36 protein-coding genes (1 of these 36 running past the window's edge) are annotated in these 44,673 nt (G+C 39.7%); 25 read left to right on the forward strand and 11 right to left on the reverse strand.

Annotation, left to right across the window (positions count from 1 at the left end; all coding sequences use genetic code 11):
• The 5 genes from JN11_RS05585 to JN11_RS05605 form a co-directional block, all read left to right on the forward strand.
• Nucleotides 1–268: the 3' portion of a glucose 1-dehydrogenase gene (locus JN11_RS05585; protein ID WP_144910442.1), read on the forward strand. The gene continues 485 nt to the left of window position 1, outside the view; the window shows 268 of its 753 coding nt (coding positions 486–753); the start codon falls outside the window, past its left edge; the stop codon is at nucleotides 266–268.
• A 63-nt stretch (nucleotides 269–331) separates the two neighbouring features.
• Complete coding sequence (locus tag JN11_RS05590) at nucleotides 332–955, forward strand: NADPH-dependent F420 reductase (protein ID WP_211360658.1); 624 nt, start codon at nucleotides 332–334, stop codon at nucleotides 953–955.
• 28 nt (nucleotides 956–983) lie between these two features.
• A complete protein-coding gene (locus JN11_RS05595) occupies nucleotides 984–1,409 on the forward strand; it encodes a nuclear transport factor 2 family protein (RefSeq protein WP_144910444.1) in 426 nt (141 codons plus the stop codon).
• A gap of 207 nt (nucleotides 1,410–1,616) precedes the next feature.
• On the forward strand, nucleotides 1,617–2,204 hold the full coding sequence (locus tag JN11_RS05600) for a Crp/Fnr family transcriptional regulator (protein WP_144910446.1): 588 nt from the start codon (nucleotides 1,617–1,619) through the stop codon (nucleotides 2,202–2,204).
• Nucleotides 2,205–2,581: 377 nt separating this feature from the next.
• Nucleotides 2,582–3,340, forward strand: coding sequence for an SDR family NAD(P)-dependent oxidoreductase (locus JN11_RS05605; protein ID WP_144910448.1), 759 nt, complete (start codon nucleotides 2,582–2,584; stop codon nucleotides 3,338–3,340).
• A 327-nt stretch (nucleotides 3,341–3,667) separates the two neighbouring features.
• Here JN11_RS05605 and JN11_RS05610 read toward each other — a convergent pair whose 3' ends face one another.
• Entirely contained in the window at nucleotides 3,668–4,840 is a 1,173-nt protein-coding gene (locus tag JN11_RS05610; RefSeq protein WP_144910450.1) for a sensor histidine kinase, read from the reverse strand.
• 450 nt (nucleotides 4,841–5,290) lie between these two features.
• The gene (locus JN11_RS05615) at nucleotides 5,291–5,803 is read right to left on the reverse strand and encodes a YciE/YciF ferroxidase family protein (RefSeq protein ID WP_144910452.1); all 513 of its coding nucleotides are present in this window, start codon (nucleotides 5,801–5,803) and stop codon (nucleotides 5,291–5,293) included.
• A gap of 463 nt (nucleotides 5,804–6,266) precedes the next feature.
• On the opposite strand from JN11_RS05615, the gene JN11_RS05620 reads away from it, so the two are divergent.
• The gene (locus tag JN11_RS05620) at nucleotides 6,267–7,067 is read left to right on the forward strand and encodes a hypothetical protein (RefSeq protein WP_144910454.1); all 801 of its coding nucleotides are present in this window, start codon (nucleotides 6,267–6,269) and stop codon (nucleotides 7,065–7,067) included.
• A 365-nt stretch (nucleotides 7,068–7,432) separates the two neighbouring features.
• Here the strand turns inward: JN11_RS05620 and JN11_RS05625 are convergent, their stop codons facing one another.
• Entirely contained in the window at nucleotides 7,433–7,759 is a 327-nt protein-coding gene (locus tag JN11_RS05625; RefSeq protein WP_144910456.1) for a hypothetical protein, read from the reverse strand.
• Between the two features lie 208 nt (nucleotides 7,760–7,967).
• Here JN11_RS05625 and JN11_RS05630 point away from each other — a divergent pair, with 208 nt between their 5' ends.
• Nucleotides 7,968–8,255, forward strand: a complete 288-nt coding sequence (locus tag JN11_RS05630) for a hypothetical protein (protein WP_144910457.1) — start codon at nucleotides 7,968–7,970, stop codon at nucleotides 8,253–8,255.
• A gap of 56 nt (nucleotides 8,256–8,311) precedes the next feature.
• On the forward strand, nucleotides 8,312–9,481 hold the full coding sequence (locus JN11_RS05635; protein WP_144910458.1) for a kelch repeat-containing protein: 1,170 nt from the start codon (nucleotides 8,312–8,314) through the stop codon (nucleotides 9,479–9,481).
• A 136-nt stretch (nucleotides 9,482–9,617) separates the two neighbouring features.
• Here the strand turns inward: JN11_RS05635 and JN11_RS05640 are convergent, their stop codons facing one another.
• From JN11_RS05640 to JN11_RS05650, 3 genes are all read right to left on the reverse strand, one after another.
• Nucleotides 9,618–10,568, reverse strand: a complete 951-nt coding sequence (locus JN11_RS05640) for a hypothetical protein (RefSeq protein ID WP_144910459.1) — start codon at nucleotides 10,566–10,568, stop codon at nucleotides 9,618–9,620.
• 3 nt (nucleotides 10,569–10,571) lie between these two features.
• Nucleotides 10,572–11,639 (reverse strand): MBOAT family O-acyltransferase, encoded by a 1,068-nt coding sequence (locus JN11_RS05645; RefSeq protein ID WP_246138946.1) that lies wholly within the window; start codon nucleotides 11,637–11,639, stop codon nucleotides 10,572–10,574.
• A gap of 575 nt (nucleotides 11,640–12,214) precedes the next feature.
• The gene (locus JN11_RS05650) at nucleotides 12,215–13,651 is read right to left on the reverse strand and encodes a hypothetical protein (protein ID WP_144910461.1); all 1,437 of its coding nucleotides are present in this window, start codon (nucleotides 13,649–13,651) and stop codon (nucleotides 12,215–12,217) included.
• 67 nt (nucleotides 13,652–13,718) lie between these two features.
• Here JN11_RS05650 and JN11_RS05655 point away from each other — a divergent pair, with 67 nt between their 5' ends.
• Nucleotides 13,719–15,704 carry a phosphatidylinositol-specific phospholipase C domain-containing protein gene (locus tag JN11_RS05655; RefSeq protein ID WP_144910462.1) on the forward strand — a complete coding sequence of 662 codons (1,986 nt, stop codon included), beginning with the start codon at nucleotides 13,719–13,721 and terminating at the stop codon, nucleotides 15,702–15,704.
• Nucleotides 15,705–15,744: 40 nt separating this feature from the next.
• On the opposite strand, the gene JN11_RS05660 is transcribed toward JN11_RS05655, so the two are convergent.
• Nucleotides 15,745–15,990, reverse strand: coding sequence for a hypothetical protein (locus JN11_RS05660; protein ID WP_144910463.1), 246 nt, complete (start codon nucleotides 15,988–15,990; stop codon nucleotides 15,745–15,747).
• A 204-nt stretch (nucleotides 15,991–16,194) separates the two neighbouring features.
• On the opposite strand from JN11_RS05660, the gene JN11_RS05665 reads away from it, so the two are divergent.
• Complete coding sequence (locus tag JN11_RS05665) at nucleotides 16,195–18,645, forward strand: TonB-dependent receptor domain-containing protein (protein ID WP_144910464.1); 2,451 nt, start codon at nucleotides 16,195–16,197, stop codon at nucleotides 18,643–18,645.
• 119 nt (nucleotides 18,646–18,764) lie between these two features.
• Here JN11_RS05665 and JN11_RS05670 read toward each other — a convergent pair whose 3' ends face one another.
• The 4 genes from JN11_RS05670 to JN11_RS05685 form a co-directional block, all read right to left on the reverse strand.
• Complete coding sequence (locus tag JN11_RS05670; protein WP_144910465.1) at nucleotides 18,765–19,220, reverse strand: SRPBCC family protein; 456 nt, start codon at nucleotides 19,218–19,220, stop codon at nucleotides 18,765–18,767.
• Complete coding sequence (locus JN11_RS05675; protein ID WP_144910466.1) at nucleotides 19,201–19,542, reverse strand: ArsR/SmtB family transcription factor; 342 nt, start codon at nucleotides 19,540–19,542, stop codon at nucleotides 19,201–19,203. Before JN11_RS05675 ends, JN11_RS05670 begins: the two co-directional genes overlap by 20 nt.
• A gap of 161 nt (nucleotides 19,543–19,703) precedes the next feature.
• On the reverse strand, nucleotides 19,704–20,501 hold the full coding sequence (locus JN11_RS05680) for an alpha/beta fold hydrolase (RefSeq protein ID WP_144910467.1): 798 nt from the start codon (nucleotides 20,499–20,501) through the stop codon (nucleotides 19,704–19,706).
• Between the two features lie 130 nt (nucleotides 20,502–20,631).
• Entirely contained in the window at nucleotides 20,632–21,228 is a 597-nt protein-coding gene (locus JN11_RS05685) for a Crp/Fnr family transcriptional regulator (RefSeq protein WP_144910469.1), read from the reverse strand.
• Nucleotides 21,229–21,374: 146 nt separating this feature from the next.
• Between JN11_RS05685 and JN11_RS05690 the strand changes: the two genes are divergently transcribed.
• The 15 genes from JN11_RS05690 to JN11_RS05760 form a co-directional block, all read left to right on the forward strand.
• Nucleotides 21,375–22,478 (forward strand): substrate-binding domain-containing protein, encoded by a 1,104-nt coding sequence (locus tag JN11_RS05690; protein WP_144910471.1) that lies wholly within the window; start codon nucleotides 21,375–21,377, stop codon nucleotides 22,476–22,478.
• An 89-nt stretch (nucleotides 22,479–22,567) separates the two neighbouring features.
• A complete protein-coding gene (locus JN11_RS05695) occupies nucleotides 22,568–23,215 on the forward strand; it encodes a carbohydrate-binding family 9-like protein (protein ID WP_144910473.1) in 648 nt (215 codons plus the stop codon).
• Nucleotides 23,216–23,249: 34 nt separating this feature from the next.
• Nucleotides 23,250–24,539, forward strand: a complete 1,290-nt coding sequence (locus JN11_RS05700) for a sugar MFS transporter (protein ID WP_144910475.1) — start codon at nucleotides 23,250–23,252, stop codon at nucleotides 24,537–24,539.
• 413 nt (nucleotides 24,540–24,952) lie between these two features.
• Nucleotides 24,953–27,961, forward strand: coding sequence for a SusC/RagA family TonB-linked outer membrane protein (locus tag JN11_RS05705; RefSeq protein ID WP_144910477.1), 3,009 nt, complete (start codon nucleotides 24,953–24,955; stop codon nucleotides 27,959–27,961).
• An 11-nt stretch (nucleotides 27,962–27,972) separates the two neighbouring features.
• Complete coding sequence (locus JN11_RS05710) at nucleotides 27,973–29,493, forward strand: RagB/SusD family nutrient uptake outer membrane protein (RefSeq protein ID WP_144910479.1); 1,521 nt, start codon at nucleotides 27,973–27,975, stop codon at nucleotides 29,491–29,493.
• Between the two features lie 39 nt (nucleotides 29,494–29,532).
• Entirely contained in the window at nucleotides 29,533–30,411 is an 879-nt protein-coding gene (locus JN11_RS05715) for a PKD domain-containing protein (RefSeq protein ID WP_144910481.1), read from the forward strand.
• Between the two features lie 24 nt (nucleotides 30,412–30,435).
• Nucleotides 30,436–31,548 (forward strand): acyltransferase family protein, encoded by a 1,113-nt coding sequence (locus JN11_RS05720; protein WP_144910483.1) that lies wholly within the window; start codon nucleotides 30,436–30,438, stop codon nucleotides 31,546–31,548.
• 38 nt (nucleotides 31,549–31,586) lie between these two features.
• Nucleotides 31,587–33,113 (forward strand): DUF4832 domain-containing protein, encoded by a 1,527-nt coding sequence (locus JN11_RS05725; protein WP_246138947.1) that lies wholly within the window; start codon nucleotides 31,587–31,589, stop codon nucleotides 33,111–33,113.
• Nucleotides 33,113–34,138 carry a UDP-glucose 4-epimerase GalE gene (gene galE, locus JN11_RS05730; RefSeq protein WP_144910485.1) on the forward strand — a complete coding sequence of 342 codons (1,026 nt, stop codon included), beginning with the start codon at nucleotides 33,113–33,115 and terminating at the stop codon, nucleotides 34,136–34,138. Before JN11_RS05725 ends, galE begins: the two co-directional genes overlap by 1 nt.
• A gap of 13 nt (nucleotides 34,139–34,151) precedes the next feature.
• Nucleotides 34,152–36,170 carry an alpha-amylase family protein gene (locus JN11_RS05735; RefSeq protein ID WP_144910487.1) on the forward strand — a complete coding sequence of 673 codons (2,019 nt, stop codon included), beginning with the start codon at nucleotides 34,152–34,154 and terminating at the stop codon, nucleotides 36,168–36,170.
• 131 nt (nucleotides 36,171–36,301) lie between these two features.
• Nucleotides 36,302–37,465: a phosphotransferase enzyme family protein gene (locus tag JN11_RS05740; protein ID WP_246138948.1), complete on the forward strand. Its 1,164-nt coding sequence runs from the start codon at nucleotides 36,302–36,304 to the stop codon at nucleotides 37,463–37,465.
• Between the two features lie 48 nt (nucleotides 37,466–37,513).
• Complete coding sequence (gene nagB / locus JN11_RS05745; RefSeq protein WP_144910491.1) at nucleotides 37,514–39,436, forward strand: glucosamine-6-phosphate deaminase; 1,923 nt, start codon at nucleotides 37,514–37,516, stop codon at nucleotides 39,434–39,436.
• Between the two features lie 15 nt (nucleotides 39,437–39,451).
• Complete coding sequence (glmM, locus tag JN11_RS05750; protein ID WP_144910493.1) at nucleotides 39,452–40,846, forward strand: phosphoglucosamine mutase; 1,395 nt, start codon at nucleotides 39,452–39,454, stop codon at nucleotides 40,844–40,846.
• Nucleotides 40,847–40,914: 68 nt separating this feature from the next.
• A complete protein-coding gene (locus JN11_RS05755) occupies nucleotides 40,915–42,183 on the forward strand; it encodes an aminotransferase class V-fold PLP-dependent enzyme (protein WP_144910495.1) in 1,269 nt (422 codons plus the stop codon).
• An 877-nt stretch (nucleotides 42,184–43,060) separates the two neighbouring features.
• A partial coding sequence (locus JN11_RS05760; RefSeq protein ID WP_170227694.1) for a LamG-like jellyroll fold domain-containing protein occupies nucleotides 43,061–44,673 on the forward strand: 1,613 nt, incomplete at its 3' end.

A 44,673-nucleotide genomic window follows, 5' to 3' on the forward strand; every position in this document is an offset into this window, starting at 1 on the left:
AGCATTCTCAAGCGATCTTTTAGACAGAAAGATCAGGGCAAATGTTATAACACCAGGTACAACAGATACACCGGCATTTGACAAGTTCGTTCCCGCAGAACAAATGGAAGCGGTAAAAAAACACTTTTCAGATCAAATGCCGATAGGCAGGATCGGGCAACCATCTGACATTGGTAAAACAGCAGTTTTCCTGGCCTCTGATGATTCTTCGTTTATGCTTGGTGCTGAACTCCTTGTTGATGGTGGGATGACTTATCTGTCTAAATAATTGACCCTACACTCGCGCGGGTTTTTAACCCGGTGCCATTAAATAATTAAAATAATTTTCAAAATGAGTAAATCAGAAAAGAAAGTAGTGAGCTACGCAATTATCGGCTTCGGCAAGATCGGCCAAGCCCTGGCCAAGGCATTTGCCCGCAACGGAATCGAAGTATCCGTTGCAACCACGCGCGACCCGGAAAGCTTTGCATCCGATGCCGCCGCAATCGGACCCGAGATCATTCCCTCAACACTGGCGGAAGCCGTCAAGGCGGACGTCATCTTTTTGGCTGTGCGTTTTGAATCGCACACGGATGTCGCGAAGGCGCTCCCCACCTGGCAGGGGAAGATCATCGTTGATGTGACCAATGCCTACGGCGTGCCCCCTGAGAAAATGGGAGGACTGCCTTCTGCCTGGTTCGTGGCGCAGGCCTTCACCGGTGGAAAACTGGTTAAGGGCTTCAACCATTTGGGCGCTGCCATTCTTGATCAGGATCCGGCCGTACATGGTGGCAGGAGAGTCGTGTTCCTGACGAGCGATGATGACGGCGCAGCGGCGGAGATTGGTGCGCTTGCGGAAAATCTCGGTTTCGCGCCAGTCAAACTTGGCGGGCTTTCGGAAGGCGGACTGCTGGTGCAGGCGCACGGAAATACCTGGGGTAAACTTATCTTTCAGGACCTGGTCAAATTCGACTGATTAATCCTGATCGCAAATTTTAAAAAAGATGAAAGACAAAATAACACAAGAGAATGTCCGGATTGTGCAAGCCTTTTTTGCAGCAATTGGCGGCGCCGACAAGCAAGGCGTGCTGGCACTGGTAGCCGAAGATATCGAGTGGATCATTCCGGGTGAGGACTGGCCGCTGGCCGGCACGCACCGCGGGCACAAGGAATTGGTGGCTGTGCTTCGGAAGGCTTCCGAAGAGGTGGAAATGACATACCCAAAGCCCCCCGAATTCTTGGCGCAGGGAGACCGGGTTTTCGTTATCGGCGTGGCTACGGGGAAAATCAAAGCCACGAATAAGCCGTTCAAGGACGATTGGGTCTTCGATATTACCGTTCGAAATGGCAAACTAACGACTATCCGGGAGTATATCGACACGCAGGCACTGGCGCGGGCCTCCGAGATGCCCATAAGCCACAAGGCTTAATGAGCGAATGGACGGGCTTTAAATTCATAAGCTCAAAGACAAAAGATAAAAGGCAATATGACCGTTTATAAGTTAACGGGGGTTTCACCAATACACACTAAAATAAATGTTTCAACAGCATAAGCTTCCTTCAAATCCCTGTTTCTGCCGGAAGCAGGGATTTATCAGGCAGGTTGAGTAAATTGCGCATAATTATATTGTTGAACGATGTCCAATTTTGAAGCGCTTTTCGATTACATTCAAGAAATATCAGGAAAACTACTTTCAGCGGATGATAAGCATTTGTTGATGGAGTATTTCAAGCCCAAAAAACTTCGAAAACGGCAATACTTTTTACAGGAAGGAGACGTGTGCAAATATATCGGGTTTATTGTAAAAGGATCTGCCAGAACCTTTACGGTAGATGAAAAAGGGCATGAACATATACTGAAATTATCTTTGGAAAACTGGTGGCTGGCCGATTTTGAAAGCTTTTACCTTTTAACGCCAAGTCGCTTTAATATTGAAGCGCTGGAGGATCTGGAGGTTCTGCAATCAACCAATGCTCAAATTGAGGAGTATCTTAAGCATATACCTGCCTTTTCGGCGATGGCGAACGTAATCAGTCAAAATTACACCATTGCCAACCAGAAAAGAGTGCAGGCCGCTATGAGCTATACGGCTGAAGAGCGTTACGAGGATTTGATCAGCAATTATCCGCAATTTCTACAGCGGTTCCCGCAAAACATGATCGCTTCTTATCTGGGTTTATCCCCGGAAACGTTGAGCAGGCTAAAGAAAAACTCTTTTAAATAGATCTTTATAGCCTTTCAACAAAGCGCCCGGCTTTTCAATTGCCGCTTCAGAAACCCTTATCGGTATATCTTCCTGAATGCAAAAAAAGTGCTTACTAATGGAATATGGGCCCTTGTAACCGGTCAGGCTTTCTGTTGCTTTGGTTTTTTGCCTCTGCCTTAAGTTGCTATTTTACAGTTCGTTATCAGCTTAATGTGATTTAGGCCATCATCTTGAATTGACTTATATCAAGCGCACTTTATGATTCATGTCAATACGGAGTTCGTTACAGTACCGCACCTTTGTATATGATTCAGAACGGAAAAATCCTGAAGAATTTGAAATTAAACGATTCAATGAATATTAACAAAAAAAGTATTAATTAATAAATAGAAATAATGAGTAAATTAAAAAACAAAGTGGCGGTAGTTACCGGTGCTTCAAAAGGAATAGGTGCAGCTATCGCAAAACACTTTGCGGCAGCAGGCGCAAAGGTAGTTGTGAATTATGCTTCAAGTAAAGAAGGCGCAGATAAAGTGGTGAAAGCCATAACGGACAATGGCGGCATTGCCATTGCGGTGCAAGCCGATGTATCGAACGAAGCCGATGTAAACAGGCTCTTTGACGAAACAAAGAAAGCTTTCGGCGGGTTAGATATTTTGGTGAATAACGCGGTTGCCCAGGGATACGCGCCTATAGAACAGATCTCGGTAGCAGCATTTCATCAGAGTTTCAACGTCAATGTATTAGGGCCTATACTGACTATCCAGGCAGCTTTAAAATTATTTGGCGACAAAGGCGGCAATATCATCAATATCAGCTCAGGTGCAAGCAAATACCCGCTGCCGGGAGCCTCTTTATACTCTGCAACTAAGGCGGCTTTAGATGCCTTCACCATTGCTTTATCGAAAGAACTGGGTGCAAAAAACATCCGTATCAATTCTATTTTACCCGGCGCTACTGAAACGGAAGGCGCAGCCAGCGCAGGCGTCACTGCCGGCAGTGAGTATGAAAAGATGTTTGTTGCCAAAACACCGCTTGGCCGCAGAGGCCAGCCCGCAGATATTGCGAAAGCTGTCGTATTTCTTGCTTCCGATGATGCAGCCTGGATCACAGGCGAGCAAATTTCAGTTTCGGGTGGTATGTACGGTTTTTAAATCCATAAACTCAAAAAAAATGAAAGGCAGTGGGACGGAATTATCTTACAGGCATATCGAATTAAAATAGTTTGAAACATTTCTCGTCGCCGTTTTCGAAATCGGCCTTTATTGTACCACCAGCTCAATTAATAGTTGTAGATGCTCTATAAAATTATTGGAGATTGGAGCCTTTGAGACCACTGAATCAATATTAAAAATGATAAATGCCTGCAAATCAATTTTGCAGGCATTTATTAAATAAGGCTCAATTATACATGATTTAGTATAAAAATGGCGAGTCTTTAACGTACACTTAAAAGAAAGAATAAAGGCTTAAATATTTGTTTATTTTAAAGTAAATCCGAAAGTCGATCCTTCACCAGGCTCACTTTGAACCCAAACCTTTCCACCATGGCTTTCAATTATTTCTCTTGATAGGAATAGGCCCAGTCCAAATCCTTTAACTCTTATATTGTTTTCGTCGTGAACGCGGCTATAGCGGTTAAATAAATGTTTCTGATTATCAGTTGAAATTCCCGGCCCCTTATCGCTAACGCCAACCCTTATTTGATCACCGATTTTTCTGCAGCTTATGCTTATAGGAGTATCTGCTGGCGAATATTTTACAGCATTGTTGAGGTAATTTATTAGTACCTGTATGATTTTATCTTTGTCAGCATTTACTTTCACATGATTTTCGGATTCCATTTTGAAAACCCTGCCGGGGTACATAAATGCCATGTCCTTTATTATTTCGGAAATCGTATCCGTCAGGTCAAAACCCTTTGGCTGAACAATCAATTTGCTATTTTCCATATGTGACAGTGTCAAAAAGTTATCGATCATATTTACCATTCGCTCAGTCTGATAGTCGGCTTTCGCCAGGTTGTTTGCCAGCTCATTAACTTTTTCTTTTTTTACTATTTTGTACGAATGCTGAACATATAATTTTGCTATACTCAAAGGCGTCCTAAGCTCGTGACTTAAAAACGCCATTAGGTCCTTCCGTTGAAATTCCTCGTTTTTTACTGTCGTGATATCAGTAATTGTACCCATAACCTTTACGGCTATTCCGTTGCTGTAAAATAATGAACCCGTAATTTTTAACCAGGTTGCCGTATTGGATTCACCAATATTCACTTTAATAACTTTCTCAACCTGGGTGTGATTTTGACAAGCGGATCTGAAAGATTCAATTATCCCTAAAGCATTTAAATTTATCAACTGACGGGTAATGGTACTTAAATTAATTTGAACACCTGTTCTTAATCCCAATAATCTTATTGAAACAGGGCATAAACTGATCTGTTGTGTAAGAATATTTAATTTCCAGCAGCCTAACTCATTATAGGCCATTAAATCTTTTAAATCAGCAACGGTAAAAGGACTATCTTCCTCCGCCTGACAACAAATGGTCGAAGTATTGAATTCATTATTAATAGGTGATACTTCTTTTTTATTGAAAAAGCTCATTTGTTTTGGCGTATCATTTATTATTTGATGTCTTTGTGTTTCCATGGCTAATTGAGTTAAAAGTAATTGCTGGTCTGTTTTGTGTTATAAAACTAAGTCTGTAGTAGTCTTAATTCCTGAGTTTTCGATGAATGGGCAATTATTATCGATAAACTAGTTTCAAAAAATAACAGCTAAAATTCTTGTGGCAAGTGGAATCAACAAGGTTATGATATTCAGTATGTTCTTTAATCTATTTTGACGCAAATGGACAATATAACATCAATTTCTTATTTTGTTTTCTAACAAACTTCAGCGTTGCAAATAACCAGCATTGAACTCAAACATTTCCTTTTAAAACTTTCAGGAAAAGATGTGTGCATTAATGATATATCATTTTTATAGTATCTGCAATCCAGCGTTGTAATCTCTTCGTCCCTCAATAAAAAGCCAGCATCCGGTAAAGGACGCTGGCTTGGCAGAGATTAATAAAAATCGAATAAGGTCGCTGATTATTTAATTTAATGCGTAATTGATATTGTTTTCGGCGATTTTGCTTAACTGCGCATCTGCTGCTTTGTCCTCAGCCAGCGTTTCGCCCAAAATATCAGCTACATTGTGGTAACCTATGTTCTTAGCCAGATTAACCATGGAGGTATATGTGGCAATTTTATAATGTTCGGCTTTCTTGCCTGCGAAAATCAGCCCTGTATCTCGCTGGCTGGAGCCTTCAATAGTTGCACCGATCACATCCACGCCTTCTTCTACAATATCGGCTATAGCTGCACATTTACCAGAATCAACCTTTTCATTGAACATGCCGAAAACCTGTTCCAACCGGTCAACATGGGTTTTTGCCTGATGCCCGTGCTGGCCGAAGGCATCTCTTAATTCCGGTGTGCCTGCCGCTTCCTGCAACTTTGGCAACGCGGTGAATAACTTTTTTTCTGCCCAATAAATATCTCTTAACTGGTGAACAAAAAACTCCTTGAGCTTTAAATTGGTCGCTTTCACTGTTTGTGTTTCCATTAATTTGAAGATTAATTATATGTTAAAAATTATTGTGAATTCATAAACGGCACACACCAAAAAACATGGGCGTGCTTTTAATCCCGGTTAACCCGGCTTTGATAAAAAAGTAAAATTTTGGAAGTGCAGCAGATATGCTGGTATTATAAAGAGTGGTGCATATGATAATTTATTAAAAAATTATGATGATGACTTGTGCTGTTTTTATATTAATTAATACGTTTGGATGGGCTCGATATTGCATTTTATTTTCTTTAATAATGCTTGGTGACCCTAACTGCTTAATCTGTAGTTAGTAAGGTGGTGGAAATAAATTTTAAATAAATGGGGATTCACAAAAAATTTAAAATGGCATAAATGCCCCCTTGTAATGGCGTTTATGCCCCTTGTTAAATTTAATTGCAGCTAATAACTTCATTATAGAATATTACATACAATAAAGTATGGCAATTAAACTATAAATATGAATAGTGTGATCAGACAAAACAAAGAGTTCCGGCGAGCGCTATTGGTCCTTGTCGTCTTATTTATTTCCAACCAAAGTTTTGGCCAAAAGACCACAGATTGGGAGCTTGAAAAAATTCCGGTAAGTCTTGAGACGGACTTCGCATTAAGTGCCCTTCCTCCGCAACTGCGTCATGATGCCACTGTTTATTTATTGAATCCTAAAAAGGGTTATTATGTAGCCCATAAGGGGTCCAATGGGTTTATGTGTTTCGTTACGCGGACGGAATGGGAGTGGGGGGAATTCAGGAAAGACGATGCCGCTGCCATCGGCTTTGACGCTGAAGGTGCCAGGACAATTTTTCCTGTTTGCAGCGATGTTGCAGCTATGAGGGCTACAGGAAAATTCACAGCCTTACAGATAAAAAATATAGTAATTGACAGAATCAGGAAAGGAATATACAAGGCTCCGGCGAGAACCGGCATTTCATACATGCTGGCCCCGGTAATGCGCACCTATCCCGGAAAGCCGGATCATCATGACGTTATGACAATGAATATGCCACATTATATGTTTTATGCTCCGTATTTAACTAATAAAGATATAGGAAATATACCAAACGGTGAGGCTGATGGGCCGGTTGTAATTAATCCGGGCGCTATGTGGCTTGGGGAAAGAAAGAGTCCATACGGGTATATAATTTTACCAGCAGGAGTAACCGAAAAGGCGAAAATTATTAACGAAAACAAGGGATTGCTGAAACGACTTACCGACTATAAATCTTATTTTAAAGTTGACCCGGGCAGCATGCAGCAATAGGTTTAAGAAGACGCCTTTTCTCTGTTCAAATAAGTTCATATAGCAAAACTGTTTTGCTTATACTAGGAAAGAAAAAGCCGGGCGAACCCGGCTCTTTCTTTTATTTACAGGTCCTATCACACACTCCTGACGATTTGCAAGTCTTGCTGCAATAATCCGTACATGTTGGTTTAGTACATGATTTTGCGCATTTAGTGCAATGATTCATCTTGCTATTGCAGCATGGAGTGTTAGCGAAAGAAATTGTATTTATAGATAATAGTATCATCGTAACGATGAAAAGAAACTTTTTCATGATTTTAAATTTTTAAATGAGTTTAATAATAAATGTCCTGAGTGATAAGCTTACAGGTATAGCGTTATTATTAAACTTTTGGAGGATTCCAGTTTGGAAGAGTATAATCGGATAAACTACCCATATGGTAAGGAATAACCTGTAACTCTATAGCTATTGGAATTAAAGGTTTCACAAAAATAGGGTCAACTGTTAAGAAACTGCAAGCTGGACAAGATAAGATGATATTGCACCCCCTTTGGCCGCAATCATCCTTTTGATCAGGAGCGGAAGGCGTCCGTTTTGCCATTTCATGACAGCAGGTTTTCATTTCAGAAGTATGCATAACTTTTGCCTTTCCTTGAAAAGTTATAAGGAAAACCATGCATATCATCATAAAAAAAGCCGTCACTTTCATTACATCAAATATCAATAATGTTTTTGAATCAGATTAATATTATTGATAATTATTCATCAAATGCGTAAGTCTTTTTACAAGCCCGTGATTTGTTAGTAATCTTTGGGTTGATTTCTCCGGGAGTGTTGGGTGGGGTTATATCCAGTCCAAAGGAGACAACTGCGGTCAGTAAAAATTATTTCTATATTTGCCGTCCACTTATCGCAAAATGAAGAGAATACTGAACCTGGCAATTGTTCTGCTTACCATTTTATCGGGCTGCAAAAAGGAAGGCGGCCAACAGGAGGCGAAGTCAAAAGAGCCTGCCATGACCCATGTAAAAATTGAGCCTTTGTATTCAGCTTATATCTGGGGACAAGAAGTTAAGTTAACCATTGATTCGCTCGATATCATCAACCCCGCAGATATTAGCATTGATTTCGGTTCTAATATAACGATCCACCCGACACGAATTGATACGACAAGCGTTTTTTTAATGTACCTAATACGCTACTGAATAGATCAAATATTTTTAACGTAATTATTAGTGGGCTAAAAAGTAATGACGGGTATTTGACACTGCAACTGCCTTTGGTGTCAGGTGTGAGCAATACCACCTTGCTGCCAGGCAGTACGATCACTATTTCCGGACAATATTTTAATCCGGCATTGGCAAATAACCAGGTGTTGCTGGATACTGCGGTGCTTAGCGTGATTTCGGTTACACCTACCCAATTGGTTGTAAAAGGAGATAATGTATCGATGTCAGATATGGGAAACCTGACGGTCAAAACGGGCAAAGATCTTGTAACGGTTGTACAAGGAAATTACGGTGTTTATAAATATTTGACCCCTAAGAATAATTTTCCGGGACCGGCGCGTTTTGGGGCAACTGCTGTTGCCATTGGGGGAAACATTTATTTCGGATTGGGAAAATCGCAGGTGACGGATTATGCACTGGCCGACTGGTGGAAATACGATCCTAATGCAGATAAATGGACACAGCTTGCCAGCTGCCCTGTGGCTTCCTATATTGTGAACTCCTTTAGTATTGGTACAAAAGCATATGTGGGCATGGGTTCAGGACTCTTATTCGATAATAGTTTCTGGTGTTATGATACATCCGCAGATACCTGGAAGCAAATAGCGTCATTTCCGGGCACTTATACTATTTTTCCGGTATGCTTCAGCTCAGATAAATATGGTTATATGATAGGTGGGAGTCAGGATACACCTAATGCCCTTACCAATACTAATGATGTATGGCGCTATAACCCGGTAACTGATAGCTGGCAGCAAACAACAAGTTTTCCGGGTTTGCCGCGTGGACAAGCAATGGGGTTTACCTTAAATAACAAGGGTTATGTAATTGGCGGAGCTGCCCAGACAGGAGGATCAGATCCATATATAGCGGATGCATGGTCGTTCGATTTTGCCACCGAAACTTGGAAACAATTATCAATGCCCCCGCAATATGTGGCCAGAAGCGCGGGTTTCGCTTTTTCAGCGCAAAATAAAGGATACATAGGTGGCGGTTTAGTTACAGATGAGGGGGGCTATCCATACGTTTATGAATACGACCCTGTAGCTGATAGCTGGACCTTAAAGGAAAAGGTTTTTGCTCCAATTAAACTCTTCTCAGCTTCTGTGAGCGTTAACGGTATAGGCTACATTATTACAGGGGAAGCATATTTCGGCTGGTATTATGCAGGATCGCAGAGCTTTTTCCAGTTTAAGCCATAAGGTATTCGCCCATTAAATGAGAATTTCGAATGAATGAAACCTCAACTAATAAGATTAATCAAAAAGGATTTAGATTTCTATCTAAGGCCTTTTTGATTACGCATTGAAAATTATAGGCAATAATAAACCTGTTAAATTATTGAATAATATGATTAATCTTTAAGTTGTGTGTAATTTGTTTTGTAAATATTTCTGCTCCCGCTGCAGATAAATGAAATTGATCAACAAATAAATGATCGTCAGAAAATAATTGGGGATTATAGAAGTTCAAATAGATATTATTGTATTTCTCAACTATGTTTTTACAGGTGTTAAAGTGATCATCAATAATTTGTTGTGCTTCTGCTGAATATACATATGACTTTTTTATAGGCGACTGAACAAAAATTAATTTTATGTTGTGCTCTTTTAAAAACACACATAACGCAGTTAAATTTTTGTATTGGCTATTAGTGTAATTGGTTGGAAAAGGGTCTTTGGCATTCCATCTGCTTGCTGAAATGTTTTTTTCGGGAATGTATAACAGCGCCCCGCCATAGTCGTCAAAATTCAGAGAATCGTATTGATCATTTACACGTTCAAGTTTATCAGTTGCTTTTTTCCTGGTATAGATATCGGCTATAGAATTGAAGTTTTTGATGTAGAAATAAGGTGTAAAGGTTTCTTTAAAAAATTTGTTAGTGTTATAATAGTTTTCCAATGCAGGTAAATTTCCGGGGAGTATAAAATCTGGAATTGAAGAGCTGATTAGTATATATTTAGGCTTGTAGTTTACTATATCCTTAGCAATAACTTCTTTTATATCATTCATCTGAAGACCCCAGGAAGAAAAATTAAAGAATGATGTATTCAAACTATCTTTTATAACTTTTGAGCTTAAATTATTTAATGTTATAGATGAACCTATTGCTGCTAAATCAATCTGTTTTGGTTTTTTGTTATTTACAAATTTGATTTTTGCATCAAAACTAATTGAATTTGTAAAAAGAGGAGTATACCCAAAGTGCATTAATAATACTACTAAAATAGCTACAGGTACAATAATGGCCGATAAACTGCTAACGGTTTTTAAATATTCATTTTTCATAAATTAAAATTGAAAATAAATAAATTGACTGTTTGTGGCCGTACTACCAAGCAGCAATAAAAAAATAAATAAGTAGTATATGCCCCAACGAAGATATTTAGGCTGGCTATTAATAAAATCTTTGATATTCATTTTGCCCTGCAGGATGTGAATCAATTCTAAAAATAAAATTACAATTATACCCTTTTCCAGGTCATGGCTGGCCGTCGTGATTTCTAAAGGTTTATGGTGAAGCAAATTTATCAGATCGGTATAAGTTTGCGTAAAGGCGCTTTTTATAATGTATAATGCATCATGAATTTTTCGTGCCCGGAAAAAGACCCATGCAATGAGGATAAGGAAAAAAGTTGTAAATATCTGAATGGCTGAATATACCGCCGGTAATTTAGCGATACCCGTAAAAGCAACTATTTTGTTTCTAACTTTTTGCGTAACTAAGGCAAAAATTAAATAAAAGCCATTTAACGCTCCCCACAAAATATAAGTCCAATTAGCTCCATGCCATAAGCCACTGATTAAAAAAACAATAAACAGGTTAAAATACCAACGTGGTACGCTAACGCGACTTCCCCCTAACGGTATATATAAATAATCTTTGAACCATGTTGAAAGTGAAATATGCCACCTTGTCCAAAATTCGCTGATACTTTTTGAGTGATAGGGCCGGTTAAAATTTTTCATTAATTTAAATCCCATAACATTTGCGGCACCTATAGCAATGTCTGTATATCCGGAAAAATCGCAGAAAATCTGAAATGCAAAAAAAATTGTGGCTATAACAAAACTTAATCCGTGGAATTTATGAGGATTATCGTAAACTTTATTTACAACAATTGATAATCTATCTGCAATTACCACTTTTTTGAATAAGCCCCATGCCATTAACTTTAAACCATCTGCAATTCGTTGGTAATTGAAATCATGTTTTTTGCGAAACTGATACAATAAGTTTTGTGGCCTTTCAATTGGACCCGCTACTAGTTGCGGGTAAAACATAACATATAAGCTATATATACCAAAGTTTCGTTCGGCTTTTTGGTTCCCTCTGTATACCTCAATGGTATAACTCATGGCTTGAAATGTATGAAAAGACAACCCAATAGGAAGTAAAATGGTTAAATAAGGCAAATGATTAAGGAGGCCGACGTTATTTAATAAAACGGATAAATTTTCATTAATAAAATTGTAATATTTAAATACAGCCAAGACACCAATATTCGCAACTAAACTAAAGATCAGGAACATCTTTCTTTGTTTACCCTGCGATTTCTCAATATAAATTCCCGCAAAAAAATCTATTATAATCGTAAAACCTAATATCAAGATATAGATTGGTACAAAAGTCATGTAAAAGTAGCAACTACTTATAAGTAATAATATCCATCGATATTTATGAGGCAATAAGAAATAGAGCGTAGTAACTACTATAAAAAAATAGAGAAACTGAAATGAGTTAAACAGCATGTTTAAGTTTTCGCTAAAATAATAATTTTAATTAGCAGAAAAAAGATTAAAACTCGAATAACATCGAACAGTAAAGTGGTGTTGGACAGTCAACAAGAATCCCGACCAGCGAGTTAAAACACTGCAATTAGTTGGAGCAGGACTCTATTGAAGCTGTAAATGGGTGCCTATTCATCTAAATATTAAAAATTATAGATATAAGCCATCATCAACTTAACCCCTAAAGTTCTGGCTAATGTATTTTGTGGATCTCCGGCAAGTACATTCCCTTCGTTGGCATTATCGAAATTATAGGGTTGTAAATATTTGTTGGTTTGCCCATAAGTGAACAGCAATCCTGCACGCAGGTTAAATTTGCGCCTTTTAAAATTTGCGCCGAAACCCCAGTCATAATTATTCCACGTGGTGGTATTATATTCATAGCCAAGATCGTTCTTATATAAAGCCTGATCAGCGTACGACTGATCTAATCGTACTGAAACATAACCAGTAATACTCTCGGCCAGCAAAAAACTATAACCAAAGCCAAAATCAATAACTGATTTACGGGCATCTTTAAGCTCTAAAAGATTAGATGAAAACAGTGTGCTGCCTACAGGTTTTACAAAGTATTCGTCAGTAGGATTTAAATTTGCATACTCGCTTATGCCGGTAAAGTATTCCCCTGCAAAATATAGCTGCCCTCCATTAATATCATACGCATACCCCAATGCGGCGCTGAACGGTGTTTTCCACATTGCCTTTAAACCGGTTTGCCTGGAGTTTGCCAATAAATTAGTTGTTGGCCCGTTACCATCAAGGTGCAAATCTGTAATTACATAATCACTAAGTATTGATCCTTGCCCGTATAAATGTATCTGGGGCGATGTAATTAGCACACCTAAATGGCTTTTGTCTAAATCATAGGATAAGCCGGCTTTAAACCTGACCCCTATATTGGTGTATTTGGCAAGGTATGATTCCTGCGTGTTGGTATACGGCGGGAATGGATTATCAGAGCCATCATTTATAAAAGCTCTGGCACTGTATTCATCATCATAAAATTGGTTATGTATGGTGGCCTGGGTGCTAAGGCCTAAAGCTAAATTATCTGCCAATTTAAATCCAGCACTAAAGATACCCGACGTTTCGCTGATACGGTTCTGCATTTGGTACTGACCCAAAAAATATTCAGGGCCCGGGCTATACGAGTCACTTAATACATTGAAGCTACCATCTTTTTGCTGAGATACATTATAGTTTAAAACATCGTTATGCGTAAGTGCATAACCTATAGTAAAGGGTTTATCGCCTTTTATATGAATTACTCCCGAAATTATTTGTGGTATGATTGCAGGGTTGGTAGACGAAAGATTTTTTCCTTCACCTACCCCATTCTTGATATAAATATTTTGCAGTTGATAAAGGTTACCGCTAAAGCTGGCTGAATTTTTTTTAGAAAAAGCCAGCAATGCCGGGTTGTAAAATAACACTGAACTATCCCTGTTGTTGGCAATTACTGCTCCAGGAACTATAAATCCTGCTGTAGAATAATCATCTGACCAGTAATGCGTGTCCTGAGCTATGGCGTTAACACACCATATTAAAAATAGGATGATTAGCGTTAGCTTTTTATTCATACTCAAGGCTTTAATCAAATATATTATAATTATATTTAACATATTGCATTATAGTTAATATTTTATTATGAGTAAATTGTTCTATAGCATTTCATTTATAGTAGGGATTCTATTATTTGCAGCCAGAATTTGCACCGCCCAAAATCTTAATTTTAGTTATCCGGTAAATTATTTAAATGGTGTAACAACCGACCACGCTATTGATATTACCAATTTTAAAGGAGGCTTTTTTGTAACCTGGAAAAATGAAGGCGCTACCGGCGACATTGGTGTATGCTATTTGGGCAGGCAATACGAATCTGATTTTATTGAGCAAAAACAAAATATTGGCGAACAGAGTGCTTTTGCGCCAGTGCTCAGGGTATTTGGAACAAGGATTTACCTTTTTTGGATAGGACTGGATGGAAGTTTAAGATATATAATTAACAATACTACAACCTCATTTGATGTATCAAAAATATATACATTGAATGCCGGCAACCCAATAAAATTTACTGATGGTATTACAGCTGCAACGGTTGGCAATAACATCATAATAACATCACACTATAACGATAAGAATCATCTGGTATACGCATTACTTCAACCGGAGGAAAGTGGCACTTTAAAAGTAATTCAACTGCGCAATGTGCCTAACATTACCAGTGATAGTTATCCATTTGTTGCGCCGCTTGCTGCGGCAAGGGTGCGCATAACTTTTAAGGGATATAAAAGTACAGGGATTTATAGTGCTGATTTTGATATTGATGCAAATAGCTGGACCAATCCAGTAACCATATTAAAGTCAAAATCAAATGTATCACCGGCAATTTATAGTGTTTTTAATTCCCCCAAACTTTTTTATATATGGAAAGGCGAAAAAGGGGATACTCGTTTATATTATACATCAGAAATAGCCGGAGCTGGTTTAAATCCCGAAACTGTGTTGCCAGCTTATTTTTCAACAAACTACCCTGTATCTATTTGTAATGTTGATGACCGAAAATTTATCCTTTCATATGTTGGTGAAGACAAAAAACTATACATCAGTTATTTTACCAGTTATAACCCATCAAACTGGATTGAAACGCAGCTGATACCTTTAAAAGGTGACAAAACATTAAAAGATATTCTATTGCCAGGATCGCATGACTCAGGCTTGTCTGTTTTAAATGGTGTTGGGGGCTCTCAAAGCGGATCCATCAATGAATGTAATACGCTAACGCAAACACAGAATATAAATCATCAATTAAACTCGGGAATAAGGATGTTTGATTTGCGGATAGGAACATTCAACGGTGCATTTTACACCAAACATTGTGCGTCTGACTGTATGACTGACGCAATAGGCGGAGCATATGGAGAAAAATTCTCAGTGATACTAAATGACGTAAAGGATTTTTTGCTCAAAAATAAAAAGGAATTTATTCTGATCACGTTCTCGCATTTTTGTGAACGGGAAACACCAATGAATATGTTGATTGATACGATCAATAATGTGCTGGGTAAAGAGCTGATGTATAATAACCAAGGTAAAAACATTTCGCAGATAAGACTAAAGGACCTTGCCGGGAAGGTAATCATCACGTTTGAAGGTTACTCCTCGCAGCAGAAAAATATCGATTCAAGTTCTATGAAAACCAGGTCGAACACATTTTTGAACATCAGGAGAGCATACGCTGCAACAAATAAAATTGATAATCTTTTAACTAAGCAAAGGGCCTTTTTTTCAGGATTATCAAACAATATAAGTTCAAATGATCTGATACGGCTGGATTGGCAACTAACTCAATCGAGTGATGAAGCAGCCATGATATGTAATGATTTTCAAAGTTCTAAAACGAGTCCGTTGGTTGATGGCGCTATGATGTTAACCAATGTTATAAGAAAACACAAAAGTATAATTGACCTATCTGTGGCGGGGAATAAATATCTTTCTAAGGCTGTGAATGACTGGATAGAAAGTGGAGCCATTGACAAAAATAATAAGCCCAATATATTGTACGTTGATGTGGCGGGTGCCTGGATCACAGATTATTGTATTGAACTAAATGAATCGAAAATATACAATTAACGAAAAGGCTATAAATAATGCTTGTTTGCAAAAGCAAATATTATTCTAAATCAGTGATCAGCGCAGTGCCGTCATCATTGATCTTAACAAAGCAATCGTGTACAGAGATGTGATGCTTAAATTTGCCAATCGGTTCAATCCAATCCCTGGAAGTAAATACAGGGGCGTGTATTTGTACTGATTCAACAATGATTTCTTCACCATCGAGAACCAGGCGCCAGCATTGATCATGCCCGTTACTATCTGTATTATACCGTATTTGGGCCACGCCGACTTTTTTATTCATAAACTGATGAAATAATTATTATCCGGAAAAAACGCCGGGATCTTAAAGTTATTGTTACGAAAGGAAAAGTATTAAAGGTTGAACTATCGTGAATAATAAAAACAATATCATTTAAAGATATATGGGGATAATCTTCAAAATAATATATTTTTGGACGATATAGTTTAGCTGTAACGATATCAACTAAATCATTGTCATATAATTATGAAGCTAATACAAGTATTTCTTTTCACCTTGTTCACGCTATTGCTATTCAATTTTGCCGATGCACAAACCGCAGGTGGTAAAATTTCAGGGTCGGTTTTAGATGATGCCAAAAAGCCGCTTGACGGCGCAACGGTGATTTTATTTGTCGCAAAAGATTCAGCGGTGGTAAGCACCCTACTGGCTAACCACGATGGCAGCTTCGTTTTTCAAAACCTGACAGATAATACCTACCTCATAAAGGTAACTTATATCGGCTATAAAAATTATCGTAGCGACAATGTTATTATGAGTCAGCAGAAACCAGTTAATTTACCGGCATTTATTTTGCAGCTAGCAGGAAAAGCATTGAATGAAGTAGCTGTAACCGCTCAAAAATCATATATCCAGCAAAAAATAGATCGCACAGTAGTAAATGTGGGCGCGTTAATATCAAATACAGGGGCTAATGCTTTGGAAGTTTTGGAAAAGACACCAGGCGTGCAGGTGGATGCCGATGGCAATATTACCTTTAAAGGAAAGAGCGGGGTATTGGTGATGATTGATGATAAACCAACTTATCTTTCGGCCGCTAACCTGGCCACTTACCTGAAGTCCTTGCCATCATCGGCATTAGATCAGATAGAATTGATGGATAACCCGCCGGCCAAATATGATGCTGCCGGAAATGCGGGGGTTATCAATTTCAAAACTAAGAAAAATGCTGTTAGGGGATTTAATGCAGTAGTGTCGGCAGATTACGCGCAAGGGCATTACGGTCATAACGATGAAAGTATTAACCTCAACTATCGTATAGATAAAGTTAATCTGTTTGCCAATGTGGCTTATAACGAACAACGCACTTTCAGGCGACTGGAAATTGACCGGAACTATTTTGATGCAAATGGTGATCCAACCTCCTCTTTAAAAGATATTTCCTATTTCAGACCGACAGAACACAATACCAATATTAAGGCGGGAATGGATTTTTACGTATCGCCCAAAACAACCTGGGGAATAGTATATACCGGCGACATATCAAATGCAAATGATAATAGCCCGGTATATAGCTTACTCTATGATAAAAACGGTGGGTTAGATTCAACTATTAATACTCAAAATACCTCCAAAAGCAAATTTAACAGTAACGGCATAAATCTGAATTATACCCATAAATTTGATAGTGCCGGAAGGGCGCTGACCTTTGACCTGGATTATATTCACGATGCCTCAGGCAGTAACCAGTTGTTTGTAAATAATACTTTTTTACCTAACGGTAGTTTAACAAATTCACAAACCATCAGTGATGATTTGCCGGCCAGTATTAATATTTACTCGGCCAAGACTGATTATTCTCATCCGTTCAAAGGCAAGGCAAAACTTGAAGCAGGTATTAAAAGCAGTTATGTAAATACAGATAATGCCGCTAATTACTTTAACGTAATTGATAATGTAAGTACCATTGATTATAACAATACCAATCGGTTTTTATATAAAGAGAATATAAATGCTGCATATGTGAATTTTAATAAAAATTTCGGCAGATTCTCCCTGCAAACAGGTTTGCGGGTAGAGAATACCAATGGCAATGGGCACCAGCTGGGTAATGCTGAAAAGGCCGATTCATCATTCGTTAATCATTATACAGATTTGTTTCCTACTGCTTATTTTTCTTATAACCTCGATACCGCAGGTCATAATGTGCTGGTTCTTTCATACGGACGCCGCATTGGCAGGCCGAATTATGCAAGTTTAAACCCCTTTACTTTTTTTGTGGATGAGTTTACCTATTTTTCAGGAAATCCTTTCCTGAAACCGCAGTTTACCGATAATTATAAACTGGCTTATAGTTACAGAAGCTTGTTTACGGTTGCGCTTGCCTATAATTACACAACCAATGTTCAGGGTGAAACAATTCACAATAGCGGCAGCATATTTATCAGCACCACGGGCAATATTGGGATGCAAAAGACATGGGATCTTTCTGTAAACACCAATTTTCAACCTACTAAATGGTGGACGGTTAACTTATATGCCGAAGTATATAATAATACCTACCAGGGCGCATTTTACACCGGCTACCTCAATCAGTCACAATATACATTTTCTACAAATGGCAATAATCAGTTCACCTTATCAAAAACCTGGAGTGCCGAGTTGAGCGGTTTTTATAATACCGGCGGTACTTATGGTCAGTTTGTTTCTATACCTACGGGTATGCTGAACGCGGCTATCCAGAAAAAGATATTGAATAATAAGGGCTCCATTAAGTTAAACATGAGAGATGTTTTTCACACGTTTAGTCCTAGCGGAACCATTACCAATATTGTGGGTGCCACGGCAACCTATCACAATTTTGTGGATACTCAGGTGGCCACCCTGGCGTTTACCTATAGTTTTGGCAAATCAACCAATACGCCTCCAAAACGCGAAACCGGCGGTGCCGATAGTGAACAGGGTAGAGCACATTAAAAATTTATAATACATCAAAAAGCCTTTAGATGAAAATCTAAAGGCTTTTTGATGTAATTTGTCGGCGCGGTGATAACACCGGACCATCCGACTGCAAATATTTAATGGTATAGCCGTCCTTATTTCAAACCCTGTAGGTATAGTACCAGTTTCTCCACATTTTGTTTTAGTCCCTCGTCAGCTTTGTGAGCTTTAACAACAGCTATAAATTGCTCTCTCGATTCAAAAAGCATGTGCCAGGTGAGGTGTGTTTTGTCACCCTGCTCTTCAAATTCAATTGTTGCAGTAAAGTTTGGAAAAAAATGGTCGAATACTATCTTTTTGTGGAGCACAATTTCTTTAAACATGCTTTTGTTTTTATAATCCGTTCCATCCGGCCCGTGCATCACCAGGTGCCATTCTCCGCCGGGTTGAACATCCATAAGGGTGATCGTATTGGTGAAGCCGTTTGGGCCCCACCAGTTGGCAATATGTTCAGGTTTGGTCCAAACCTCCCATACTAGTGCCACAGGAGCATTTATAGTTCTTGAAATAAAAATCTCCCGGTCTGTTGCGTTACTTGTTGTGTTTTCCATCTCGTTCTTTTTTTAATTTTTCGATATATGTTTCCATTGCGTCTAATTTCTTTTCAAAGTGCTGGCGGTATTGGTCAACCCACAAGGATACCTCGCTGAGCTGATCTAATTGCGCTTCGCAAAGCCTGTCGCGGCCTTGCTTTTTAACTACAATAAGTCCGCAGTCAATCAGGATTTGAACATGCAGTGATATAGCCTGCCGGGTTACGTCAAATTTTTCGGCGATAGTATTTACGTTATGCGGTTCGGTGGCAATCATATTAATAATTGCCCTCCGGGTAGGGTCGGCTATGGCCTGGTAAACGTCTCGTCGCGCTTTCATATTATGCAAGTAAGTGCTTGCAAATATATATGCAAGCATTTGCTTGCGCAAGTTTTTTTGAAATTATTTTTTGAGATTGAATTATTGGGAGGGATTACATCAGAAACGCCAAAAAACCTTAGATTTCCATCTAAAGGCTTTTTATTAGGATATACTGTGATTTATTTTGACACTGTCAATAAAATAGCAGCCAATTTATCAGGCATTGATATAAAAGGGGTGTGGCTGCTTGGCAATGAATACTCCTTACTGATATGGCCATTGTTTTTCACCATTGTTTTTTGAAGGGTAAAACTAACCGCGTGATCTTCTGTGGTGTGGATATAAACTTTCTTCACACTGCCGAAGTTTCCATCAGTTAAAGTAACAGGTGTTGCAAGCGGGGCCAATGGCTCTGGTTTAATATTGTTAGCAATGTACTGGCCAACTTGTGCTGGTGCATCCGCAGCAAATACATCTATTACGCCATCTTTTGCAACGTTTGCAGAACCGGTGGTTGGGTCAACCTGTAAATATTTGCCAATATGGCTATCCGCATCTTGTTTTGCAAGGGATAATAAGCTTTCGCTGTTTTGTGGCAGATAAGCGGCCAGGTAAATTAATTCTTTGATTTGGCCGGGGATCTCTTCAGCTACCTGGCTGATAACGATACCCGCCATGCTATGACCTACTAAAACGACGTTTTTTCTGTCGCCGATGGCGTTCTTTACCACATCCACATAAGTTTGCAAGCTGATGTTTGCGAATGAAGTTGCATCGCTTCCGTGACCGGGCAGGTTAACGGCGATCACTTCATGACCCTGTGCCTGTAATACCGGAACAACGGCTTGCCATGCAGTTGCATCAGACCAGGCTCCGTGTACCAATACAATAGTTGATGAATTTTTGTTGTTTGTTTTTTGGGCCTGAGAAGTAAAACCTAATACACTCAATGCCATTACTAATATTGCTGTTTTCATTTTGTTTAATGCCTAATTGTTTAGGACAGCACAAACATCGGGGTAAGCAGCCGGGATAATTTTAACCCAGGTTAAAATCGAAATTCAGGATGAAAAAATTGTACAATAAAAAAATGGCAGGAAGAAAGCGTTATTTGCCAACCATTCGTTTCCGGATACGGCTTAATGATGGCCCCTGGATGCCGAGGTAAGAGGCAATATGATAAAGGGGTACGGAGTTGAAAATATTAGGGTGTTTCTCTATCATATCCCGGTAACGGTCTTCAGGGGTTTTAAATAAAAATCCTTCGGTACTGCGCATTACCTCATAAAAGGCGGTTTCTGCAACCTTTCGGCCAAATCTTTCCCATTGGTGCGATTCACTATAAAGCGCATTCAGGTGGTCCACATGGATATATAAAATAAATGAGTCGGCCATGGCCTCTGTGTAGTATTCGCAGGCCGTTTGGCTTAAAAAGCTGGTAAAGGAAGTAACAAATTGATGATCGGTAAAAAAGAGCATATTCTTTTCTTCGCCGGTGTTTTCATTTGTCCGATAAATTCTGAATACACCGCTGATAATGAAGCCAAGGTGTTTGCAAACGTTTTTATATTCGTTATAAAACTCCCCTTTTTTATAATGCTTTAATTTCCAATACGGCAATGACAGATCGAACGCCTCCACCTTCATACCGGTGGAGCACATTACTGTGCGTAATAAATCAATCTCTGTGGCGTCATCTAACATGCTATAAAAATATCGCTTTTAAATAACATGGCGTAATGAATAGCTGACCCATTAAAAAAATTATCTGATTTAGGCTATAGCTTTCATTATAGTTTATATTGTATTTTTGGCTAATCCGTATTAATGGGTATAATTTTCAAGAATCAATGAAGAAGGACGTCTCTGCAAAAAATGGTGTTGTACGGATAAAGGATATTGCCCTTAAGGCAAATGTATCAACAGGTACGGTGGATAGGGTGATACACAATAGAGGCAGGGTAGCAGAGGATGTTAAGAAAAGAGTTTTAAAAATTATTAAGGAAATGAACTACGAGCCAAATTTAATGGCGCGTATGCTGGGCTCAAAAAAGCAATACTATTTTGCGGCCCTGTTTCCTGATCATACTTATGATAATTTTTGGCTGGCACCTAAGCTGGGCATCGAACAGGCAGAGCAGGATTTGAAACAATACGGGGTTACGGTTGAACAATTTGTTTTTGATCCGCAGGATGTAGCCGCCTATGTGAAGATGGCTGATGAGATAACTAAACGCAAGCCCGACGGTATCTTGTTATCGCCCATTTATTATAAAGAAACACTTTCTTTTTTTGAAACCTGGAGTGCCGAGAATATCCCCTTTGTTTTGTTTAACACCCAAATAGCAGATTACGATCCTTTGAGCTATATAGGTCAGGATTCTTACCAAAGCGGACAGGTGGCGGGCAAGTTGGTTCATTATGGTCAGCCCAATCCTTGTTCTATCCTGATTGCGCATATTGATGAAGAAATTAGCAATGCGCAGCACCTGGTTAAAAAGGAACAGGGTTTCAGGAATTATTTTGCTCAAAATAACCTGAGTCATCAGTATAATATTTTAAGGGTTGAGCTGAAAAGGGCAAGTCAATCGGGCTTTATTAAAAAACTGGATGAGATAGTGGAGGAAACACTGGATCTGAAACAGATTTATGTTACCACCTCACAAGCTTATGATGTGGCAAAATATTTGGAACAGCGTCACATTACCCATATTAAATTGATAGGTTACGATTTGGTACCACCCAACCTTCATTACCTGGAAAAAGGCAATATCAGTTTTCTTATCAACCAAAATCCCAAAGGGCAAGGCTACTGGGGGATATACCAGTTAGCCGAACACCTGGTGTTTAAAAAGGAAGTCCCTATTCTTAAATACCTGCCGCTGGATATTGTTACCCGCGAAAATCTTAATTATTTCCTCGACGAAAAAGATCCGTCTTTCCCCAATATTTGATTAATTTAATATTAATTTGACGTTTCGATATTAATTATATATTTGTGTTCGAACACGCTTTGCGGTTTTAATACTTTGTTGTTTATGTAATGAAATACTTTGAGGCGCGCTTTATTCCGGAAGAAATTACACGCATTTCGTTGGGCAATGTTTCAAAATTGCTTGATGAAAGTGAAAAGCAGTATATTGATAACCTGCTTTGGAGCACCACCGGTTATATGCCACAGGTTTATTTTAACATGGCCTATACTCACAACAGTATTTTATTAAAATATACCGTTAAAGAGAAAGACTTAAAGACGGTATACCAACATATAAATGACCCGGTATACAAGGATAGCTGCGTAGAGGTATTTATTGCCTTTAATAATGATAGCAGGTATTACAACCTTGAATTTAATTGCCAGGGCACCACTTTGGCAGCTTATGGGGCCGGGAGAAATGACCGTGTATATATTAAGGAACATTTGATTGAAGGAATTACCAGTTATCATTTGATAACACCGCCTGCAGAACCGGATGCTTTAATAGAATGGGAGCTTACCCTTAATATTCCTTTTACGGTATTTGAGCACCATCATATTACATCATTAAATGAACAGGTAGCCAAAGTTAATTTTTATAAATGTGGTGATGATTTACCAGAACCTCATTTTTTAAGCTGGAACACTATCTCACATCCCGATCCAAACTTTCACCTGCCTGAGTTTTTTGGAGAAGTAAAATTTGCTAATTAAATTAATCATTCATAAAAAAATCAACAAATTGAAAATGGAAAGTACAGCAGGGCCAACAAGTAGCGTCAAAAAATCACCAGGTTTAAGCCCAATAGCTATTATTGGCGTTTTGTTTTTCATTTTTGGTTTTGTTACCTGGATGAACGGGGTTTTAATCCCTTATTTAAAAATTGCTTGTCAGCTTAATAATTTTGAGGCGTATTTTGTAACGTTTGCCTTTTATATAGCTTACCTGGTAATGGCGGTACCGGCCTCGTGGGTGCTTAAAATATTTGGTTTTAAAAACGGAATGGGAGTAGGCTTATTGATTATGGCCGTTGGTGCATTGATATTTATCCCGGCGGCGCTAACACGTACCTATATCTTCTTTTTAGCCGGTTTATTTATACAGGGAACAGGTTTGGCAGTATTGCAAACAGCATCAAACCCATACATTACTATTTTGGGCCCGGCAGAAAGCGCAGCAAAGCGTATCAGCATAATGGGAATCTGTAATAAAGTAGCCGGAGCCATTGCCCCGATTGTTTTAGCCAGCGTAGCTTTAAAGGGTATCGACCAGATTTCAACGAAGTTAAAAACCATGAATGCTGTTCAAAAAGCAGTTGAACTGGATAGCCTGGCTTCGCGGGTTATTTTACCTTATGTAGTAATGGTTGTTGTACTGGTGTTATTATCCATATTTATATTTGTTTCGGGCCTGCCTGAAATAAATACCGAACACGAAGATGAAACAGTTACTGCGGCTAACACTAATAAAACCAGCATATTTCATTTTCCGCATTTAATGTTAGGCGTAATTGCCTTGTTTCTGTATGTAGGTGCCGAGGTTTTAGCCGGCGATTCTATTATCAGCTATGGTGCTTCACAGCATATCCCTTTATCAACGGCTAAGTTTTTTACTACCTGTACGCTTATTTCCATGATGGTTGGATATGTAATAGGCATATTATGTATCCCTAAATATATCACACAGCATAAGGCATTAGTAATATCGGCAATATTGGGTGTAGTGCTTACTATTGCTGCCCTGTTAACCAGTGGGTATGTATCGGTTATGTGCATTGCGCTGCTTGGCCTGGCCAACTCATTGATGTGGCCGGCCATATGGCCATTGGCTTTATCAAACCTGGGCCGGTTTACTAAGATTGGCTCATCATTGTTGGTAATGGGTATAGCAGGCGGGGCGTTGATCCCTTTACTGTATGGCCGCTTGGTTGATGTTTTCTCTGCGCGTGAAGCTTATATCATTTTACTTCCCATCTATTTGTTTATAGCTTATTTTGCATCAATGGGTTATAAAAAAGGACACAGAAAAACAGCATAACAGGCGCGGTATAATTTACTGTTCCTTTAGCCGGATATCCCAATGAATGGGTATCCGGCTTTTTTATGCACGGCGGTTTGGCGTTTAAAAAAGCACTATGCCAAATTTTATTGTTAAGAATGCATTTTTTACCCGTTTTTCAATTGAATATTTAATAAAATAAGGGCTTTTTATTAAGGTATTTATAAAAATGCAAAATTTTTGAATTTATTTTTAAATGATGTGTGCGAACACGCAAATTAATTCAATATATTTGGATTAACGATAATGTTGTATTAATACTAAGTAAATATCAATGCATAATGGTTTTTAATATATGCGTATCCGAACACATTAAAAAATAGCAAAAACTCATTCTAACTAATAAAACTAAAAATGAACTTATCCGCTAACAGACTATTAACTAATCAACTATGTTTAATTTGAAAAAACTCTTACTCTTCCTTTTCTTAATAATCAGCTGTTGTAATCTTTATGCCCAGGGCAGGGTATTAAAAGGAAAGATTACCATTGCCAAGGATGGTACACCCTTGCCAGGTGCGCTAATTGTAATTAAAGGCACAACAAATGGTACGGCCGCTGGTCCCGACGGTTTATTTTCACTATCCATTCCAAATGGTCCGGTAACTATTGAGGTTCGGTCTATTGGGTTTTTTAGTAAAGACGTTATTATAAACGTCGATCAGAATAAAATTAATGTTGCTTTGGATGAAGACAACAAGCAACTGAGTGAAGTTGTTGTTACTGGTTATTCCACACAAAAGAAAGGCAACCTTACCAGTGCCATCACGGTAGTATCGGCAGAAAAATTAAAAGATGTTACTTCTGATGATATCGGCGAAATGCTGCAAGGTAAGGTAGCCGGCCTGCAGGTAGTAAATTCTTCAGGCGCTCCGGGTAGTCAATCCGAAATCAGGCTGAGAGGCGTCTCTTCTGTAAATGCTGCGCAAGCTCCATTGATTGTAGTAGATGGTATAATTGGTGGCGATTACGATCCGAATGATGTAGAAAGCGTTACGGTATTAAAGGATGCGGGCGCAACAGCTATTTATGGTTCGCAAGCTAATGGTGGTGTGATTATTATTACTACAAAGAAAGCTAAAGGCGATAAAACTCAATACGAGTTTAAAGCTGTAACAGGTTTCAGAACGCCGGATTTTGGTAGCATGACCATGATGAACAGCAGCGAGTTATACCAAAATCAAAAACAACTGTTCAGGGATTATATACCAGGAACAACCGGCAATAGCTATGTGATTGATTTGGTACAGTTTCAATCTGAGCGTCCGGCTTCAATATTAAATAACAATACCAACTGGCTAACTACCTTATTTAAACCGGCGCCTGTTGAAAATTATTATTTCTCTGCAATGGGTAAAACCACTAAGAACGATTATTACTTCGGCGCAACTTTTTACGACGAAGGCGGAACGTTTATGAATACTGATTATAAACGTATTAACTTAAGATCAAACAATACCTATCATTTTACTGATAAAATTACCCTTACCAATAACATCAACATTAGCGGTAGCGAAGGTAAGAGCTATGATTACAATGATATTTATTACGCTTATTTGAATTTACCATGGGATAATCCATATGATGCCAATCATAATCCTATTTATGTTGATGGTAATTCTAAATTCCAATGGTGGTCAAGGGATAAAACAAATCCGGTTAATACGATAGATAATTCAGACCATCCGTTTAAAACTTTCGATATTAATTATGATCTGGCTTTAAATCTGCCAATAACATCATGGTTAACGTTTAATACCACTAACAGGGGTTCAGCTTCTTACGGATACAGCTCTACTTTTTACAGCCCCGAGGTACAAGGAACATATCATGGTTCAGGTTATCTGAATGATCAAAGCACTTATAACTACGGTGGCATATCAACCAACTTAATGAAATTTGATTTCAAACTGGGTAAAAGTGCTATTAATGGTTTAGCAGGTGTTGAATTTGAAGGAAGCCAAACTAATACAGTTGGCGCTTCGGGCCAGGGTTTACCTTTAGGTCTTGAATCTTTAGATGTTGTTTCAACCAAACAAGCTATAAACGGCGCACCTGATAGTCCGTCGATTTTATCTTATTTATCACAAGTGAACTATAGTTATGACGAGCGGTATTTTCTAAGCGGTTCATACCGGGTAGATGGTTCGTCAGCATTTGCGCCGGGTAATAAATACGGTTCTTTCCCATCAGTATCTGCTGGTTGGTTAGCAAGCAACGAGGACTTCTTAAAAGACAATCATACTATTGATAATTTAAAATTGCGTTTAAGCTACGGTATTACCGGTACACAGGATATCGGCGCAGCCAGGTATTTAGGTTTATACTCGCTTACCAGTCAGTATAATAGTGCTACAAGTGCAACGCCACTACAATTGGAAAGCCCTAACCTAACCTGGGAAAGCAAGCACCAGTTAGATGCCGGTTTTGATATCGGTTTATTCCACCGTATTAATATTACGGTTGATGCTTACCATAACGTTACTAAAAACTTACTGTTGCAGGTTGCTCAGCCACTATCAGTTGGTTTTGAAAGCAAATGGGAAAACAGCGGAGAGGTTCTTAATAACGGTTTAGAGTTTGCTATCAGCAGCCAAAACATTAAGAATAAAGATTTCCAGTGGACTACCGACTTTAACATCAGCTTTAACAACAACAAATTGCAGGATTTCCCTTCAACCGTTGTTTCAACCGGCGAAGATGCGGTGTCGCAAATTTACCGCACCGGGGGCAACTTGTATGAGTTTTACATGCCTACATGGGCTGGTGTAAATGCCCAAACAGGTGCACCGCAATGGCTTGTTGTAAATAAGGATGCCAATGGCAAAGTAACGTCAACTTCTGTAACATCTAATTATGCTTCTGCAACTTTGCAGGAACAAGGATCGGCATTGCCTAAATTCCAGGGAGGTTTTAATAACGAATTCAAATACAAGAAATTCTTTCTGAGAATTAATACTTACTTTGAGTATGGCAATAAAGTTTACAACGCTAACCTTGCCCAGGTTGAAAATGATGGCAGCGAGCCATTGTTGAACCAGATAGTTTTGCCTAAAGGCAGCAGCGTTTGGACGCATCCTGGTGATATAGCCACCGAGCCGAGCCCTGAAAACAATGCAAACTCAACTTCTGTATCTACAAGATATCTTAAAAATGGCAGCTATTTAAGTTTAAGGAACATTGCCTTTGGTTATTCCCTGCCTAAAACTTTTGCGCAAAAGCTTAAATTAAGCGATATCAATTTATCACTAAGCGCTGATAATGTATACACGTTCACGCGCTATTTGGGTCAGGACCCTGCAACAACTATAACCCCGGGTAATTTTGTTACCCCAGGCGTTGCTGATTTTAAATACCCGGATAACCGCCAGTTTTTATTGAACATTAATGTTAAATTTTAAAAGATCAGGTGATGAAAAATAAAATATTACTTATAGCGGCATTTTCAATGCTTATATACTCAGGCTGTAAGCTTGAAGATAATCCTACCAATGCAGTAACCACAGCATCATTGGCTACCACAGCCGATGGTTTAACAAACGCGGTAAATGGGGCCTATGCACTATTCAAAGACCATGAGGTATTTGAAGGTACCACAGATGCAAACAATATGTACTTACGTCAGTATTTCCAGATGTCTGATTTTGCTTCGGATGATGTGGTATGCAGCCAGGTAACAACCGATCCATTGTGGCTTTCATTTACTTTGGCCCACGTACCAACACAAGAGAACGCAAGTTATTTCTGGTATATCTCTTATAAAATTATCAGTGATGCCAATACCGTTATTGAAGCAGGCTCAAAAATAAGCAACCCAACACCTGCTCAACAACAGTTAATCGGTGAATGTTACTTTTTAAGGGCTTTTTGCACCTTTAACCTGGCCCGTTTCTTTGCTGAGCCATATACCATTAATCCAAATGCACCCGGTGTAATTTTAAGAACATCAACTACTGATCCTGCTGTAAAAGCACGTGCATCGGTTAAGGATACCTATACGCAAGTAATTGCTGACGCTGTAAAAGCCTCACAATTAATGACTGACGGTGCGTCAAGAGGTGTTACTTTTGCAACTAAAGAAGCTGCTGAAGCGTTATTGTCACGGGTTTCTCTTTATGAGGGTGACTATCAAAGCGCTATAACCTATAGCAATGCGGTAATAAACTCCGGCAGATTTACTGAAGCAACAGCAGCTGATTACAAAACGCTTTTTGCAAATGCCCAAGCAGATAAAGAAACTATATTCTGTATAGCATTTGACGCATTAGATGATTACGGAAAAGAAGGATCTATTGCCTCTCAATATTACACAAATGGTAACTCTGGCTGGGGCGAAGAATTTGCTTCACAGCCGCTGCGCGATCTTTACGCTCAAAATCCATCAGATGTTCGTACTTCATATATTGATGATGATGTAGATTCCACAGGAACTCAGCAATATAAAAATGGCATCCCAATTTATTATATCACTAAATTCTCTTTCCAGGGAGGCAGTCCTTCGTTAAGCTCTCCAATCATGTTCCGTCTGTCAGAAATGTATTTGAACAGGGCGGAAGCAGAAGCTAATTTAAATCAAACAACGGCAGCACTTACCGATGTAGATTTCATCAGATCGAACAGGGGACTATCTGGCGCGCTTTACAATGGTACTGTGCCTGCCGGCCAAACTGCTTTAGACGTTGTTTTACAGGAAAGAAGGTTAGAGCTGGCTTTTGAGGCTGACCGTACCTTTACCGTGTACCGTAACAAACAGAATATGGACAGAACCTATTGGGGCTATCATATACTGGGCCTTCAGGCTGCGGATATCAACCTGAGCGTTGCTCCTGCCAACTATCCGAACCTGATTGTTCCGTATACCAGTACCAAAATCATTTATTATATACCGGAAGCCGAGATCCTGTCAAATTCAGCAGCGACTCAAAATCCATAGTTATTAGTAAAATGTTTAATTGATTTTAATAGAAACGACATGAAAAATTTTAAATATATATTAAGCTGTCTTTTACTGGCAGGCCTTGCTATGGGGTTCCAGGCCTGTAAAAAGAACCCGGAGCTGCCGGTAAAAGATGTAGTTTTTACTGTTGCGGTAAAAAGCTACACTGTTACATTTACCAATACTACAACTGATGCAAGATCATTCAGGTGGGACTTTGGTGATAGTACCAGTTCAACCGAGACAAGCCCCGTGCATACCTATAAAACAAAAGGTAAACACGTGGTTACTTTGTATGCCACCTTAAATAACGGTAATGTGATAAATGGGTCAACAATTGTTCATGTATCAAAAAGCTCACCAATATTGTTGAATGATAATAGTTTGGCCGATTGGGATACTATTTCAAATGTGGTAATACCTGCTTCAGCTGCGCTGGGAGGAATAGTACAGGAAGCTAAATTTGACTACGATAGCCAAAATATTTACGTCTATATGAAAGTGACATTACATGTTGCAGACCAAAATATATTTGATTACTATATTGATAGTGATAACAGTGCTTTAACTGGTTTAACCACCGGGGCAATACCAGGCGGCGGTTATGATTTCTTGCTTGAAGGTATGTTGCTTTATCCTCAGGGTTCTACTCCATTTACACAATACCAGCATACAGGCGATCAAAGTGCTTTTTCATTCAACCCATTAAGTATTGCAGGTTTCTTTACACTGGGCACAGTGCAGGAAGTAAACGGGGTTACTACCTTTGAAATGGCTTTATCGCGCAGTAAAATAAGTGGTTTAACAGGATCAGGTATGAAATTAGCTATTATAGTAAGTGATAGCGGATATAATAATTTAGGTTGGATGCCAGGTAACGGTTTAGCGCCAATCACACTTGATATCAGCCAATAATATAAATATCAGCTAAAAAGCTTAATGGAAAATATAATTCCAAAATCGTCAAACAGGCTCATCTCCTTAGACGTAATGCGTGGGCTTATTATGATACTGCTGGCTGGCGAAAGCTGCCTGGTGTATGTAAATTTGCAGGCATTGCACCCGGGAGGTGTTGCCGACGGTTTGATCAACCAGTTTTTTCATGACCCATGGCATGGTCTGCATTTTTGGGATTGTGTACAACCTGCCTTTATGCTCATGGCAGGTGCGGCCATGTATATTTCCTATTATTCAAAAAAACAAAAGGGGATAAGCTGGAAACAAAACTTTAAGCATATAGCCATACGCTCATTAAAGCTATTTCTGCTGGGAACAGGCCTGCACTGTGTTTACGCAGGTAAACTGGTTTTTGAACTTTGGAACGTGCTGACACAATTGTCTGTTACCACCATAATAGCTTATTTAATTATTAGCAGGTCGTTTTGGTTCCAGGTGGGGTTTTCAATAGGTTTATTGATTTTAACAGATGTGCTTTACCGCACCATTTTGATGCCGGGATTTAATCAGCCTTTTTTGGAGTTTCACAATTTTGGAGCTTACATGGACACGGTGTTAATGGGCAAAATTAATACCGATGGCTGGGTTGCCATTAACATTATCCCAACCGCTGCTCATAGTATTTGGGGCGTGTTAGCCGGTAAGCTGCTCATTTCCAAAGAATCGGCCAATAAAAAAATAACTTATCTGGCAATAGCAGGTGTTATTGGTTTAATTTGGGGTTTTGGATTAGATATAGCCAATATTACCCCTATCATAAAAAGAATAAGTACCAGTTCTTTTGCTTTAGCCTCCGGCGGATGGGTATTACTGATATTGGCATTTTTGTATTGGCTGGTTGATGTAAAGCAAGTAAATAAATATGCATGGATCTGTGTGGTAGTGGGGATGAATGCCATATTTATTTACCTGTTTTTTGAAACCGTTGGTGCCGAATGGTTCAATGGCGCTATCGGGATTTTTGTTAAAGGCTTTTTAGGCTTTACCGGGATGCCGGTAAGTGTGATAGCCGTATTTTCTTCACTGGTAACCTTATTTGCAGAATGGTATCTCTGTTACTTTTTGAGTAAACATAAAGTGTTCATTAAGATATAATTACAGGGGTATTTTGCCAATTATTTACTTAAATTATAATGATGAAAAACATAATCGTTGCTGCTGCAATACTGTTTATAATATCGGCTTGCAGTAAAAAAGAAATGCCCATTAAGAGTAGTGGTTCTTCGGAAACAGCCTCAACCTATACAGAAAGCACACAGGATATTGTGAACCCGGAAAGAGGTTTTTTTCAATATGCTGAGATCCACTCCAGTAATTATATTCCACTTGATGCAAGTTTGCTGGCCGGATACAGAAATACACAAAGCATTACCGGAGCCACTTATAGTGCTGCCTGCAGCCTGGTTTATGTGGAGTATGTGCTGGATAGTTTTGTAACCACGCCAATATCTGCCGATTTTTTAAGCAAGTTCAACCAGGATTGCGCCACTGCACGAACCGCAGGGGTAAAGCTGATTCCACGGTTTATTTATACCAATACTACGCATTCCGGAACTTGTCCCGGTCAAAACCCTTGTCCACCGTATGGTGATGCCAGTAAAGCAGTAATATTAAATCATATCAGCCAGCTGGCACCCCATTTGAAGGCCAATGAAGATGTTATTGCATGTATGCAGTTAGGCTTTATAGGTATTTATGGTGAAAACTATTATACCAATTATTTTGGGGACGCCTCTTCCAACGGACAGGGTAAATTGCTGGATCAAAATTGGCAGGATCGTATTGATGTGTTAAAAGCGCTTTTGGCAGCATTGCCAACCGATAGAATGATCCAGGTGCGGATACCGCAATTAAAAGAAAGATATGTTTACGGTATCAGCGCCAATGTAATATCGCCTGCGCTTACCGATGCCGAAGCATTTAGCGGGACGGATAAAGCAAGAATTGGTTTCCATAATGATTGCTTTTTATCGAGCAGTGATGATGAAGGGACATATTTTGATTATGGCAATTCATCAACAGCACCGGCAGATGCCATTACCGCATTAAGAAATTATGAAACTGCTGATACCAAATATACCGTAGTTGGCGGCGAAACCTGCAGCGATGCCTATACCCCGCAAAATGAGTGTGAGCCCACCGGCATAGCCAGATCAGAATTTGAATCTTTTCATTACAGCTTTTTAAATGCAGTTTACAATTTAACCCTGAATAATAACTGGGTTACTGGTGGCTGTATGGACAGTATCAAGCAAAAGCTGGGCTATCGTTTGGTATTAAAAACTACGTCGTTACCCACAACTGCAAGTGTTAATGGCAGCATCAATGTGAGTATTACTTTAGCGAACATAGGCTATGCATCGCCATACAACCCAAGGCCGGTACAATTGCTGTTGCGCAATCAAACCAGTGGCAAGGTATCTGTAATTACTTTAAATACAGATATCCGTAAATGGTATACCGGTACCGTCAATTTGCAGCAAACAATAACGCTGCCATCTGACGTGGTGGCCGGTACTTATGATGTTTTGTTAAACATGCCTGATAACTCGGCCTCACTTGCAGCAAACCCTAATTTCAGTATACAATTAGCAAATAACGACACCTGGGAATTAGCCACAGGTTATAATAAATTACAAGGATCTATCACAGTTAAATAATGGGAAAGATATTGGTTACGGGGGGCACAGGTTATATAGGTGCCCATACAGTTGTTGAGCTACAAAATAATGGCTATGATGTTGTTATCGTTGATAATTTATCGAACTCTGATGTTAAAATATTAGATCAGATTAAGACGATAACCGGCACAAAGCCTGCATTTGTAAAACTCGAACTGCGTGATAAAGCGGCATTAGCCGTATTTTTAAACGAATATAGTGACATCAGCGGGGTAATCCATTTTGCGGCTTCCAAATCAGTGAGCGAATCGGTTAAGAACCCGTTGTTGTACTATGATAATAATATTTCAACGCTGGTTAACTTGCTGAATGCTTTGGCGGGTAAGCGGGTAAATTTTGTTTTTTCATCATCATGTACGGTGTATGGCGAGCCGGATGTGCTGCCGGTTACCGAGCAGGCGCCAATTAAAAAAGCAGAATCGCCGTATGGCAATACCAAACAAATAGGCGAGGAGATACTGAAGGAAACGGCCAATGCCGTTGATGATTTAAAAGTTATAGCCCTCCGGTATTTTAACCCGGTTGGTGCACATTCGTCTGCATTAATTGGCGAGCTACCAAACGGTGTACCGCAAAACCTGGTACCGTTTATTACGCAAACAGCCATTGGGAAACGTAAGGAGTTAACCGTTTTTGGTGATAATTTTGATACACCAGATGGCAGTTGTATCCGTGATTTTATTCACGTGGTTGACCTGGCGAAGGCACATGTTGCCGCCATTAAAAGAATGGAAGCTGCCCAAATGACTGCGGCATACGAGGTGTTTAATATTGGTACTGGCAATGGTTACTCAGTACTGGAGCTTATACACACTTTTGAAAAGGTAAGCGGCGAACAATTAAACTACCGCATTGGCCAACCCCGTGACGGCGATATTGTAAAAATATGGGGCGATGTAAGCCTGGCACAAAAAGAGCTGAACTGGAAGGCCGAAAACAGCCTTGCCGACATGCTGGCATCTGCCTGGGCATGGGAAAAATATATTTCTGAAAATCCTTTTTAATGATCTTTGAATTATGAATAGAAAATTTTGTTTGATTTTGATTTGTTTGATTGTGGCCGGGATTAATTTTTCTATTGCCCAGGCTGGTTACCCGGGCAATAGCCCTGGCCTTTCAACGGTTAAAAAGAGTGGTAACAGCTTTAGTTTTGCAAATAATGCTATTGAAATGAGTTTTTCAACGGCTTCCAATAAACTGGTGATCACCGGTTTTTCGGACAAGCAAAACCATGAGCTTCTTACCTTAAATAGAACGGTATTATTTAGTTTGTTGTTAACCGGAAATCAATCCATAACATCTAATAGTTTTACAATTATAAGTCCGCCAGTTGAGTCTGCAATAACCGGAAATAGCGATGCAGTAAAATATGCCGACAGACTTAATGGCAAAAAGCTTAGTGCTGTTTTGGAAGATAAAAAGCTGGGTTTAAAAGTTAAATGGGAAGCAAGCCTGCTTGATGGGTCCAATTATGTTAGACAAGTACTTACTTTTAGTGCTGCCGATTCGTTAAAGATCTCAAAAATAACATTGGTTGAACTGCCAGCGGCCATCGGTATAAAAAAAGAAGGAACTGTTGATGGATCGCCATTGGTTCATCACAATATGTTCTTCGCGCTGGAGCATCCCATGAGCCAGATATCAGCCACTAAAAATCAATACAGCATATTTTTACCCCGTTTAATGGCAATTGATCATAGCGCGCCCTTAACCATTTCTTCGGCATGGGGTGTAACGTCTGCTAATCAGTTGCGCCGGGGCTTTTTATATTATTTGGAACGTGAAAGAGCACAGCCCTATCACCAGATGCTGCATTATAACTCCTGGTTTGATATTTCATGGGATGACAGAAAACTGGGCGATAGTGTTTGCCTTGACCGGATAAAAGTATTTAAAGACAGCCTGATAGATAAAAGGGCCGTAAAGCTTAAAGCCTTTTTGTTTGACGATGGCTGGGATGATAATAAAACCCTATGGAAATTTAATTCGGGATTTCCTGATGGCTTTAGCAAAATTAAAGTTGCTGCTAACAATGCCAGCTCAACTCTTGGAGTATGGGTTTCGCCATGGGGTGGTTACGACGTAGCCAAAGAACAGCGTTTAGCGTATGGTAAAAAACAAACTCCCCCTTTTGAAACCAATGAAAATGGCTTCTCGCTTACCGGGCCGGTTTATTACAACCGTTTCAGGGCAGTAACCACTTCGTTTATAAAAGATTACGGTATCAGTATGTTTAAGTTTGATGGGGTTGGTGCGGGCAATGGAGCAAGCGGAGCCAGTATCACTTACCAAAAAGATATTGAAGCCTTTTTAAAACTAATAACCGGTTTAAGAGAAGAAAAGCCAGATCTATACCTGAGCCTAACAGTTGGTACCTGGCCCTCTGTTTACTGGTTAAACTATGGCGATGCTATTTGGCGTGCAGGCGATGACACCGGTTTAGATGGCGAAGGACCAAAGAGGCAGCAATGGATCACCTATAAAGATGGACAGGCTTATAAAAATATTGTACAGCGTGCGCCTTTGTTTCCATTAAACTCCATTATGTACCATGGTATTTGCATTGCTGATAATGGCCTTCCGGGCAAGCTGGAAATGGATGATAAAGATATTAGCGACGAAATATGGGCATTTTTTGGTTCGGGAACCAGTTTGCAAGAGTTATACGTTAATCCGCATAAGCTAAATGCTGCAGATTGGGATTGTCTGCGTGATGCTTCCAACTGGTCCAAAGCCCATGCCGCAGCTTTAGCTGATGTTCACTGGGTGGGCGGCGATCCTGCAAAAGGCGAAGTCTATGGTTACGCCGGTTGGGCCGATAAAAAAGGGGTGCTTAGTTTAAGAAACCCTACATCGCACCCCAAAACCTTTATAGTGAATGTTAAAAAGGTTTTGGATATACCTAACGGCTACAGTACTGTCTACCAGTTTTATGATGCAAAGAGTGAGAAAATTAAAAAGGCTTACTCTGGTGATAATTTTATAGTAAATCTGGCCCCGTTTGAGGTAAAAGTAATAGACGGTAGGCAACTTTAAAATAAATTAAAAATAAATGTGTGTTAAAATTTAATATAGTGTGTGCGCACACGCAATTTTACTATATTTGTTCCGTGATCATTTAGTAAGATGAAACTAATTATTTATACACACAGGGCTATTTAAAATACATGAACAGTCAGTCAACATCAATGATATATAATTTCGCCGGGATAATTACACATTTTAACATAGAAGGTGCAGATTTTGATGTCACCCCATTTGGGTCTGGGCATATCAATGATACGTTTTTGGTTAAAAGCAAAATCGTAAGCTATCGCACTTACCTGCTGCAAAAAATAAACCATTTTGTATTTAAGGATATTGATGGTTTAATGAACAATATGGTGCTGGTAGTAAATCATTTAAAAGAAAAAATTGCCCAAAAACCAAACGGAAACTCTGAAAAAGAGGTTTTAACCCTGGTTCCATGCAACAACGGAAAATACTATTATAAAGATGACCAGGGCAACTACTGGCGCATGACCTATTTTTTAGAAGATACACGCAGCTATGACCTGGTAACTACAGAAAAACAAGCTTATCAGGGCGGAGTAGCTTTTGGACAATTTCAGTATCTGCTTGCCGATTTGGATCCTGCTGAGATTGTGGATGTAATACCTGATTTTTTAAATATAGAAAAACGTCTCCGGGACTTTAATAATGCTGTTGCTAATGACAAGGCGGATAGGTTAAAAACAGTGGTAACCGAGGTGGAGTATTTAAGCAGCTGGTCTACCGCCATGAATGATATATTAAAGCTGGGCAAAGCCGGCATATTGCCCTTGCGCATTACCCATAACGATACCAAGTTTAATAACATACTGCTGGATAAAAACAATGATATTCAGTGTGTGATAGATTTGGATACGGTGATGCCGGGTTATGTGGCTTATGATTTTGGTGATGCCATACGCAGCATCATTAATACCGCTGTGGAAGATGAAAAAGATCTGGATGCTATCCAGCTAAATATTCCGCTGTTTACCGAGTTTACCAAAGGTTATTTGAGTGAAACCCTTTCGTTTTTAACTGAGCCTGAATTAAAATCATTAATTAAAGGGGTAATGTTACTGCCTTACATGCAGGCAGTACGCTTTTTAACCGATTATATTGAAGGTGATGTTTATTACAAAACCCACTTTCCTGATCATAACCTGCAGCGTACCCGCGCGCAAATTCAATTGTTCAAAATATTGGAATTGAACAGAAGTAAATTGAGTGATATAGTAAATACCGAATGGCTGTTGCTGAAGAGCAATGCCCCCATCAAAAAAGTATCTGCTGCTGAGTAATGCGTGATGACTAACCATCATTGCCATCTCCCCAAACTATAAATTGATATGCCAAGACTAAATCTTTTAGAAGAAACACGGTTTGAAAAACTACCGGTAACTGTTTATGCCGATAAACTTACGGCATCAAAAGCCGTAGCTAAACGTATTGCTGATATTATAAAGACCAAAACCACCAAAGGCGAAATGGCCGTTTTAGGACTTGCCACAGGTGTAACCCCCATTGCGGTTTATGATGAACTGATAAGGTTGCATAAAGAAGAGCATTTAAGCTTTAAAAATGTAATTACCTTTAATTTGGATGAATATTACCCCATGGATGCCACGGCTGCACAAAGCTATAACGTATTCATGAATCAGCATTTGTTTAGCCATGTGGATATTGATCAACATAATGTGCACATACCCGATGGTTCATTGGGTTTAGATGATATAGCCGGGTTTTGTTTGGCGTACGAGCAAAAAATATCAGCCCTGGGTGGTCTTGATTTACAGATATTGGGTATCGGGCGTACGGGTCATATCGGGTTTAATGAGCCGGGCTCGGCACCAAACTCAGGCACGCGTTTGGTTTCGCTAGATGAGCTTACACGTAATGATGCTGCCCATGATTTTGGCGGAAAGGCCAATGTGCCATCAAAGGCTATCACCATGGGTATAGGCACCATATTTAAGGCCCGCGAAATTATTTTGATGGCCTGGGGCACCAAGAAAGCACCGATCCTAAAAAAAGCAGTTGAAGGCGAAATCTCAGCAGAAGTACCTGCTACTTATTTACAACTTTCAGATCATGTGGAGTTTATTGTGGATGAGGCTGCCGCATCAGATCTTACCCGTTTTAATACACCATGGCTGGTAAAGGATTGTAACTGGAACGATCAGCAACTGGTAAAAAAAGCGGTTATTTGGCTGGCCAAGGCATTGAACAAGCCGATACTAAAACTTACCGAAGATGATTACAATAACAACGGTATGGCACAGCTGGCTACCGCAAACGGGCCGGTTTATAACATCAATATAAATATATTTAATAAATTACAGCATACCATAACCGGATGGCCGGGTGGTAAGCCAAATGCCGATGACAGTCAGCGCCCGGAAAGAGCAGAGCCTGCCCAAAAACGGGTTGTTGTTTTTTCTCCGCATCCTGATGATGATGTAATATCCATGGGTGGTACGTTTATACGCCTGGCCGACCAGGGGCATGATGTACATGTGGCTTATCAAACATCGGGAAATACAGCAGTTTGGGATGATGATGCCTTACGCTATATTGAATTTGCTCTTGATTTTTCGAAATCACAGGATATTGATTGCACTGGTTTGGAAGAATTATATAAAACAAGCCGCTCATTTATCGATACCAAACAACCCAACCAGACAGATACAGCCGAATTGCAAACCATTAAAGGATTGATCCGTAAGGGTGAGGCTATTGCTGGTGCAAGGTTTGTTGGTTTAAACGATGATCATATCCATTTTCAGAATTTGCCATTTTATGATAGGAGGAAGGCGAGCAAAAATGTATCATACGAGGATGATATTGAGCAAACCATACAGCTTTTGCAAAAGGTAAAACCTCACCAGATTTATGCCGCCGGTGATTTTGCTGATCCGCATGGCACGCATGAAACCTGTTTCAATATTATTTTGGCAGCCCTGAAACGCTTAAGCAAAACAGAAGCCTGGGTTAAGGACTGCTGGTTATGGCTTTACCGCGGTGCATGGCACGAGTTTGAAACGTATGAAATTGAAATGTGCGTTCCACTATCACCCGAAGAAGTTGAACGGAAGCGCTTAGCCATCTTTAAACACCAGTCGCAAAAAGACAGGCCCGTGTTTCCGGGTGATGATGCGCGCGAGTTTTGGGTACGTGCAGAAGACCGCACCAGCGAAACCGCAAAAATATACAACCAGCTTGGGTTGGCCGAATATGAGGCTATGGAAGCATTTATAAAATGGAAGTTTTAATCAGCAATAAAACAGATGACTTTAATAAAATCAATCTCAGGTATAAGAGGTACAATAGGTGGTAAACCTGGTGATGGCCTTACACCTAATGATATAGTGAAATACACTGCTGCCTATGGTCGCTGGGTTTTGCAAACTACCGGCATAAATAAAGTGGTGATCGGTCGTGATGCCCGCATATCAGGCGAAATGGTTAAAAATATGGTTGTGGGTACCTTAATGAGTATTGGTATTGATGTGGTTGATATAGGTCTTTCTACCACGCCAACGGTTGAAATTGCCGTGCCCGATGAAAAAGCGGGAGGCGGAATAATTATTACCGCGAGCCATAATCCAAAACAATGGAACGCCTTAAAACTGTTAAATGCAGCCGGTGAGTTTATTAACGACGACGAAGGCAAAAAGGTACTTGCCATAGCTGAAGATAGTGAGCTGGAATTTGTACAGGTAGATGATTTGGGCCAATTAACTTATGATGAAAGCTACCTGCAAAAACACATTGATAAAATACTGGCACTGCCATTGGTGGATGTCGAAGCCATAAAAAGGGCCAACTTTAGGGTGGCCATTGATTGTGTTCACTCAACCGGGGGTATCTTTTTGCCCGCTTTACTAAAGGCACTTGGTGTAAGTAACATAGCAGAACTGTATTGCACACCAAACGGAGAGTTTCCGCATAACCCAGAGCCATTACCTGAAAATTTAGTTGCGCTGGCTGAAAAAGTACTGGAAACCAAAGCCGATGTTGGTATTGCTGTTGATCCTGATGTTGACCGTTTATGCTTTGTGGACGAAGCTGGAAACATGTTTGGCGAAGAATATACACTGGTAACTGTTGCTGATTATATTTTGCAGCACACTCCGGGAAATACAGTATCGAACTTATCATCGACCCGGGCCTTAAGAGATGTTACTGAATTACATAAAGGCGTGTGCAGTGCCTCGGCTGTAGGCGAAGTGAACGTGGTAACCAAAATGAAGGAAACCAATGCGGTAATAGGTGGAGAGGGTAACGGCGGGATCATTTACCCGGAGTTGCACTATGGCAGGGATGCATTGGTTGGTGTTGCTTTGTTTTTAACCTATCTGGCTAAATCAGGTAAAACGGTATCGCAGTTAAGGAGTGGTTACCCGGCATATTTTATTTCCAAAAACAAAATAACCCTTACAGATGATATGGATATTGATGCATTGCTGAAACAAGTGGAATTGCAATATCAGCACCAGCCTTATTCAACCATTGATGGTTTGAAAATTGAGTTCGGCAAAAAATGGGTTCATTTACGCAGATCGAATACCGAACCGATCATCAGGATTTATGCAGAAGCAGAGTTATTGGAAAAAGCAGATGAACTGGCCAATCAAATCATTATAGCAATCAAATCTATTTTAAACCAGGTACATTCTTAATTAAGAATTGTTAAATAAAAAATTTTGCCGCCCGATTTGTAACTTCGAACTTGTTATAGCTGTTTAAAATGGAAAATAAGAAAGAAGGAAACGATTGGTCGAGGAGAGATTTTGTTTCAATGCTGGGCGGTGCTTCTTTGGCTGGCTGTATTCCTTTTGCGTGGCCGGAAATGGCCAAAGCTGAACAGGAAGACAGTTTCCCTGCAAAGAATATGTTTGCCATTAAAGGCACTTTTGTTAATGCAGCTTATACGCACCCGATGAGCCTCGGAAGCTACCAGGAAATTGGTAAATTTCTGAATACCAGGATGCTGAACCGGCAGGAGCCTGTAGGATATGATGCCTTTGAACGCAGCAGTGTTGCTGCCGATTTTGCCCGGTTGATCAATGCTGATAAAGAAGAAATTGCATGGATACCCAGTACGATGGTAGGCGAGAATCTTATCGTATCAGGTCTTGGATTGTCGGGCTCGAAAGAACATGTGGTTACGGATGCCCTCCATTTTCATGGGTCGCTTCACCTGTACGGCCAATTGGAAAAGCAAGGCTTAAAGCTTACTGTTGTAAAGCCCCGTAATAACCGTATTGATTTGAATGACCTGGATGCAGCCATAACGCCCGGAACAAAGCTGGTTGCAATATCGCTGGTATCTGCCACCACAGGTTTTCAACACGACTTGAAAAAAGTATGTGAACTGGCCCATTCCCGCGGGGCACTGGTATATGCCGATATTATACAGGCCGCTGGTGCCATACCCATAAATGTAAAAGATAGTCAGGTTGATTTTTGCGCGTGCTCTACCTATAAATGGCTGATGGGCGATTTCGGGGTTGGTTTTCTATATGTACGCAAAGATGTTTTACCCCTGATAAAAAGAACATTAATCGGTTACAGGCAAATAAAAAGCTACACCTCTCATTTTCTGCCGTTTGATCCTGCGGGAAATTCAGTGTTCGAGTCAAGTAGCACCGATGACATGAGCGGTCATTTCGAGGTGGGAACATTTGCCAATGAAGGTATTGCAGCCGTGCGCTATTCGTTGGACTTTCTTAATCGTACCGGAGTAGATAAAGTTTATCAATACCGCAAGCCTATGATTGACCGTTTGCAGCAAGAGCTGGCTTCTGACAAGAGATACATACCACTTACACCTGTTGATGCGGTTTCGCCTATAGTGTCTTTTGCCTGTAAAGATGCAGCAAACCTGATAAAGCCAAAACTGGATGCGGCTGATATCAATATCTCGGTTTATGACGATATGATCCGGATTTCGCCCTCTTTTTATAATGATATGGGTGATATTGACCGCCTCTTATCTGTGTTGAAAAGCGTTTAAAATAGTCAGGTAAATACCGATACTGCAGTTCTATCCGCGCTTATGTTGGTGTTGTCATCAACATGTATCATCATTCTTTTTGGATATATAGGCCTTTCGGTTTGCTGGTGACAACACCAAAAAAGTGTACCACATGTGCCACGTGTACCGGGTGGTGCACCTGGCGCACGTTAATTTTATTCCAACCAACCCATCCGCTACTTACGGATAAATTGAAAAAACTTTAGCGTCGAACCCGTCTCCGGTTTCATGAGAGAATTCCCTCCTAAACTTTAAAGGATGTGTTTTGATATTTAAAAGCAAGAAAATTTGTTAGTGGCGCATCGTTTCTGCTTGTGCGTATAAGACGTTCCAAATGCTGAAACCATCCCTATAGAAATTAAAAATTTAAGACCAAAAACCAATTGAAGTTATACTTCCTGGGGCACAATTATATCGATACTTCCGGCGTGTTTTTCAATGTCGATATTTCGCATTAATTCATTAAATATTGATGTTGATATTTCCCAATAGTTCATTAAACATTAATTTATAATATATTTATTAATAAATAGATAATAGAAATATTTTAAATTATTTCCCATTTTTTCTCAATATTATTTGAATTTATATCTTATTTATGGTTTTAGTATCTAGAACTGTTAATAAGTCGCATAAATATTAAGAACTAGCTGAAAAATGCAACCAAAGTTATTTCGCTTGCGTAAGCTTGAGTATTGAATTTACGATACAGAAGTAGTTCAGACGGTAAATAAACCATTAGTTAACTTATTTGTAGCGGTAATTCCCCTAATAAAATTGATTAAACATTCCTGAAACAAACGGATAGTGAATTACTATGCGAAAAAAAAACAATTAAATCTCAGCTAATATGCGTATGGCAAATTATCTACTCAAACCGGTTCTATTTTTATTATTTATTGTTGCAGGCTTTACTGAAGCACAGGCCGCCACATTCAGTATATCAAATGGAACTTCCTACACCGTAAATGCAAGTTTAACGCTCAGCGTTAGCAATGCGCCTGGTGGTACTAATAAAGTAACTTACTTTATAAATGGTGCTTCTTATGGAACGGGTACTTTTAATCCTTATTCTTTTACAACTACAGCAGGCGCCGTAGGGACTTATACTGAATACGCCGTGGCTTACAATGGTGGAGGTACCGTATTGGGTACTACTGCTACCATAACCTTAACGGTGTATCCCTCTGCTCCAACGGTTGCAAATGTTTCCTCTTGCGGAGGCGGGCCGGTAACCATAACGGCTTCCGGAGGATCTCCGTCTGGAGGTACCTATAATTGGTATGCGGCATCAACCGGTGGAACTGCATTGCAGGATAGTACCTTAACTACGTATACCCCCATTGTGTACACTACAACAACCTTCTATGTAACTTATTCATCTGGTGGATTGGAGAGTACACCGCGTACAGCAGTAACTGTAACCATCCTTACGCCGCCAAATTTAACCACCATGCCTACAACGGGTGCTTATTTTTCTTATCCTTTTTCGGGCAATACAAACGATATTTCGAGTAATGCAAATAACGGAACCGTACAGGGAGGGGTAACCCTAACTTCAGACCGTTCTGGAAATAACAATAGCGCCTACGCATTTGATGGTTCAACGGGTTTCATTTCAACTGCTAAATCTGTAGCAGCGCCGGGGCCGCAAAACTTTTCCATAAGCGCATGGTTCAGAACCAGCAGTGCCGGTGGTTTAATAGTTGGTTATACCGGATCACAAACAGTAGGTACCGCCCGATGTGACCGTGCCATTTACATGACCAATGCCGGGGTGCTGTTTTTTGGTTTATATAATAGTACTGCAGCCACTTATAATACTTTGTTTACCCCTTCAGGGCTTAATTATGCAGATGGAACCTGGCACCATGTAGTAGCCACCTGTTCAACAACAACAGGAAGTACTTTATATGTTGATGGTGTTAAAATGGCTTCCAGTACCTCAGTAAATACTCCTGAAACATACGCAGCGGCAGGTTATTGGCGGGTGGGCTATAATAGCCTTACCGGATGGCCGGGTGCCCCAACAAATAATTATTTTAAGGGCTCGCTTGATGACATAGCCGTTTATACCAGTACCCTTACAGCAGCACAGGTATATACCGCTTATGGAGCCGGCAGTAATCCGGTTGCTTGCGGGGGTGGTACGCTTAGCTTGCAGGCAAATACGCTTGCAGGGGCAACATATTCATGGGTGGGGCCAAATGGCTTTACATCAACTTCACAAAATCCAACGGTTTCAACCGCGGCAACTACAGCAATGGCCGGAGTTTATACTTTAACCGTTACCGGTTCCAATGGCTGTACTTCTACTATAAATGTTACAGGGGTTTTAAATACACCCACAACCGCTTTTACGGCAACTTCACCATCAACAGCTACAGGTAATTCTACTATTACCTATTCAGGATCTGTTATTCTGACTTCTACCTATACCTGGAATTTTAATGGCGGAACGGTGGTGTC

The organism is Mucilaginibacter frigoritolerans (genome assembly GCF_007830615.1).
Lineage (GTDB): Bacteria > Bacteroidota > Bacteroidia > Sphingobacteriales > Sphingobacteriaceae > Mucilaginibacter > Mucilaginibacter frigoritolerans.

What these genes read in the sequence shown, in the direction of transcription:
- JN11_RS05590 (WP_211360658.1), top strand. Translation starts at nt 332, where the DNA reads ATGAGTAAATCAGAAAAGAAAGTAGTGAGCTACGCAATTATCGGCTTC.
- JN11_RS05595 (WP_144910444.1), top strand. Translation starts at nt 984, where the DNA reads ATGAAAGACAAAATAACACAAGAGAATGTCCGGATTGTGCAAGCCTTT.
- JN11_RS05600 (WP_144910446.1), top strand. Translation starts at nt 1,617, where the DNA reads ATGTCCAATTTTGAAGCGCTTTTCGATTACATTCAAGAAATATCAGGA.
- JN11_RS05605 (WP_144910448.1), top strand. Translation starts at nt 2,582, where the DNA reads ATGAGTAAATTAAAAAACAAAGTGGCGGTAGTTACCGGTGCTTCAAAA.
- JN11_RS05610 (WP_144910450.1), bottom strand. Translation starts at nt 4,840, where the DNA reads ATGGAAACACAAAGACATCAAATAATAAATGATACGCCAAAACAAATG.
- JN11_RS05615 (WP_144910452.1), bottom strand. Translation starts at nt 5,803, where the DNA reads ATGGAAACACAAACAGTGAAAGCGACCAATTTAAAGCTCAAGGAGTTT.
- JN11_RS05620 (WP_144910454.1), top strand. Translation starts at nt 6,267, where the DNA reads ATGAATAGTGTGATCAGACAAAACAAAGAGTTCCGGCGAGCGCTATTG.
- JN11_RS05625 (WP_144910456.1), bottom strand. Translation starts at nt 7,759, where the DNA reads ATGAAAGTGACGGCTTTTTTTATGATGATATGCATGGTTTTCCTTATA.
- JN11_RS05630 (WP_144910457.1), top strand. Translation starts at nt 7,968, where the DNA reads ATGAAGAGAATACTGAACCTGGCAATTGTTCTGCTTACCATTTTATCG.
- JN11_RS05640 (WP_144910459.1), bottom strand. Translation starts at nt 10,568, where the DNA reads ATGAAAAATGAATATTTAAAAACCGTTAGCAGTTTATCGGCCATTATT.
- JN11_RS05645 (WP_246138946.1), bottom strand. Translation starts at nt 11,639, where the DNA reads ATGAGTTATACCATTGAGGTATACAGAGGGAACCAAAAAGCCGAACGA.
- JN11_RS05650 (WP_144910461.1), bottom strand. Translation starts at nt 13,651, where the DNA reads ATGAATAAAAAGCTAACGCTAATCATCCTATTTTTAATATGGTGTGTT.
- JN11_RS05655 (WP_144910462.1), top strand. Translation starts at nt 13,719, where the DNA reads ATGAGTAAATTGTTCTATAGCATTTCATTTATAGTAGGGATTCTATTA.
- JN11_RS05660 (WP_144910463.1), bottom strand. Translation starts at nt 15,990, where the DNA reads ATGAATAAAAAAGTCGGCGTGGCCCAAATACGGTATAATACAGATAGT.
- JN11_RS05665 (WP_144910464.1), top strand. Translation starts at nt 16,195, where the DNA reads ATGAAGCTAATACAAGTATTTCTTTTCACCTTGTTCACGCTATTGCTA.
- JN11_RS05670 (WP_144910465.1), bottom strand. Translation starts at nt 19,220, where the DNA reads ATGGAAAACACAACAAGTAACGCAACAGACCGGGAGATTTTTATTTCA.
- JN11_RS05675 (WP_144910466.1), bottom strand. Translation starts at nt 19,542, where the DNA reads ATGAAAGCGCGACGAGACGTTTACCAGGCCATAGCCGACCCTACCCGG.
- JN11_RS05680 (WP_144910467.1), bottom strand. Translation starts at nt 20,501, where the DNA reads ATGAAAACAGCAATATTAGTAATGGCATTGAGTGTATTAGGTTTTACT.
- JN11_RS05685 (WP_144910469.1), bottom strand. Translation starts at nt 21,228, where the DNA reads ATGTTAGATGACGCCACAGAGATTGATTTATTACGCACAGTAATGTGC.
- JN11_RS05690 (WP_144910471.1), top strand. Translation starts at nt 21,375, where the DNA reads ATGAAGAAGGACGTCTCTGCAAAAAATGGTGTTGTACGGATAAAGGAT.
- JN11_RS05695 (WP_144910473.1), top strand. Translation starts at nt 22,568, where the DNA reads ATGAAATACTTTGAGGCGCGCTTTATTCCGGAAGAAATTACACGCATT.
- JN11_RS05700 (WP_144910475.1), top strand. Translation starts at nt 23,250, where the DNA reads ATGGAAAGTACAGCAGGGCCAACAAGTAGCGTCAAAAAATCACCAGGT.
- JN11_RS05705 (WP_144910477.1), top strand. Translation starts at nt 24,953, where the DNA reads ATGTTTAATTTGAAAAAACTCTTACTCTTCCTTTTCTTAATAATCAGC.
- JN11_RS05710 (WP_144910479.1), top strand. Translation starts at nt 27,973, where the DNA reads ATGAAAAATAAAATATTACTTATAGCGGCATTTTCAATGCTTATATAC.
- JN11_RS05715 (WP_144910481.1), top strand. Translation starts at nt 29,533, where the DNA reads ATGAAAAATTTTAAATATATATTAAGCTGTCTTTTACTGGCAGGCCTT.
- JN11_RS05720 (WP_144910483.1), top strand. Translation starts at nt 30,436, where the DNA reads ATGGAAAATATAATTCCAAAATCGTCAAACAGGCTCATCTCCTTAGAC.
- JN11_RS05725 (WP_246138947.1), top strand. Translation starts at nt 31,587, where the DNA reads ATGATGAAAAACATAATCGTTGCTGCTGCAATACTGTTTATAATATCG.
- galE (WP_144910485.1), top strand. Translation starts at nt 33,113, where the DNA reads ATGGGAAAGATATTGGTTACGGGGGGCACAGGTTATATAGGTGCCCAT.
- JN11_RS05735 (WP_144910487.1), top strand. Translation starts at nt 34,152, where the DNA reads ATGAATAGAAAATTTTGTTTGATTTTGATTTGTTTGATTGTGGCCGGG.
- JN11_RS05740 (WP_246138948.1), top strand. Translation starts at nt 36,302, where the DNA reads ATGAACAGTCAGTCAACATCAATGATATATAATTTCGCCGGGATAATT.
- nagB (WP_144910491.1), top strand. Translation starts at nt 37,514, where the DNA reads ATGCCAAGACTAAATCTTTTAGAAGAAACACGGTTTGAAAAACTACCG.
- glmM (WP_144910493.1), top strand. Translation starts at nt 39,452, where the DNA reads ATGACTTTAATAAAATCAATCTCAGGTATAAGAGGTACAATAGGTGGT.
- JN11_RS05755 (WP_144910495.1), top strand. Translation starts at nt 40,915, where the DNA reads ATGGAAAATAAGAAAGAAGGAAACGATTGGTCGAGGAGAGATTTTGTT.